Origin of the sequence: Egicoccus halophilus, from assembly GCF_004300825.1 — a bacterium.
Taxonomy (GTDB): Bacteria; Actinomycetota; Nitriliruptoria; order Nitriliruptorales; family Nitriliruptoraceae; genus Egicoccus; species Egicoccus halophilus.
In genome coordinates this window covers 2350001-2407072 of sequence record NZ_CP036250.1, presented here as the reverse complement: position 1 = coordinate 2407072, position 57072 = coordinate 2350001, and the positions used below count along the sequence as shown (strand labels likewise).

The following is a 57072-nucleotide window of genomic DNA, read 5'->3' as shown; positions in this document are numbered from 1 at the left end:
CAAGGTGATCGCGTCGCTGGCCGGCAAGTCGGTCGAGGAGTACCGCGAGGTCGCGCGTCGACTGCGCGGCCGGGGCGCGGTGGTCGGGCTCGAGGTCAACCTGTCGTGCCCCAACGTCGAGCACCGCGGGCTGGTGTTCGCGTGCTCACCGGACCAGTCCGCACAGGTGGTCGCCGCCGTGGCCGAGGAGGCCGACGTGCCGGTGTTCGCCAAGCTGACCAGCGACGTCACCGACATCGTGACGGTGGCCCGTTCGGTGACCGACGCCGGTGCGGACGGGCTGACGCTGATCAACACGCTGCTGGGCATGTCCATCGACCCGGAGACCGGTCGCCCCCGGCTGTCCAACGTCTACGGCGGGTTGTCCGGTCCGGCGATCCGACCGGTCGCGGTCCGCAACGTCCACCAGGTCGCCACGGCGCTGCCGGACGTCCCGATCATCGGCTGCGGTGGCGTGCGCACCGTCGCGGACGTGGTGGAGTTCACCCGTGCCGGCGCCACCGCCGTCGCGGTCGGCACCTCGACGTTCGTCGACCCGTTCGTCGGCCAGACGCTGGTCGCCGAGCTGCGGTCCTGGCTCGCGCGTCGCGGCATCCGCACCATCACCGAACTGCGAGGGAAGGTCGTCGCATGACCGCTGCCGAGCACGCTGCTGCCGCGGGCACCGCCACGGCGCCGGCCGACCGGATCGCGGTCGCGCTCGACGTGCCCACGCTCGACGAGGCGCGCGCCCTCGCCGGGACGCTGTCCGGCCACGTCGGCTGGTTCAAGGTCGGCCTCGAACTGTTCAGCGCCCACGGACCGTCCGCGGTCGAGGCCATCGCGGCGTACGGACCGGTGTTCCTCGACGTCAAGCTGCACGACATCCCGACCACGGTCGAGCGGGCGGCCGCCCGCATCGCCGAGCTCGGCGTGGGGCTGCTCACCGTGCACGCCGCGGGTGGCCGGGACATGGTCCGCGCCGCGGTGTCCGGGCTGGGCGACGCGGGCCGCGTGCTGGCGGTGACGGTGCTGACCTCGATGTCGGACCTCGACCTGCAGTCGATCGCCGCACCGGCGGCCCGCACCCAGGTGCCCTCGTTGGCGTCCCTGGCGGTGCAGGCGGGTGCGCCCGGGTTGGTGTGCGCCCCCAAGGACCTCGTGGCCGTGCGTCGGACGGTCGGCGACGACGTCCTGCTGGTCACGCCCGGCATCCGGCCGGCCGGGAGCGGCGACGACGACCACGCCCGTGCCGCCACGCCGGCGCGCGCGCTGGCCGACGGCGCCGACCTGCTGGTCGTCGGCCGCCCGATCACCCGCGCCGACGATCCGGCGGCCGCCGCCGACGCCGTCGCCGCCGGACTCACCGGCGCCTGAGCTCGGCAGCGGGTGCCGACTGACGAGCCACGCGGACGAGCCGGCAACGGGTGCTCCCCGCACGTCGGCTGCCGAGGGCGTATCGAGCGGGATGGCATCATCTGCGGGATGCCACGGTCGTGGGCCGCATCATCGGGGGTGTCGTGGACGAGCCGGACTGGGTGTCGTGGCGGTGGTCGGTTGGGCTCGCAGGCGCCGTCACGGTCGTCGGTGCGTGGCTGTTCGGGTTCGGTTCTCCGGCGTGGTTCGCCGCACCGGTTCTGGCGGCGATGGCGGTGCCGCGACTGCGGGACCGCCCCGGTGTCGCGATCTCCCCGGCGGCATTCTTGGCCCAGAACGTCCCTGCCGTCGTCATCCTGGGGCTGGTCGTCCGTGACGCGGTGACGCTCGGCGAGCTGGGCCCTCTGGTCGCGAGCTCGGCCGGGGGGTTCGTTCTGCTCATCGGGGTCTGGCACGGTCTGTGGATGGGCCGTGACCGGGGAGCGGTCGCTGGCCTGGGGGTCGCGCTCGCCGGGTGGTGCGCCGCCCTGGTGGTCAGCGGCTGGCTGGCACCGTTGGAGGAGGCGTACCTGGTGATGGGGGTGTTGCTGCTGCTCGGCGGCGACATCGTGACCACGCTGTCACCGCAGCTTCGCGAGGACATCTGGCTGTGGCCGACGCTGGGGTGGGCCGCCTTCCTGCTGGTGTTCGCCGGTATTCCGCTTCTGGACGGGGAGTTGGTGGCGCAGGCATCTGCCGTGCTGGCGACCGTCACGGTGGGACTTCCCGTCGCCTGGTCGATCAAGCGCTCGGCACGCCGGCAGGAGCGCAGCCGCTGGCGGGTCAGCCGGTAGCCACCACCCTCGCGCTGTCGCTCTCCACGGTGCGTGGCTCACCCCGCCGGTTGAGCAACGCCGTTGACCTTCGCGCAACGGCCGCGCGTTCATCCCGACCCAGCGACACGCGACCCAGCCGGCACGTTCGGTGCGACGCACGTGCGTCGGGAGCCGGCTGTGTGCAGATGAGCACGCACGGATCGACGGTCGCGGCGGCGCGGGCCGCGATCCGTGCGTCCGGACGTCGGGCGGTGCGGACCAGGGCGCACGGATGGTCCTGGCGAGGGCACGCGCCCGTAGACCGGTGATCCGCTGCGGACCATGAGGGGCGCCACCGGCTGACGTCACACTCGGCCGGGGTGCCAGGATGCGAGCGGCCTTCGGCGTGCCGTCGCGGGTCGCGGGTGGTGGTACTACGGGACGGCCAGCGTCGAGAGGAGCGAGCCGACGGCCGGATGCCGTGCCAGTGCGGTGTGTGTGGCGTCGACCTCGCGGACGACGACCGGTCCACCCTCGCCGATGCGCCGGTGACTCCCGGCCCCGACCGCCGACCGGGAGCGGACCAGCAGGTCACCGAACACCGCGTTGAGCGGATGCGCGGCGCTCGGACGCAGCCGGCCGACCACGAGGTGGTGCGTCACGCCGTCGAGCCACGGCTCGTCCGGCACGAGCCCGCTGAGCAGGTCGTCCGCGACGGCGACGGACCCGACGTCCTCGACCAGGGTCCCGTGGCGCAGGTCCTTGATGCCCTGCGAGCGCTGTTCCAGCAGGGTCGCGAGCGGCGCGGTCTGCGGCGAGACCTGCCGCAGCACCCAGCCGCTGACGTTCGCCGCCTTCTCCAGCCACGACCCGAGATGCGGCGTGCCGAGGTAGACGACGTCGCTGAGCAGGGGCAGCCACGCGTGGTCCTGCGCCTGCGCCGTCTGGCAGGCGGCGCGGCTGACGAGTCCGCCCATCGAGTGGCCGACCACGACGATCCGCTCGACCGGCACCGGCCAGTGGTGGACCACGTCCTCGAGCAGCCGCGCCAGGTCGGCGCCGTTGCGGCCGACCGCGCGGCCTGTGCCGTAGCGGACGAGAAGTGAGGTCGATCCGGCGGTCTCGGCGACCGTGGGCAGGCTCGTGTCGCCCGGCTCCGCCAGGGCCCAGGTGGCCTCCGAGTCGACCAGGCCGTGCACGAACACGACGAGGCTGCCGGTGGCGCCGGGATAGGCCGACTGCAGCGAGGTCCGGTCGGGAGCCACCACCGAGCCGGACCGCCGGAGCGTGAACTCGAGGTCGAGTTCCGGACTGCCCTCCAGCAGTTCCTGGGCGAGGACCCCGTGCGCGACGGCTCGGGCCTTCACCGCCGCGGGCGAGGCCTCGGCGTCCGCCTCCCCGATCCGCTCGGCCAGCGACGCGCCGACGTCGCCGGCGGCGTGGAACGCGATCTGCGCCGCGTCGTACATGCCGCGCACGATCTGGTCGTGGATCGCCCGGACGGGATGTCCGAGCGGACCGGTCCAGCGGAAGGCCCCGTCGGTGATCGCGCGGTGCATCCCCGACACGGCCGGGAGGATCACACGTCCCGCCACCGCCGCGGTCAGCCGGGACCAGCCCCGGACCTCGTCGACCGTCACCACGCACGCACCACCCGTCTCGACCGGCAAGGTATGGCAGGATCCACCGCGATGAACCGTTCCACCGCCGCCGATCCCGCGCTGCGCGACCTCGCGCTGCTGCGACGGGTGCGCGACCGGATCGACCGCGAGTACGCCCGGCCGCTGAACGTCGAGGCGCTCGCCGGCGGCGTCGGCTTGTCGGCCGGCCACCTCAGCCGCCGGTTCAAGGCGGCCTACGGCGAGTCGCCCTACCACTACCTCATGACCCGCCGGATCGAGCGCGCGATGGCGTTGCTGCGGCACGGCGACCGGACGGTCACCGAGGTCTGCTTCGCGGTCGGCTGCTCGTCGCTGGGCACCTTCAGCACGCGCTTCACCGAGCTGGTCGGCGTGCCGCCCAGCGTCTACCGCCAGCAGCAGTCGAGCCACCCGGACGCCGGGATCCCGCCGTGCGAGCTGCGACGCGTGACGCGACCGATCCGGACGAGGACGTCGGCGACGAGTTGATCCCGGTCAGCCCCCGTCCGCTTCCGATGCGAGGCTTGCGACCCGGTCAGGACCGACCGGGGGGCAACGAGCGGAGCGAGACTTTTGAACCCGGTCAGGACCGACCGGGGGGCAACGAGCGGAGCGAGACTCGTGAACCCGGTCAGGACCGACCGGGGGGCAACGAGCGGAGCGAGACTTTTGAACCCGGTCAGGACCGACCCGGGCAACGAGCGGAGCGAGACTTTTGAACCCGGTCAGGAAGAGAGAAGCGGCCGCGATGCTGCCGGGCGTAGCGTGATCCGTGTCGAGCCCGCGACCCTGGAAGGACACGACATGGACATCGCCATCCACACCACGTTCCTGCCGCACGACGACCCGGAGGCCTCGCTCGCGTTCTACCGGGACGTGCTCGGCTTCGAGGTCCGCAAGCAGGTCGAGTACGGCGGGATGCACTGGAACACGGTCGGCCCGCCCACGCAGCCGGAGGTGAACATCGTGCTGCACTCGCGGGCGTGGACCCGGGCGTGACCGAGGAGGAGCGGCGCACCATCGCCGAGATGATGGCCAAGGGCACCTTCGCGAGCATCATGCTCTCGGCCAAGGACCTCGACGGCCTGTTCGAGACGCTGCAGGCCAACGACGTCGAGGTGATGCAGGAGCCGACCGAGCAACCGTGGGGGACCCGGGACGGTGCCGTGCGTGACCCGGCTGGCAACACCGTCCGCATCCAGCAGCAGGCGTGATGCCCGCCGTGGACGGCGTCCGTGATTCCGCGACCCGCACGGCGGACACGCTGGCCATGCGGGCGACCCCGGCAGTCGACGCCTAGGTCGCCACGGCCTCGGTCGACGGTGTGGCACACCTTGGTGCCGCGGTCGTGAGGTCGAGGAGTTCCCCGGGCGGGTGCTGATTCGCGACGGCAGGTGGCTGGTGCGATGAGTCCTCCCGGGCGTCGACGTCACAGGACCGCACGACTGCAGCGCGGAGCCGATGCGGGGACGACCCCGACGAGGAGACGACGAGCATGACGACGGACGAGACGGGCACCAGTGGGGTGCACCCGGCCGACCGGCACGACCTCATCCGGGTGCAGGGCGCCCGCGAGAACAACCTCAAGGACGTCGACGTCGCGATCCCGAAGCGTCGCCTGACGGTCTTCACCGGCGTGTCCGGGTCGGGCAAGAGCTCGCTGGTGTTCGGCACGATCGCCGCCGAGTCGCAGCGGATGATCAACGAGACCTACAGCGCCTTCGTGCAGGGCTTCATGCCGAGCCTGAACCGGCCGGAGGTCGACGTGCTCGAGGGGCTCACCACCGCGATCGTGGTCGACCAGGAACGCATGGGCGCCAACCCGCGCTCGACGGTCGGCACCGCGACCGACGCGAACGCGATGCTGCGGATCCTGTTCAGCCGGCTGGGTGACCCACACGTCGGTCCGCCCAGCGCGTACTCGTTCAACACGCCGTCGGTGCGGGCCAGCGGTGCCATCACCGTCGAGCGGGGCAAGCAGGCCAAGGCGGAGAAGGCCACGTTCACCCGCCTGGGTGGGATGTGTCCCGGGTGCGAGGGCATGGGCGTCGTCTCCGACATCGACCCCGCGGCGCTGTACGACCCGGACAGGTCGATCGACGAGGGCGCGATCCTCGTCCCCGGCTACAGCATGGAGGGCTGGTACGGGCGGATCTACCGGGGATGTGGCTGGTTCGACACCACCAAGGCGATCCGCGACTTCACCGCCCAGGAGCTCGACGACCTGCTGCACCGCGAGGCGACCAAGATCAAGGTCGACGGCATCAACATCACCTACCTCGGCCTGATCCCACAGATCCAGAAGTCGCACCTGTCCAAGGACGTCGAGTCGCTGCAGCCGCACATCCGCCGGTTCGTCGAACGGGCGGTGCGCTTCACCGCCTGCCCGGACTGCGAGGGGACCCGGCTGACGGCCGAGGCGCGCGCGTCGAAGATCGCCGGCCGGTCGATCGCCGACGTGTGTGCGATGCAGATCAGCGACCTCGCCGCTTGGGTCCGTGACCTCGACGAGCCGTCGGTCGCGCCGCTGCTCGCCGGCATCCAGCACCTGCTGGACGCCTTCGTGCGGATCGGGCTCGGCTACCTGTCCCTGGACCGTCCCGCGGGCACGCTGTCGGGCGGCGAGGCGCAGCGCACCAAGCTGATCCGGCACCTCGGCTCGGCACTCACCGACGTCACCTACGTGTTCGACGAGCCCACCATCGGCATGCACCCGCACGACATCGAGCGGATGAACGCGCTCCTGCTGCAGTTGCGCGACAAGGGCAACACGGTGCTCGTCGTGGAGCACAAGCCGGAAACGATCGCGATCGCCGACCACGTCGTCGACCTCGGTCCGGGCGCCGGGACGTCCGGGGGGACGATCTGCTTCGAGGGCGACCTCGACGGCCTGCGTGCGAGCGACACGGTCACCGGGCGCCACCTCGACGACCGCGCCGCCCTCAAGCCGCAGGTGCGCGCCGCCACCGGCGTGCTGGAGGTCCGTGGCGCGTCGACCCACAACCTGCAGGACGTCGACGTGGACCTCCCGCTCGGGGTGCTGTGCGTGGTGACGGGCGTGGCGGGATCGGGCAAGAGTTCGCTGATCCACGGTTCGGTCGTCGGCCGCGACGGCGTGGTGGTCCTCGACCAGAGCCCGATCAAGGGGTCGCGGCGGAGCAACCCGGCCACCTACACGGGGCTGCTCGACGCGGTCCGCAAGGCGTTCGCGAAGGCCAACGGGGTCAAGCCGGGCCTGTTCAGCGCCAACTCCGAAGGTGCCTGTCCGGCCTGCAACGGCGCGGGGGTGATCTACACCGACCTGGGCGTCATGGCGACCGTCGAGTCGACCTGCGAGGCCTGCGAGGGCCGCCGGTTCCAGCCGGCGGTGCTCGGGTACACGCTCGGCGGTCGCAACATCGCCGAGGTCCTGGCCATGCCCGTGTCCGAGGCGGAGGCGTACTTCGCCGAGGGGGAGGCGCGTACGCCGGCCGCTCACCAGGTGTCGCGCCGGCTGGCGGAAGTCGGGCTCGGCTACCTCACCCTCGGCCAGCCGTTGACGACCCTGTCGGGTGGGGAGCGCCAACGGCTGAAGCTCGCGATCGCCATGGCCGAACCGGGCCAGGTCTACGTGCTCGACGAACCGACCACGGGCCTGCACCTCGCCGACGTCGAACAGTTGCTCGGTCTGCTGGACCGGCTGGTCGACGACGGCCGGTCGGTACTCGTGATCGAGCACCACCAGGCCGTGATGGCGCATGCCGACTGGATCGTGGACCTCGGTCCGGGCGCCGGGCACGACGGCGGACGGATCGTGTTCGAGGGCACCCCGTCCGACCTGGTCGCCTCGCGCGGCACCCTGACCGCCGAGCACCTGGCGGCCTACGTCGGGGCGTGAGCGGTCGACGTCGGGGCGTGAGCGGCCTCGCGAGCAGACGTCGCGAGGGGTGGCGGGGTGGCGGCGCTCAGCCCAGCGCGTCGCGCAGGAAGGCGAGTTCCTCGGCGACGTGGTGCGCGCCGCCGCCCTCGTGCTCGTTGAACTCGTAGACCCGGATGTCCTTGAGGCCGCCGTAGGCGTGGTATGCGGCGAACACCGTCGAGGGCGGACAGACCGGGTCGGCCAGTCCCACCGAGAACAGCGCCGGCGCACTCGCCCGCCGGGCGTGGTTGACGACGTCGAGGTAGCTCAGCGTGCGGAACACCGCCTCGACCCGGTCGCGATGCGCCGAGCAGTAGCGGGTGAGCTCGCCGTAGGGCATTGCGTCGGTGATCTGGACCGCCCGCCGGAAGTGGGCGAGGAACGGCACGGAGCTCGACACGGCCGCCGGACGTGACGCCAGGTGTGCCGCGGCCAGCGCCATCCCGCCCCCCTGGCTGCCGCCGAGCACGGCGACCCGCTCGTCGTCGACCAGCGGGTGCTGGCGGACGGCGTCGACGGCCCGGGCCGCGTCGACGAACAGGCGGGTGTAATAAGCGTGTGCCGGGTCGGCGATGCCGCGGGTGAGGAACCCGGACGTCGCGGGGGCGCCGGTGTCACCGATGTCGGCCGTGTCCCCGACCGACCAGCCGGCACCCTGGCCGCGGGTGTCCATGACGAGGTGGGCGAAACCGGCCGAGGCCCACAGCAGTCGCTCGTGCGCGAGTCCGCGGCCGCCGCCGTAGCCGACGTACTCGACCACCGTCGGTAGCGGCGCGTCGGCGTTCCTCGGCGTGACGAGCCACCCCTTGACGGGGGTGCCGCCGTGGCCGGCGAAGGTGACGTCGGCGACCTCGACGGTGTGCAGGTCCGTCCCGGACGGGACGAACGTCGCAGCCAGCGGGTGGGACGCCACCTCGTCGCGCTGGCGCTGCCAGAACGCGTCGAAGTCGTCGGGTTCGGCAACCGTGGGGCGGTACGCCCACAGCTCCTCGAGCGACATGTCGACCAGCACGCGCGAACCTTCCACGTCGAGAACCCCGGGTGGTCCGGAGGCGCGCGCACGCTACCGCCCGCGACCGGCGGCAACGTCGGGGAGATCATCCAGCATGTTGCTCGTCTCCGTCTCCGTCTTCGACGAGGACCGTGGCCGGGACGTGCTCGTCACCGTGCAGGACGCGTGATCGTCGAACGCTGCCACGAGCCGGTGATCCGGGCGTGGTGCCCAGCTGTCGAGGGACGCCGCGAAGGTGGCCTGTCGACAGGGCAGCCCACAAGAGCGCGACGCTTCGATGCGAACTTCGTATGCTCCGGCGAGTCGAACACACGGTGCGGATGTGACCGACAGCTGGTGGGTCTACGACAGACCGCTGATGCGCGACGTCATCTTCGCGGCATCGCTGCTGTGCGGCGCTGCTGCCGCCGTCGTGGGCATCGCTGGCATGGAGAACCCGTCAGCACTGGGCGCGCTCTACAACGTACTCGGCGGTGCGGTTGCGGGGTTCTTCTTCGCGGGCGTCGTCGGCGGTTCCGTACGGAACTTCATCCGCGGCTACCGGGGAGGCAGCAGCCCGTAGGCCGGCGGAACGGGTGCGGGCTCAACAGGTGCGGGCTCAACGGGTGATCGCAACAGCTCGCTGATCGGCGGCTGTGAGCCGACCGCCAAGCGTCGTTCATCGGCCCCTACGGTCCGGCACGCTCCGACGCCGGCATGTCAACGCCAGGGGTATGCCCTGGTCACGAGCTTGGACGTGGGTCGGGTCGACTTCGCTCTTTCGTTCGCCCTGCCGAGGAAGCCGCGACCGGCAAGATGCGCGTCGGGCCATGCTCGGGCTACGCGCTCCGGCGGGGCCGTCGTCCTCGCGGGTCAGGCGCACGACGACGCTTCGTTCCACGCGGAGTAGCATGTGCTGGAAGGGATGGACCATGTCGTAGCTGCACGGGGCATCACCGTGAAGGACGCGAGCGAAGACCAACCGGTGAAGAGACATCAGTACCTGCTCGCAGCGCTGATCATGGGGATGGCCGTCACGGCATCATTGCTCATCACGCGGATCCCGCCGTTCTTCAGTTCTGCTGGTGGAGACCCGGTGACGGCTGGCCTCCTTGCGTTCTTCTTCATCGTGTTTGCGGTCGGGGCGCGGATCGTTCGCCCGACTGCGATGGAGTAGCGGCGTCACCGTCTGAGCCGGCCCGGTTCGGTGTTGCCTCCGACTGCGACTCTGGCAGGCCGTTCGAGTCGCGCGCGGGTGCCTTCCCACCGCTGGACTTCCGAGCACGCTCGCGAACGGGTGTGTGACACGGGCGTTCTTGCCGGCCACCTGCTGCCCGGATGCGACGTCCGCCCCCACGAGCTGCAGGGACCACCGGCGGCGACCTACGCTCGTGCCCATGGCCGAGATCATGATGCGAGACCAGAGCCGCGCCGGGCACGTGCTCGGTGGTGCCCGGGTCGCTGACCTGCCTGACGAGGTGAGCATCCGCGACGTGGTCCGTACCCGTATCCACGGCGAGGTGGCGGCCTACAACGCCGGCCCCGGTCCGGTGTTCTGTGGTCTCGTGCAGCCTGCGGATGCGGTCCGCCACAGCGACGGGTTCCGGATGCGCCAGCCCCGCCCGCTCGATGCGGAGCTGCTGATCGCGGCCGCAGAGGAGGCGATCGGCCTCGGGATGCTGTGGCTACGTCTCGACGATCGGCCGGTGGACCTCGACGAGCTGATCACCCCGGCCGATCATGACGAGCTCATCGCCGTGCTGGAGCGGTCGGTCGTCGCCAGCGGCTCCTGAACGAGGTGAGGACGCACCCCACCGCGGTCGCCGCCGCCCTCGTCACCCTCGGCGCAGTCGGCTGGGTGGCGGCCCCGGGGGCGCTGCGGTCGTGACTCCGTCGTCCTTCTGGCTGGATCTGCGTCGAGCGAAGACCGCTCCTGCGGCGGCAGCGACAGCGAGTGCGGTCGCGATGGGCCTGGCCCAACGGATCTCCGACGCGAACACGGCCTGGGGCCACGCTTCCGACGAAAGCGACGAGCAGCAGGGCGACGCAGTGGACGGTCCTACTGATCGTGCTCCCTCTCCCTGATCCGGCCGTGCCAGGTCCGCGCTCTGTAGCCGACTGACGCGACGGCCACGACGGCGAGGACGACGTGGTACCACTCCAAGACGACCACCTGACTGCTCGGGACGCCGGAAGGTAGTAACACCTCGGTGGTCAGGTGACCGGTAAGGCGTGGTTGACGCCGCCCAGTACATCGCCCGGCTCGGAGTAGAGCCTCCGGGCGTTGCGACTAGAGGATGTCGAAGCAGTCGTCGAAGTTGACCCCTCGAAGCGCGAGGAAGGCTCCGAACTCGACCACGGATCGTGGGGTCACCTGAGCAACGCATCCGAGACCCTCGTCGTGCGCCTCCAGCCGCACGTCATCGGCTGCGCTTGCCGCCTCACAGTGAATGCTCCACGGACCGAACCGGCGCAACAGTTCCAGGTCGCTCTCCGCGGTCAGGTCGAGATCGATGCCCATGTTGGGGTCGCCATGTCCGCGGGCAACGCCACGTCCGTGAAGCTCTCGCTGCGCGGAGCGGACAGGCTCCGGCATGGCACGCCAAGCAGGCCAGGTCGAATCAGGCAGGGCGTCGATGTGCGCTCGCTCCAACTGCGATCCGAACGCGTCGAGCAGCAGGTTCCAAGCCGGCGTGATGGCTTCAGTCCCCATGCGCGTGCTGCTGATCCACACGTGACGAACGCGTCGCCGCCTCCGAAACACCTCTACCCCCGCCGCCGATCCCGGCACGCAGTGAACACCACCACCTGGTGCGTCGGAGCCGGAGCACCAGAGGGATCCGGGCGTGTTCGACCGGTGTCGGCGTTCGGTTTCGTGGCCGCAGGTCGGCCTCGGCCTGAGTGGCAGTAGCTCTGCTGATTCGAGCGGGCTTTCAGCGATCTCGCCGGGATCGATGCTCCAAGACGAGGAGACGAGCACGGCGAGCAGCGCCAAGGCGGCTCCGACGCGGAACCAGGGGTGATCAACGAACGTGGAGGCAACCACGAGCGCACTGCCCAGGAGCGCCAAGGAGCTGATGGCGGCAACCTTCGACTCCAGCGGTCTCCGATTGCTGGAGTCGACCCGAACGGGCGTAACTCGACGGCTCGGCCTGGTATCGCGATGCGCCCATCCCGACCCAGCTGCACGCGACCCAGGATGCACGTTCGGTGTGACGCACGTGCGTCGGAAAGCCGGCCGTGTGCAGATGAGCACGCACGGGTCGACGGTCGCGGTGGTACTGAGTGCGATCTGTGCGTCCGGACGTCGGGCGGTGCGGATCAGGGCGCACGGATGGCTCCGGGCAGACCCTGCCGGCGGCACCCGAGCGAGGTCAGCCGGCGGTGACGGTGCCGAGCTCGCCCTGCAGCCGCAGGATGTCGGCCAGGTGCAGCGTCTCCTCGAGCAGCAGCCCGTCGGCGACCGCCTGCAGCAGCGCGGCGTTGGCCTGCAGCAGCGCCCGGGCCTGACCGAGGGCCTCGTCGAGCAGCTCGTTGACGGCCGTGTGCACCTGCGTCGCGAGCGGACCGTTGACGACCTGTTCGGGGGACAGGCTGGCCACGCCCAGCGTGCTCATGCCGTAGCGGGTCACCATGTTGGTGGCCAGCTCCGTGGCGTGCTGGAAGTCGCCGGCGGCGCCCTGCGTGAACGAGCCGTCGAGGAGCCGCTCCTCGGCGGCGCGCCCGCCCATGGCGGTCACGAGCTTGGCGCGGGCCTCCTCCTGGGTGAGGAAGGCGTTGTCGTTGCCGCTCATCCAGGTCACCCCACCCGCCGGACCACGCGGCACGATGGTGACGGTGACCGGGTCGTCGGCGTGCTCCTGCAGCAGGGCGGCCAGGGTGTGCCCGGCCTCGTGCCAGGCGGTGATGGTGCGGTCGCGATCGGTGGTGACCGCGGAACGCCGCTCGCGGCCGAGCATCGCGGTCGACAGGGCCGACTCGAGGTGGCTCGCGGTGACCTCGTCGGCCCCTTGGCGGGCAGCCTCGAGCGTGGCGGCGTTCACCAGCGCCGCGAGGTCCGCGCCGGTCATGCCCGGCGTCCGGCGGGCCAGCGAGACGAGGTCGACGTCGTCGCCCAGACGGCGGCCCTGCGTGTGCAGTTCGAGGATGCGGGTACGTCCGACACGGTCGGGCGCAGGGACCGCGATCCGGCGGTCGAAGCGGCCCGGGCGCAGCAGTGCCTGGTCGAGCACGTCGGCGCGGTTGGTGGCGGCCAGGGTGATGATGCCGGAGCCCTCGAAGCCGTCCATCTCGACGAGCAGCTGGTTGAGGGTGGCCTCGCGTTCGTCGTTGGCGCCCGAGCTCGGACCGTTGCCACGGGCCTTGCCGATGGCGTCGATCTCGTCGATGAAGATGATCGCGCGCTCGTGCTTGCGGGCCTTGGCGAACACGTCGCGGACCCGGCTCGCGCCGACACCGACGAACATCTCGACGAACTCCGAGCCCGACAGGCTGAAGAAGGGCACCCCGGCCTCGCCGGCGACGGCGCGGGCCAGCAGCGTCTTGCCGGTCCCGGGCGGGCCCTCGAGCAGGAAGCCGCGCGGGACGGTCGCGCCGCTGGTGGCGAACTTCTCCGGGTCGTGGAGCAGTTCGACGACCTCGCGCAGTTCGCTGACGGCCTCGTCGGCGCCGGCGACGTCGCAGAAACGGGTGGTCGGCACGGCCGCGGGACCGCGGCTGGACTTGCCGTACTGCCCGAACCCGCCCTTGCGGGCCACGAACCAGAGCAGGAAGCCGACGATGATCAGGGCCGGCAGCAGGTTGGTCAGCACCGGCGTGAGACGGTCCGGCTCCGGACGCGGCTCACCCGTGAACGGCACACCCGCGGCGGAGAACGCGGCGGCGAGGTCACGGCCGTAGCCGTCGTTGAACGCCGCGACCACCTGCTGCCCCTCGGGCAGCGCGAACGAGCCGTCGGCGTCGACCTGGGGCGAGCCGGTCGTCGCCGGGTCGCCCAGCACGAGGAGCACCTCGCGGCTGGCGTCGTCGATGCTGGCGAAGGCGACCTCGCCGGCCGCGACCCGGGCCAGCGCCTCGGAGAGCACGACCCGCTCGGGTTCGACCTCGGGGGCCGGCCAGGACAGCGCGATGCTCCCGCCGACGACCGCGAGCAGTGCGACGGCGGCGAACCAGACGCGCTTGTCGCGCCAGACGTCGGGGGAGGGGCCGTCGCCTCGCAACGAGCGGCGTGGCGAGGTGGTGGCCTCGGAGCGGGAGGGTCGGCGCGGCTTGAGCACGGGCGACTCACGGTCTCGGTGGAGCGACATCGGTCAGGCTAACCCTCCCATCGACCCACTGTCCTTCCCGGGGCGAGCAGCGGCACGTCGTGCGCGCGCCATCGCAAAGGTTGCGTGAAGGCCCCGTCCGGCCGGTTGCGTCGTCGCGTACCGGGACGACTCAACCGACCCCGTAGGTCGCCCGGTACGCCGCGAGCCGGTCGAGGTCGTCGTTGCCGAGCACCCGACGACCATCGACCTCGCGGTCGCGCAGGTGCTCGACGAGGTCGTCGACCGTCGCGAGTGCGGCGACCTGCAGCCCGTACTCCGCGGCCAGCTCGTCCAGCGCCGTGACGTCGGTGCGGGAACCGCGCTCGCGACGGTCGACCCCGACCACCAGCCCGAGCACCTCGACGTCGGCGGCCGCGCGCAGCAGCGGCAGGGTGGTGCGGATCGAGGTGCCAGCCGTGGTCACGTCCTCGACGACGACCACGCGGTCACCGTCGCGCAGCTGGGCGCCGACGAGCTGGCCGCCCTCGCCGTGGTCCTTGGCCTCCTTGCGGTCGAAGCAGAACCCGACGTCGCGTCCGTGGTGCTCGGCCAGCGCGATGGCGGTGGTCACCGCGAGCGGGATGCCCTTGTAGGCGGGGCCGAAAAGGACGTCGACGTCGTCACCGAAGGTCTCGACCACCAGCTCGGCGTAGAAGCGGCCGAGTTCGGCGACCTGGGCGCCGGTGCGGTAGCGGCCGGCGTTGACGAAGTACGGGGTGCGCCGGCCCGACTTGGCGACGAAGTCCCCGAAGGTGAGCACGTCGCAGCGGACCATGAAGTCGACGAAGTCGCGGGTGCGGGCGTGGCGGTCGATGAGCGCGTCCGTTCCGGTCGAGGCGCCGGCAGCGTAGGCGTAGCACCGGCGACGGCTCGACGGGGCGCAACCGTCACCACCCCGCGGTCGACGGGTGCTACTCGAGGTCGAGGGGGAGGGGGACCTGGCGGCGGCGGGCGTCGAGCTCACCCTCGACGAGGGCCACGACGTCGTCCCAGCTCGTCGCGCGCGGTCCGGGCAGGTCGCGGTTGTAGGGCTGGTCGAACACGATCGCGGCCTTGCCGGCCTCGCGCAGGGCGATCACGTTGCTGGGCGAGTCGTCGACGTACAGGTCCGCGCCGACGTTGGGCTTGTCGCCGATGAAGCACAGGTCGCGGTAGGGGATGCGGTGCTCGTCGAGCCAGAAGGCCGTGTCGGCCGCGGTCGACTCGTGGGCCCAGTTGAACAGCAGCCGGTGGGTGATGATGCGGATCCACACGCCGGCGTCCGACAGCCGCCACAGCGCTTCGGACACGCCGGGCAGCGCGTCCATGGTGCGGAACATGCGGTCCTCGAGCACGGCCTTGCGGTGGGCCTGCTCGAACTGCTCGAAGGTCAGACCCCACTGCGAGTAGGCGTCCATGACCGTCTGCGGTGGCAGCTGGTCGGGTTCGCGGCCGAAGTGGCGTACGACCGAGGCACGGAACGCGCCCTCGTAGTCGGCGCAGACCCCGTCGAGGTCGACCCCGAGGACGAACTGATCGATGCTGCTCAACGCCACTCCTGCCCACCGGGTACGCGTGCCGGCCGCGACCGCCACGCCGGTCGCCGGGACGCTAGCGGCTGCCCCACCGGACACCCCGATGCCACCCTCACCCCATCGAGCGGCCCGGCGCCGAACCTCCGCCCGACGCGGGCGTCGACCTCCCGCCGTCCGCCTCCGGACTAGGGTGCACCTCTCCGCCCACCGCACGTCCCGCACCCCCGCCGCATGCCTCGGCACCGCGGCGCGCCGTCCGGAGCGAATCGATCATGCCGCTGCCCGAGCTCGACCCCGAGCAGCGCCGCGCCGCCCTGCAGAAGGCGGCGGAGGCGCGCCGCATCCGTGCGGAGCTCAAGCAGATGCTCAAGGCCGGTGAGGTCAGTCTGGGCGAGGTGCTGGAGCGGGCCGGCAGCGCCGACGCGTTGGCGAAGATGAAGGTGTCGGAGGTCATCGAGGCCATGCCGGCCTACGGTCCGGTCAAGGCCCGACGGCTCATGGAGCGGCTCGACATCGCCCCGACCCGCCGCCTGCGCGGTCTCGGTCCCCGCCAGACCGAGGCGCTGCTGGCGACCTTCGAGTCGCGCTCGTGACGCGTGGTCTGCTGGTCGTCATCGCCGGCCCGAGCGGCGTGGGCAAGGGCACGGTGCACGCCCGCCTGCGCGCGACGCTGCCCGACGCGGTGCTGTCGGTCTCGGCCACCACCCGCGCCGCCCGGCCACGCGAGGTCGACGGCGTCCACTACCGCTTCCTCGACCGCCTCGGCTTCGAGGCGATGGTGACCCGGGGCGAGCTGCTCGAGTGGGCCGAGTACGCCGGCAACCTGTACGGCACCCCGCGCGGCCCGGTCGCCGAGGCGGTCGCCGACGGCAAGGTCGTGCTGCTCGACATCGAGGTGCAGGGCGCCCTGCAGGTGCGCGAGCAGGATCCCGACGCGCTGCTGGTGTTCCTCGCCCCACCGTCGTTCGACGAGCTCGAACGCCGCCTGCGCCAGCGTGGGACGGAGGACGACGTGGCCGTCGCCGCCCGTCTCGAGGTCGCACGCCGCGAACTCGCGCAGCGCGACGCGTTCGACCAGGTGGTCGTCAACGACGACCTCGAGCGCTGCGTCGCCGAGGTCCGCGACGCGATCGCGGCCGCCCGAACCGGCTGACGCGGCCGGCCGCCGCCCACCTCGCGCGGTCAGCTCGCCACGTGCGGGGCGTGGCGCGCGGCGGCGTCGAGGATCTCGAACAGCGGGCGCGGTTCGAACCCGAAGCCCGAGGCGACGAGGTTCGACGGGAACGCCTGCCGGCGTCGCTCGTAGGCGGCCACCTCGAGGTTGTACAGACGTCGCGAGGCGGAGATGCGGTCCTCGGTGTCGACCAGCTCGCGTTGCAGGTCCAGGAACACCCGGTCGGCGCGCAGCTGCGGATAGGCCTCCGACAGCGCGAGCAGCCCGGTGAGCCGTTCGGTCAGCGCGTCCTCGGCACGGGCCTGCTCGGACACCGTGACGTCCTCGGGGACGGCCGCGACGGCACGGTTGCGGGCCTCGACGACGCGCTCGAGCAACTGCCGTTCGTGCGCCGCGTAGCCCTGCACGCTGTGGACCAGGTTGGGCACGAGGTCATGGCGTCGCTGCAGCTCGACGTCGATGCCCGCCCAGGCCGCGTCCATCGAGGCGCGCTGGGCGACGAACCGGTTGTAGGAGTAGACGACCAGCAGGGGCAGGGTGAGCACGAGCGCGATCACGACGACGAGGCCGGGTTCCACGGGGTCTCCTGACGGCGCGTCAGCGCGGATGGTCGACGGCGCGCCAGAACGACGTCGGCACGTGGGCGAGCAGCCGGGCCGTGTCCTGGCGCACGGCCGGCAACCGCCCGATGCAGCCGGTCAGCGAGTCGTCGCGCTGCGACGGGTCGCCGGCGAGCACCAGCAGGTCGCCGGTGAGCTCGACCGTGCGCCCGGTGTACTCGTCGAGCAGCAGCTGCTGGAGTCGGGCGTCGAGCAGTTGGACCGTCAGCATCCGGTCGTCGGCGACCACCCGGAAGCGGCGGTTGAAGGTGTCCGACTCGAGCTGGTGGTCGCGGCGGCTCAGCCCGAGCCGGCCGAACACCGACTCCGGGCCGACGGAGACGTGGTCGGGGATCCGCACGGGGAGCCGGGTCACGCCGACCATCGTGCGCCGCGTCACGTAGCTGGTGGTGGTGTTGCCGTTGGCGTCGCGGTTCTGGCGTCGCTCCTCCCACCACCACTCGAAGGCGCTCGCGTGCACGTCGACGGCCTCGCCGGCCATCGTCGTCGACAGCGGGCCCTCGACGCCGTGACGAACCCCGTAGCGCCGGTCGCCCTTCGGGCAGCCGGCGAAGCCGCGCGCCAGTTCGCGGGCGTCGAGGCCGGCCGGGTGGTCGGTCCGGCGCAGGCCCGGTTCGCGTTCGAGCAGTCGGGTCATCGACTCCTGCAACGCCTGCCGGTGGCGCCAGGCGGCGTACGACGCCAGGCCGCCGATGGCCACCACGGCCAGCACGACGAGCACCGCCCCGTCCATCGTGCGCATCACCCCACCGGCAGGTCCGCCCGGTCGCCGGACCACGGCCACCCACCGTAGCCGGCCGACCACCTGTCCCGAGGCGGTTGTGGACGCGACCCGCGGCGGGTGCACGGACACCGTCGGGTCGAGGCGGTAGCCTGCCCGTGACCGCTGCGGCGGGGTCTCGGCCTGCCGTCGGGCCCGGTCGCCGCCTTCCCCACGCCCGTTCCCGGGCCAGCCGCCCCCACGCGGAGGTACTCCGATCGCTCGCATCGACGACCTGATGGACAAGGTGGACTCGAAGTTCCACCTGGTGCACCTCTCGGCCAAGCGCGCCCGCGAGATCAACGGCTACTACGCCCAGCTCGGCGAGGGCCTGGGCCAGTACGTCCCGCCGCTGGTGCAGACCGAGTCGAACAAGCCGCTGTCGATCGCCCTCGAGGAGATCTCGCAGGCGAAGATCGAGGGCGTCGAGTCGTCCGGCACCACCGAGGACCCGCTCGCCTTCATCGAGGGCGACGAGCAGGCCTGACCGGGTCCGCCCGGACGAGCAGCGAGCCCCTGACGTGAGCGATCTGCGCGGCACCCGTGTCCTGCTCGGCGTCACCGGGGGCATCGCCGCCTACAAGGCGGCGCTGCTCGCCCGCCTGCTGGTCGGCGCGGGGGCGACGGTCGAGCCGGTGCTCACCCGCGGCGCCCGACACTTCGTGGGCGCGGCGACCTTCGAGGGCATCACGGGCCGCCCCGTCCGCGACGAGGTGTGGACCGACATCCCCGACGAGACCCACGTCGCGCTCGGCCGGTCCGCCGACGTCGCGGTGGTCTACCCGGCGACGGCGAACGTGCTGGCCAAGCTCGCCGGGGGGCACGCCGACGACCTGCTCACCACCACGTTGCTGGCCGCGACCTGCCCGCTGGTGGTCGCCCCGGCGATGCACACCGAGATGTGGCAGCACCCCGCCACCCGCGCGAACGCCGAGGTGCTGCGGGCCCGTGGCGTCGACGTGCTCGGCCCGGCCGTCGGGGCGCTGATGGGCGGCGACGCGGGCGCCGGCCGGCTGGTCGAGCCCGACGAGGCGTTCGCCCGCGTCGTCGCCCACGCCACCGCGGCACACCGTCGGCGCGACGACCTGGCCGGCGTCCGCGTGCTGGTGACCGCCGGCGGGACCCGGGAACCGATCGACCCGGTGCGCTTCCTCGGCAACCGGTCGAGCGGGAAGATGGGGTTCGCGCTGGCCGCGGCCGCCGCCGCGCGCGGTGCCGAGGTGCAGCTCGTCGCCGCGCCGACGTCGCTGACGACCCCACCGGGGGTCATCCGCACCGATGTCACCACCGCGCTCGACATGCATGCCGCGGTGTTCGACCGGGTCGCCGACGTCGACGTGGTCGTCAAGGCCGCCGCGGTCGCCGACTTCCGGCCCGTCACGGCCGCCGGGTCCAAGCTCAAGAAGTCCGCCGGTGCCCCGCGCCTCGAGCTCGTGCCCAATCCCGACATCCTCGCGGATCTGGGCGAACGGCGTCGCGGAGGACACGCGCAGCCGCTCCTGGTCGGCTTCGCCGCGGAGACCGACGACGTCGAGGCGTACGGTCGCGACAAGCTCGCCCGCAAGAACGCCGACCTGTTGGTCGTCAACGACGTCGGCGCGTCCGACGCCGGCTTCGGCGTCGACACCAACCGGGTCGTCATCCTGGGCCGTGACGGTGCCAGGACCGAGGTCGGGCTGGCGACCAAGCGCGCCGTCGCCGAGCGCATCCTCGACGCGGTCGTGGACCTCCTTCCGGCCGGGCCCGCCTCGCTAGGCTGAGCCGCCGCCGCGCCGCGCGCGGCCGTCCGCGTCCGCCAGGAGGCCCCGTTGTCCCGCCGCAGCCTGTTCACGTCCGAGTCGGTCACCGAAGGCCACCCGGACAAGGTCGCCGACCAGATCTCGGACGCGATCCTCGACGCGATCCTCACCGAGGACCCCGCCGGCCGCGTCGCCTGCGAGACGCTGGTCACCACCGGCCAGGTCATGATCGCCGGGGAGATCTCGACGCGGACCTACGTCGACATCCCGAAGGTGGTCCGCGACACCATCCTGCGCATCGGCTACGACTCGGCCGACGTCGGCTTCGACGGCAACACCTGCGGCGTCTCGGTCGCGATCGACGAGCAGTCGCCCGACATCGCCATGGGGGTCGACACCGCCTACGAGTCGCGCACCGGGTCCGACACCGACCCCTACGCGATCCAGGGTGCCGGCGACCAGGGGATGATGTTCGGCTACGCCACCGACGAGACCCCGTCGTACATGCCGATGCCGATCCATCTCGCCCACCGCATGGCGCAGCGGCTGGCGGCGGTGCGCAAGTCCGGTGACGTCTCCTACCTGCGTCCCGACGGCAAGACCCAGGTCACCGTCGACTACGAGGACGGCGTGCCCAAGGCCGTCACCGCCGTGGTCGTGTCCACCCAGCACCGCGCCGAGATCGACCTCGAGACGCTGCTGCGTCCCGACATCGAGGAGCAGGTCATCCAGCCCCTGCTGCCCGACGACATCGACACCTCGAACCTGCAGGTCTACGTCAACCCGACCGGCCGCTTCGAGCTCGGTGGTCCGGTCGCCGATGCCGGGCTGACGGGCCGCAAGATCATCGTCGACACCTACGGCGGGATGGCGCGCCACGGCGGCGGCGCGTTCTCGGGCAAGGACCCGTCCAAGGTCGACCGCTCGGCCGCGTACGCGGTGCGCTGGGTGGCCAAGAACATCGTCGCCGCCGGGCTCGCCAGGCGCGCCGAGCTCCAGGTCGCCTACGCGATCGGGGTGGCCTCGCCGGTGTCGCTCAACCTCGAGACCTTCGGGACCGAGCAGGCCGATCCCGACGCGATCCTGCGGGCCGTGCGTGAGGTGTTCGACCTGCGGCCCGCCGCGATCGCCGACGCGCTCGAGCTGCGCCGTCCCGGCTACCTCGACACGGCGGCCTACGGCCACTTCGGCCGCGAGGGCGAACGCTTCACCTGGGAGCGCACCGACCGCGCCGACGCGCTGCGCGACGCGGTCTCGTGACCGACGCGCGGGCCGGTACGCCGACCCGCGCCGCCACCTCGGACCCGGCGCCGCGCGTGGCCCGCGTCGTCGTCGAGGTGGAACCGTTCCACCTCGACCGTCCCTTCGACTACCTCCTGCCCGACGGGGTCGAGGTCCGGGTCGGTCAGCGCGTGCAGGTCGCCTTCGCCGGCCGCAGCGTGCGGGGCCTGGTCGTGGCCACGGGCACCGACAGCGAGGTGCCGACGTCCCGGCTGCGGCCCGTCAAGCGGCTGCTCGGGGAGCACGTGTGGGTCCGCCCCGACGAACTCGACGTGCTGCGCTGGGCCGCCGACCGGTTCGGGGCCCCGCTCGCCGACGTCGTCCGGCACGCCCTGCCCGGGCGCACCGTCGACGTCGAACGGCGCGCGGCCGCCGCCGGGTGGTACCCGCCGGGCACGGCGCGTCGAGCGCGCAGCGACCCACCACCGCCGGCGGACGTCCTGCAGGAGGCATGGGCGGCCTACGGCGACACGGGAGCGCAGCTGCGGACGGCGGTCGCCGACGGTGCCGGCTCGTTCCTGTGGCGGCCGCTGCCCGGCGAGGACGTCGCCGCGCGCGTGGCCGAGCTCGCCCAGCTGTGCCTGGCGAGCGACCGTGACGTGCTGGTGCTCGTGCCCGACCCGGGCTCGCCGGTCGCCGACGCCGTGGTCGCGGCCGCCGGCGACCTCGCCGTCGACCTGCGCGGCGGGCCGTCGGCGCGCGTGGTCTACCGCCGCTGGCTCGAGGCCCGGTGCGGTGTGGCGCGGGTCGTGGTGGGGGAGCGTGGGGCCGCCTTCGTCCCGCTCGATCGACTCGGGCTCGCGATCGTGCTCGACGAGGCCAACCCGGCCTACAAGGAGCGTCGCAGTCCCCGCCACCACGCCCGTGACGTGGTGCTCGAGCGGGCCCGACGGGCCGGTGCGGTCGGCCTCGCGGTCGGCACCGTCCCGAGCGCGGTGGCGTGGCGGCTGTTGCGTGAGCGTCGGGTCGCGCCGGTCACGCCGGGCCGCGAGGCCGAACGTCGCGCCCGCCCCCGGGTCGTGGTCGACACCGGTGAGGGCGAGCCGCGGGCCCGGCTGACCCGCACGGCCTGGCGGGCGCTGCGCGACGCGGTGCGCGCCGGCAACTACGGCGTCGTGCTGGCCAGTCGCCGCGGCGAGGGGCGGGCGCTGGTGTGCGCCCGCTGCGGCGAGCGGCTGGCCTGTCCGGTGTGCGCCTCGTCGCTGGCCCTGCACGGCCGGGCCGTGCACTGCGACGGTTGTGGCTGGAGTGCGCCGCGCGTCCCGCCCTGCCCGGCCTGTCGGGAGACCGGCGTCGTGCCGCTGGCCGCCGGCGCCGGCCGACTCGGTGCCGAGCTCGCCCGCGCCTTCGACGTGCCCGTGGCCGTCCTCGAGGGCTACGGCCAGCCCGCGCCACCGCCCCCGGCCGTGCTCGTCACCACGCGTGGGTCCGTACTGGACCGCCCCCCCGGACCGGTCGGTGCGGTCGTGCTGCCCGATCTCGACGGGTCCCTGCGACGCCCGACCCTGGATGCCGCCGAGGACACCCTGCGGCTCGCGATGTCGGTGGCGTCCTGGACCGTGCATGCCGGGTCGCGTCCGTCGCCGGGGGTGGTGGTGGCCCAGACCCGAGAACCCGAGCACCCGGCGATCGCCGCGCTGGCCGCCTGGGACCCCGGCGGGTTCTGGAAGGCCGAGGTCGCCACCCGCTCGGTCCTGCGGTTCCCGCCCCTGACCAGCGTCCTGCGTCTGGACACGGCCCTCGACCCGACGCCGCTGTTGGCGCCGTTGCGCGAGGCCTTGCCCGAGCGGGACGACCTGCTCGGGCCCGTCCCGGCCGACGGTCGCTGGCACCTGCTGCTCAAGGTCGACGACCGGGCCGCGACGCTGGCCGCGCTGGCGCCGTTGCGTGTCGCGTGGAGCAGTGCGGGCCTCGACGTCCGACTCGACGTCGACCCCGTGGACGCCTGGTGACCGGCACTGCCGTACCCTGGCGCGTCACCCCTCGACCGCAGGAGCAGGACCCCGCCGTGAGCACGCTCGAGATCCGGATCTTCGGCGACCCCGTGCTGCGCCAGCGCGCCCACGAGGTCCAGGACTTCGACGGTCGTCTGGCCAGGCTGGCCGACGACATGCTCGACACCATGCGGGCCGCCGAGGGTGTCGGCCTGGCCGCGAACCAGGTCGGGGTCCTCAAGCGCCTGTTCACCTGGGAGGTGGCCCAGGAGGAGGGGAACCCGCTCGGTGGCGCGGTCGTCAACCCGACCCTGCTCGACGCCTCCGAGGACGACCTCGAGGACGCCGACGAAGGCTGCCTGTCGTTCCCGGGCCTGTTCTACCCGGTCCAGCGGCCGCTGCGGGTCGAGGTCGGCTACCGGGACCTCGTCGGCGAGGAGCAGAAGGTGCAGCTCGAGGGCTACTTCGCCCGCATCTGGCTGCACGAGATGGACCACCTCAACGGGATTCTGTTCGTCGACCATCTCGCCAAGCACGACAAGCAGGAAGCCCTCAAGCGCATCCGCGAGTACCGCCTGGAGCAGGGGCTCGACGACCCCACGCCGCCCCGCCCCGGAGGCCTGCTCCTCGGCCGGCGGCCCCGCTGAGGCCACCGTTTCCGTCGCCGGTCCCGCGCACCGCGGCGCGGCCGTCCGCACCCTGTGAAAGGCGAAGCTCGTGCGCGTCGCGTTCCTCGGCACGCCGGACGTGGCCGTGCCGGCACTCCACGCCCTGGTCGCGGCCGACGACGTCGAGGTCGTCGTGGTGCTGACCAACCCGGACCGGCCCCGTGGGCGCTCCCGGACCCCGGTGCCGCCGCCGGTGAAGGGCGCCGCCATCGAGGCCGGCCTGGACGTGTGGCAACCGGCCAGGCCCGCCGAGGTGCTCGACGAACTGCGCGCGTTGCAGGTCGACGCCTGCGCCGTGGTGGCCTACGGCGCGTTGCTGCCGCGTCGGGTGCTCGACGCCGGCGGTCATGGCTTCGTCAACCTGCACTTCTCGCTGCTGCCACGCTGGCGTGGTGCCGCCCCCGTGCAGCACGCCCTGCGCGCCGGGGACACGGTCACGGGCATCACCACCTTCGTGCTCGACGAGGGAATGGACACGGGCCCGGTCCTCGACCGCGTCGAGGTCCCGGTCGACCCCGAGGAGTCCGCCGGGGAGCTGCTCGAGCGGCTCGCGGACCTCGGCGGTCCGGTGCTGGTCGACTCGATCCGGCGGCTGGTCGCGGGCGAGCGACCCGAACCGCAGCCGGCCGAGGGGGCCACGCTGGCCCCCAAGATCACGCCCGACGACGTCCGCATCGACTGGCGTGAGCCGGCCGCCACCGTCGTGGACCTGGTGCGCAGCGCCGACCCGGCCCCGGGCGCACACACCGTGTTCCGCGGGCGACGGCTGAAGGTCCTCGGCGCCCGGGTGGTGGACGCCGACGGGACGCCCGGCACGGTCGTGACCCGCGACGCCGACGGGGTGGTCGTGGCCGCCGGCGAAGGTGGCGTGCGGCTGCGCCGGGTCCAGCCGGAGGGCAAGCCGGCGATGGACGGGCAGGCGTTCGCCAACGGCTACCGCCCCGACCCGGGCGAGTCGTTCGGGGCGAGCGCGGGTGCCGCCTCGTGAGCGACCGCCCCGGGAGTGACCCGACCGGACTGCCGGCCCGCCGCGCCGCGCTCGCGGCGCTCACCGCCGTCGACGAGGACGACGCCTATGCGAACCTGGCGGTGCCGGCGGCCGTCGACCGGCTCGCCGAATCCCGCGACCGCGCCTTCGCGTCGCATCTCGCCTACGACACCCTGCGCTGGCAGGGGACGCTCGACTGGGCGCTGGGCGCCGTGCTGACCCGGCCACTGGACGCCGTCGAACCGGCCCTGCGCCGGGTGCTGCGCCTGGGCGCGCTCCAACTGCTGCGCACCTCGGTCCCGCCCCGCGCGGCCGTCTCGACCTCGGTGGCACTCGCCCGCGAGGTCGTGCCGTCCGGACGCGCCAAGGGCGCCGGCGGCTTCGTCAACGGCGTGCTGCGCAACCTCGACCGGCGCCGCGACGCGTTGCCGTGGCCGGACGCCGAAGACGACCCGATCGGCCACCTCGCGCTGACGACGGCGCACCCACGCTGGGTCGTCAGCGACCTGATGCACCGGTACGGGTTCGATCGCACGCGCACCATCCTCGAGGCCGACGACGCCCCGCCCGGCGTGACGCTGCGGGCCACCGGCGACCGCGACGCGCTGCTCGAGGAACTGGCCGCGGAAGGGCTCGACGCCCGTCCCGGCGCCCTGCCCGAGGCGATCCGGGTGCCCGGCGCCGACCCGCGCCGGTTGGCGGCCGTGCGCGAGGGTCGCGCCGCGGTCCAGGACGAGGCCTCGATGCAGGTCGCCCGGGCCACCGGCGCCGGCCCGGGGGACCGGGTGCTGGACCTGTGCGCCGGCCCGGGCGGCAAGACCGCGCACCTCGCCCAGCTGGTCGGCGAGGACGGTCGGGTCACCGCCGTCGAACTGCACCCGCACCGAGCCGAGCTCGTGCGCGAGGCCACCCGGCGGCTCGGGGTCGAGGTCGACGTGCACGTCGGGGACGCGACCGCCCCACCGCTGCCCGACGACGCCCGATTCGACCGGGTGCTGCTCGACGCCCCGTGCAGCGGGCTCGGCACCGGTCGCCGCCGGCCCGAGGTTCGCTGGCGGCGGGTCCCCGCCGACGCCGCCGAGCTCGCCGGCGTGCAACGACGCCTGCTCGACGCGGCCGCGGAGCGGGTCGCGGCCGGCGGGACGCTCACCTACGCCGTGTGCACCTGGACCGCGGCGGAGACCGACCAGGTCGTGCAGTGGTTCGACGCCGCCCACGGCAGCGGCTTCGAACCGGGGGAGCGGCGCCAGCTGCTGCCGGACACCGACGACACCGACGGCATGTACGTGGCGAGCTGGCGGCGTCGCTAGGCTCGCCGTCGCGCGTCGGGGGCGCGCGTCGCCGAGTCCACAGCGCCGTGGTGGGAGTATCGTCGTGCACGAGTTGCGGGTCGCCCCGTCCATCCTGTCGGCCGACTTCGCCCGACTCGCCGACGAGGTCGCCGACGTCGCCCCGGCCGTGTCGATGGTCCACGTCGACGTCATGGACGCCCACTACGTGCCTAACCTCACGCTCGGACCGCCGGTGGTCCGGAGCCTGCGCGCCGCGACGCCGCTGTTCCTCGACGCCCACCTGATGATCACCGACCCGCGCACCTACGCGCCGCAGGTCGTGGCCGCGGGGGCCGACTCGGTCACCTTCCACCCGGAGGTCGAGGACGACCCGCTCGGGCTGGTCGAGCTGCTGCGTGACGTGGGCAGCCAGGTCGGCGTGGCCGTGCGTCCCCACCAGCCGTTGTCGCTGGTCGAGGAGCTGCTGGAGTCCATCGACCTGCTGCTGGTCATGACGGTCCAGCCGGGCTTCGGCGGCCAGGCGTTCCAGCCGGAGGTGCTGCCCAAGATCGCCGAGGCCGTCGCCGCCCGCGAGCGGCTCGGCGCCCGGTTCCGCATCGAGGTCGACGGCGGGATCTCCCCGGACACCGTCGGCGGCACGGCGGCGGCTGGCGCCGACACGTTCGTGGCCGGCTCGGCGGTGTTCGACCACCTGGACCGGCCCGCTGCCGCCCGCGCGGTGCTGGCCGCGGCCGAGGCCGGCCGTCGCGAGGCGGCCGACGGCGGTCCGTCGGCCGCCGGCTAGACTGTCCGACGCGTTCCCGGGGAGGGGTGGAAGTCCCTACCGGCGGTCACAGCCCGCGACCCCGCGTCCGGCCCTCGGGCCGGGCAACGGTTGACCCGGTGGAACTCCGGGGCCGACGGTCACAGTCCGGATGAGAGGGAACGCGAGCCGTGCCGTGCCCCCGTGCCGGCACGCGGCCGGTCGACGCCGCCCGGCCCGCGGCTCGCGTACCCGCCCCGGCTTCGCCGGCCCGTCGTCCGACGCGCCGCCGCTCCCGCCGCCGAGGCCCGCCGTGTCCGAGCCGCCGCCCGCTGCGTTGCCGCTCGTCGAGCGTCGCTGGCTCGCCCGGGCGATCGCGCTCGCCGAGACCGCACGACACCGCACCGCGCCCAACCCCGCGGTCGGGTGCGTGATCGTCCGTGACGGCGAGATCGTCGGTGAGGGAACGACGCATCCGCCGGGGGGCCACCACGCCGAGGCGGCGGCGCTCGCGGCCGCGGGGGAGCGGGCCGTCGGCGCGAGTGCCTACGTCACCCTCGAACCCTGCGCCCACCAGGGCCGGACGCCGCCGTGTGCGCCGGCGCTGGCCGACGCGGGGGTGCGGCGGGTCGTGCACGTCCACGCCGACCCCTCGGCCCTGGCGGGCGGCGGGGCGTCGCTGCTGCGCGCCCGCGGGGTGTCGGTCGACGGCCCCGATCGGGTCGGTCCGGTGCTGCACGGGGCGGTGGCCGGGCAGTTGGAGGGGTTCCTGTCGGTGGTGCGGACCGGTCGCCCCCACGTGACCCTGAAACTCGCCCAGACCACCGACGGCGCCCTGCGCGCCCCGGACGGTCGCCGTTGGCTGACCGGTGTGGCGGCCCGGACCGCCGTGCACCGGTGGCGCGGCGCCGTCGACGCCGTGCTGGTCGGCTCGGGCACCGTGCTGGCCGACGACCCGCGGCTCGACGTCCGCCTGGTCGACGCGGCCCACCAGCCCCGGCCGGTCGTGCTCGACCGACGCCTGCGGACGCCACCGACCGCGCAGGTCGTCGCCCGCGGGGCGCTGGTGCTGACCGGCGCGCACGCCGACCCGGCCGCCGTGCGTATCCTCGAGGAGGCCGGCGCGACGGTCGAGGTCGTCGCCGCACCGGATCACCACACCTGGACCGTCGAGGCGTTGCGCGCCCTGGCCCGCCACGGGATCCGGAGCGTGCTGGCAGAACCCGGCGCGACCCTGGCCGACGCCCTGGTCGCCGACGGGCTCGTCGACCGGGTCGTGCTGCACGTCGCCGACCTCGGCTCGGGCACCCCGCGCCGGGCCGTGACCCCGCCGTCCGGCCGGCGCTTCGTGACCGAACGGGTCGGCGGGGCCGGCGCCGACCTCGTCCTGCACCTGCGACCGGCACCGCTCGAGGAGGCCGCCTGATGTTCACCGGGATCGTCGAGGAGGTCGGCACCGTCGCCGCCCTCGAACGCCACGACGGCCATGCCCGACTCGAGGTGACCGGGCCACTGGTGGTCGGTGACGCCGCGATCGGCGACTCGATCGCCGTCGACGGGTGTTGCCTGACCGTCACCACGTTCGTCGTGCGCGACGGCCGCCGCGTGGGCTTCGTCGCCGACCTGATGGCCGAGACCCTGCGTGCCACCGCGCTCGGCGACCTGGAGGGCGGGACCGGGGTCAACCTCGAGCGGGCCATGCGGGCCGACACCCGCTTCGGCGGCCACCTCGTGCAGGGACACGTCGACGGCGTCGGCGAGGTGCTGGCCCGCGACGAGCGTCCCGGCACCGTGTTCGTCGACGTCCGCGCCCCCGAGGCCGTGCGCCCCTACCTCGTCGCCAAGGGGTCGGTGACCCTGGCCGGCGTCAGCCTCACCGTCGTGTCCGTCGACGGCGACGGCTTCCGCGTGGGCCTGATCCCGCACACCCTCGAGGCCACGACCTTCGGCGCCGGACTGCACCCGGGCCGCCGGGTCAACCTCGAGGCCGACGTGGTCGCCAAGTACGTCCAGCGCCTGCTCACCGCCGGCGTCGACTCGCCCTACACGTCCCTCGCCTCGGAGGTCGGCCACGCATGACCGAGTTCGCGACCATCGACGAGGCCGTCGAGATCATCCGGGCCGGCGGCATGGTGATCGTCGTCGACGACGAGGACCGGGAGAACGAGGGCGACCTGGTGCTCGCGGCCGACGCCGCCACGCCCGAGCAGCTCGCCTTCGTGGTCAACCACACCAGCGGTGTGGTCTGCGTGCCGATGTTCGGTGAGGATCTCGACCGGCTGCGCATCCCGATGATGGTGGTCGACAACGAGGACCCCAAGGGCACCGCCTACACCGTCTCCGTCGACGCGGTCGAGGGCACCTCCACCGGCATCTCCGCGGCCGACCGCGCGCGCACGATCCAGGTGCTCGCCGATCCCGACTCGGGACCGCTGGACGTCCACCGTCCCGGCCACGTGTTCCCGCTGCGCTACCACCCGGGCGGCGTGCTGCGTCGGCCCGGCCACACGGAGGCGTCGGTGGACCTGGCCCGGCTGGCCGGGCGTCGGCCGGCGGCGGTGATCGCCGAGGTCGTCAATCCCGACGGGTCGATGGCGCGGGTCCCCGACCTCGAGCGCTTCGCCGCCGAACACGACCTGGTGATCGTCACCATCGCCGACCTGGTCGCCCACCGGCGCGAGCGCGAACAGCTGGTCGAGCGGGTCGCCGTCGCCAAGCTGCCCACGCCCTACGGCGACTGGCGCATGATCGGCTACCGCTCCGACGCCGACGGCACCGAGTCGATCGCGCTGCTCCACGGCGAACCCGAGGGCCGGGCGAACGTCCTGGTGCGGATGCACTCCGAGTGCCTCACCGGGGACGTGTTCCGCTCGCTGCGCTGCGACTGCGGCCCACAGCTCGACCTGGCCATGGCGCGGATCGCCGACGAGGGGGAGGGGGTCATCGTCTACCTTCGCGGGCACGAGGGCCGGGGCATCGGCCTGCTGCACAAGTTGCAGGCCTACGAACTGCAGGACGCCGGCGTCGACACCGTCGACGCGAACCTCCAGCTGGGGCTGCCGGCCGACGCGCGGGACTACGGCACCGGGGCGATGATCCTGGCCGACCTCGGGCTGTCCAGCCTGCGCCTGCTCACCAACAACCCCAGCAAGCGGGCCGCCCTGGGCGGCTTCGGGCTCTCGATCGTGGACCGCGTCCCGGTCGAGGTCCTCCCCAACGACGCCAACGAGCACTACCTGCAGACCAAGGCCGAGCGGATGGGCCACGAGTACACCGGGCAGGACGTCGCCGTGTCCACCGGCGTCGGCGACATCGCCAAGCAGCGGGCGACCGCCCCCGCGGCCGTCGAGAAGCCGACCCCGCGTGGGGTCGGCATGGCCCCATCACCCGACGACGTGCCCGCCCGCGACGACGACTCCCGGAAGGACCTCGCGTGACCCCGAACCCCAGCAACGACGTCCGCGTCGTGGAAGGTGGCCCCGACGCCGGTGGCCTGCGCATCGGCATCGTCGCCGCACGCTTCAACGAGGCCATCGTCGAGCGCCTCGTCGACGGTGCGCTCGGTGCGCTGCGCCGGCACGGTGCCTCCCCGTCGGCGCTGACCGTGGCGTGGGTGCCCGGGGCGTTCGAGCTGCCGGTCGTGCTGCGCCGACTCGCGACCGGGGGAGAGGTCGACGCGCTCGTCGCGCTCGGTTGCGTCGTGCGCGGATCGACGCCGCACTTCGACTACGTCGCCGGCGAGGCCGCCTCCGGCGTCGGGGCGGTGGCCCGCGAGACCGGGGTCCCGATCGCCTTCGGCGTGCTCACCACCGACACGTGGGAGCAGGCCGTCGAGCGCGCCGGCGGCAAGCTCGGCAACAAGGGCGCCGAGGCGGCGCTGAGCGTGGTGGAGACCGCACGGGTGCTGCGCCAGCTGTGAGCTCCGCTGCGACCCCACCCCCCGCCGACGACACCGTGACGACCGAACCGGGCGCCGGTGCCAAGCGTGCCGCCCTCGAGGCCGAGCAGGACCACCTGCACCGGGTCCACGACCGCGTCGAGCACCTGCGTGAGCGCGCCGACGCCCGCGCGGCCGAGGCGGCCGCCGACCGTTCCGGTTCGACCTTCCAGGCCCGCTTCGAACGCGACGTCACCGCCCATCACCACGCCACGCGGGCGGCACGCTACACCTTCGGGGACGTCGAGTCGCTCGCGTTCGGGCGCCTCGACCTGCGTGACGGGGACGACCTGCACGTCGGGCGGATCTCCGTGGTCGACGAGTCCGGCGACGTGCTGCTCGTCGACTGGCGCGCGCCCGCGTCGGCGGCCTTCTACCAGGCCACCCCGGCGACGCCGATGGACGTCGTGCGCCGCCGCACCCTGGTCACCCGGGGCCGCACCGTGCGCGACCTCGACGACGAACTGCTCGACGCCGATGCGGCCGAGGAACTCGGGCTGTCGTCGGTCACCGGTCAGGGAGCGCTGCTCGCCGCCCTGTCGCGGCACCGCACCGCCCACATGCGTGACATCGTCGCCACGATCCAGGCCGACCAGGACCGGATCATCCGCTCGCCCGCGACCGGGACGCTGGTGGTGACCGGCGGCCCGGGGACCGGCAAGACGGTCGTCGCACTGCACCGGGTCGCCTACCTGCTCTACGGCGACCGCGACCGCTTCGAGGGCCGCGGCATCCTGGTGGTGGGGCCCTCGCAGGCGTTCACCGAGTACACGGCGCGGGTGCTGCCCTCGCTGGGCGAGGACCGGGCGGTCCAACGGGCCCTGGACGGTTTCGCCCCGCGCGGGGTGCGGGTCACCGGTTGGGACGAACCCGACGTCGCGGCGGTCAAGGGCGATCTCGCCATGATCGAGGTGTGCCGTCGCGCGGTCGCCGCGGCCGTGCCGCCGCTGCCCCCCGCCACCCGGTTCAGCTTCGAGGGCACGACGGCCCGGCTCGACGGACGCACGCTGGCCGGGCTGCGTCGGCGCCTGCTCGGGCGGGTCTCCTCCGACCGGGACGTGACCACCTACCACGCTCGCGCGGCGGCGGCCGACGACGCGCTGCGCGCGGCGTTGTGGAAGGCGTGGCGGGGCGCGCGTCGCGCCGCGGGAGCCCGTCCGCCCGAGGAGCGATCCGGCACGGGCTTCGACCAGGCGCTGGAGGAGGCCGCGCAGGTCACGATGCTGCGGCGATGCTTCTGGCCCGAGCTCGACCCCGCCGACGTGCTGGCGCGGCTGGCGTCCGGCCGGGTGGATCTCGACCGCCTCGCCGGTGACCTGCTCGGCGCCGAGGCACGCGGGCGGTTGCACGACGCCTGGCAGCAGGCGGAGGGCTGGACGCTCGACGACGTGGCACTGCTCGACGAGGTCCGTGCGGTGCTCGGCCGTGTTCCCGAGGCGAGCACCGAGTCGCCACGGGACCGGGACCCCGGCCTGCGTGTCACGGGCGACCCCGGTCCGGCGGCGGTCGCGCCCGCCGACGTCGAGGCCGACGACTACCGGGACTTCGCCCACGTCGTGGTCGACGAGGCGCAGGACCTCACCCCGATGCAGTGGCGGATGGTGGCCCGCCGGGGCCCGTACGCCTCGTGGACGGTGGTGGGGGACCTGGCCCAGCGCAGCCGCGTGGCCGAACCACGGGACTGGGACGCCGTGGCGCGCCTCATCGGCCGCCGGCAGGTCGCCGTGCAGTCGCTGTCGGTCAACTACCGCACCCCGGCGGAGATCGTCGAGGTGGCCCGTGCCGTGCTCGAGGCCGCCGACCACGACCCCGACGCCGTCCCGCGCGCGGTTCGCGAGAGCGGTCACCGGCCCACGCTGCACCGCACCGACGACCTCGTCGGTGTCGCGGTCGGGACGGCCCTCGACGCGGCCGCACGGGCCGACGGCACGGTCGTGCTGATCGGTCCACCCGAGTTGCTGCCCGAGCTGACCTCGACCCTCGAGGGGGCCGAGGCGGAGGACGAACGGCGGGAGCGGGTGCGGGTGCTCGACGCGCGCACCGTCAAGGGGCTCGAGTTCGACGACGTCGTGGTGGTCGCGCCCGACCGCATCGCCGAGGCGTCGGCGGTCGGCCTGCACCAGCTGTACGTGGCCGTCACGCGCGCGACCCGGTCGTTGGCGGTCGTGGCCGCCCCCGACGCGCCCGTGCCGGGCGAGGAGCGCTACGCGTCGGTCCGCGCCTGACCGGGCGGGTCCCAGGTGGCCGGGGCGAAGCTCGCCGGGGCGCCGTCGACGTGGACCGCCACGGCGGCGGCGACCGCCTCCGCGGCGGACGCCGGCAGCGACAGCCGTGCCAGCTCCCCGGGTGCGAACCAGGCCGCCTCGACGAGTTCGCGCGGGTCGACGCGCAGCGCCGCCGGGTCGCGTGCCGTCGCGGTGAACACGCTGGTCACGTAGGCGGTCACGTCCCCGTTGTCGTACGCGATCTCCCGGCCGGCGCCGCCGAGCACGCCGGCCAGCGCGCGGAGCTCGACGTGCAGTCCCGTCTCCTCGTGGACCTCGCGCACCGCCGCGTCGGCGGGTCGCTCGCCCGGCTCGATCGCCCCACCGGGCAGGCCCCAGTCGTGGCTGCCGTCGGCGTGGCGGACCAGCAGCAGCCGGTCGCGGTCGAACACCGCCGTGCCCACCGAGGGCAGCAGCAGCCGGCGCGTGCCCACCAGGGCCCGCAGTTCGGCGACGTGGCCGGAGCGCGCCACGACTACAGCCGGCAGGCGAGGATGTCGGTGACCAGGATCCCGCGGGCGCCGAGCTCCCACAGCTCGTCCATGATGCGGTTGGTCTGCTTGCGCTCGACCATGGCGCGCACGGCGACCCATCCCTTGTCGTGCAGGGGCGAGACGGTGGGCGACTCGATCCCCGGCGTGAGCGCACAGGCGTCGTCGACCGCCTCCACCCGGACGTCGTAGTCGATCATGACGTACTGACGGGCGATGATGACGCCGTTGAGTCGCCGCGCGAGCTGTTCGACCTGCGGGCTGGGCGGACCGCCGCGGGCGTCACGGACCAGCACCGCCTCGGAGTGCAGGATCGCCTCGCCGAGGACCTCGAGGCCGGCCTGGCGCAGGGTCGCGCCGGTCTCCACCACGTCGGCGACGATGTCGGCCACCCCGAGCCGGACCGCCGTCTCCACGGCACCGTCGAGGCGGATCACCTCCGCCTCGATGCCCCGCGCGTCGAGGTCGCGACGCACGATGCCGGGATAGCTGGTCGCGATGCGCTTGCCGGCGAAGTCGTCGACGGACGCCGCCGTGCCCGGAACGGTCGCGTAGTGGAACGTGGAGCGGGCGAAGCCCAGCGGCAGCAGTTCCTCGGCGTCGCTGTGGCCGTCGAGCAGCAGGTCACGGCCGGTGATGCCGACGTCGAGCTGGCCGGCACCGACATAGGTGGCGATGTCGCGCGGCCGCAGGAAGAAGAACTCGGTGTCGTTGTCGGCATCGACCAGCACGAGCTCGTGTCGGGCGGCACGCTGGCGGTAGCCCGCCTCACGCAGCATCTCGACGGCGGGTTCGGACAGCGAACCCTTGTTGGGGACGGCGACACGCAGCATCGGGTGGGACCTCGTCGGACAGGACGCGTCGGGCAGGACTCGTCGGGTGGCGTGGGGGGCGCCCTACAGGTGGCGGTAGACGTCGTCGAGCGTCAGTCCGCGGGCCAGCAGCAGCACCTGCAGGTGGTAGAGCAGCTGCGAGACCTCTTCGGCGGTGCGCTCGTCGGTCTCGTGCTCGGCCGCCATCCACACCTCGGCCGCCTCCTCGACGATCTTCTTGCCGATGGCGTGCACGCCGGCGTCGAGTTCGGCGACCGTGCGGGAGCCCGCGGGGCGGTTCTCGGCCTTGGCGGCGAGCTCGTCGAAGAGTTGCTCGAAGGTCTTCACGGCAGTGGTGGGCCTGACGGACGGGACGCGAGACGCGGGGCTCGAAGGTGCAGCCTAGGGGAGCCCGGGCCCGGACCGGTGCGACCGACGCCGGTAGGCTCGCAGCGACGTGCTCGTCCACGAGCCATCCATCGTCCTCGACCCGTCAGGAGCGCCGCGTGAGCGACGTCCCGTTCGATCCGTCCCAGGCCGCCGGTCAACAGCCTTCCGAGGAGGAGGTCCGCGCCTATCTCGGCCAGCTGCGTGTCGCCCCCGTCGAGCAGGTCGTCGCCGAGGTCGCCTCGGCGCTGCTCAACGCGGCCCAGGTCAAGCTCGGCCGGCAGGACGGCCGGCTGCTGATCGACCTCGTCGGTGGTCTGACCGAGCAGGTCCGCGGTCGACTGCCCGAGGACCTGACCTCGCAGCTCGATCAGGCGCTCGAGCAGCTGCGCCTGGCGCAGGTCGAGGCGGAGCGGGAGGTCACCCAGGCCGGTGCGCAGGGCCACGTCGAGGAGGGTGACCTCGCCGCGCCGCAGGACGGTGACGCGACGGACACCGGTGGCGCGTCGGGCGGCCAGCAGACCCCGCCGAGCGGTGGCGCCTCGACCCCACCAACGGGTGGGCCCGGGTCGGCGGCGTCGCGACTGTGGGTGCCGGGTCGCTGACCCCGCGCGGCGGTCGGCCACGCCGATGCGCGGGGCCGACGACGTGCGCTCGACGCGCCCGCGGTCGAGGTGGTAGGCTCGAAGCCTGCGACCGCACGTGGTCGTGCACAATTTCAGATCAAGTGGCGCTCCGCCGTCCGGTCCGGCTCGTCCGGTCCACCGGGGAACGACGGACCGCCCACCCGCCAGGCCAGACCTGTTCGGGTCCGTCCGAGCCGCACCTCTGGTGACGGCGTGGTCGTCGACGTACGTCGCGATCCATGTCGTTCGGAGGTCGGTCGACGACGTTCCTGAGCGGCGGCCCGACGGGTCGCCGTTTCGTCGTTGTGGCCGTGCCCGACGCACCGTCCGCGACGACCCGGCCGTCCGGCAGCCCGGTGCACCGCAGGTGGCGGTGCGTCGACGTCTCGAGGAGGCAGCAGCATCAACGAGCAGCAGCAGCGGCTGAACGCCGAGATCAAGGTTCCCCGCGTCCGTCTCGTGGACGCCGACGGGACGCAGATCGGGATCGTGCCCCTCGCGCAGGCCCTGCGCCGCGCGCGGGAGCAGGAGCTCGATCTCGTGGAGGTGGCACCCCAGGCCGACCCGCCGGTGTGCCGCATCATGGACTTCGGCAAGAACAAGTACGAGCAGGAGCAGAAGGAGAAGGAGGCGCGCAAGCGGCAGAACCAGATCTCCGTCAAGGAGATCAAGATGCGCCCCAAGATCTCCGACAACGACTACGGCACGAAGTCCGGGCACGTCCGGCGCTTCCTGCTCGACGGCTCCAAGGTCCGTGCCTCGATCATGTTCCGTGGTCGCGAGATGAGCCACACGGAGCTCGGCCTGCGACTGCTCGACCGTCTCGCCGAGGACATGAGCGAGTTGGCGACCGTCGAGGCGAGTCCGAAGGTCGACGGCCGCAACATGGTCATGGTCCTCGCCCCGGTCAAGCCCAAGCCCCCGAAGGCCGAGAAGCCGGCGCGCACCGCCGGTGAGCCGCCCGCCACTGCCGGTGAGCCCGCCGCGACCGGTGAGCCCGCCGGGCGGGACGGCTCCGCGGACGCACCGGCCTGACCGTCCGTCGTGGCCGGACGGTGGCACCCCGCACCGTCCGGCAACTCCCGTACGCCCCGACGCGCGTCCGCGCGCCCCGACGAAGGCAGTTCCCAGATGCCGAAGCAGAAGACGCACAGCGGCACCAAGAAGCGTTTCCGCGTGACCCGCAACGGCAAGGTCATGGTCTCGCAGAAGAACCGCGCCCACCTGCTCGAGAAGAAGAGCGCCCGCCGCAAGCGCCGGCTCTCCGGTGAGACCGAGATCACCGGGAAGCCGGCGAAGAACATCAAGCGCCTCCTCAACCAGTAGAGCCGCGTGCGACGCGTCCCGCGTCGCGACCCACGACCTGATTCCCCGACGTCGGCGACCCCCGACGTCCTCGAGCACGAGGAGGACCCCCCATGGCACGCGTCAAGGGTGGCGTTCACGCCAAGAAGAGCCACAAGGCGGTCATGGACCGCGCGAAGGGCTTCCGCGGTGCCCGCAGCCGCCGGTTCCGGGTGGCCAAGGAGGCCGTCTACCACGCCGAGCGCTACGCCTACCGCGACCGCCGTGCGCGCAAGGGCGACTTCCGCAAGCTGTGGATCGCCCGTATCAACGCCGCGGCCCGTCAGGAGGGGCTGAGCTACAGCCGCCTGATGCACGGGCTGAAGCTGGCCGGCATCGAGGTCGACCGCAAGAACCTCGCCGACCTGGCCGTCAACGACCAGGCCGCCTTCGCGGCGCTGGTCACCTCGGCCCGTACCGCCCTCGAGTCCGAGGCGGCCTGAGCCGCATCGTCGGGTCCGTGCCTGGCGCGGATCCGAACCGCCCGAACGAGCGCCGGCGCGCGACCGCGCCGGCGCTCGTCGCGTCCCTGGCCGCGGGTGTCGTGCGGGATCCGTCGTCGGCTGACGAGGGGGCGCGCGCTGCTCGACCGCCGTCCCGGAGGAGTGTCGTGGAACCGATCACGTCGGTCCGCAATCCCCGCGTGCGCGACGCCGCCGCGCTCACCCGCCGACGGGAGCGTCGCACGACCGGACGTCACCTCGTCGAGGGGCCCAACGCCGTGGGTGAGGCGCTCGCCGCCGGGGTCGTCGAGGAGGTGTTCGTCACCCGCCGACTCGTCGACGAGCTGGCCGTGTCCGACGGCGTCGCCCTCCACCTCGTCGAGGACCACGTGCTGGAGCGTCTCGCCGACGCGGCCACCCCGCAGGGCGTCGTGGCGGTGGCGCGGACGGCGACGGCGGCGCTCGACGAGGTCGTCGGGCACGGGGTGCTGGTCGTGCTGCACGAGATCGCCGATCCGGGCAACGCCGGCACCATCCTGCGTACGGCCGACGCGGCCGGTGCGGACGCCGTCGTGTTCACCGCCGGCAGCGTCGACCCGTTCGGCCCCAAGGCCGTGCGGGCCGCGGTCGGCTCCACCTACCACCTGCCGCTGGTCACCGACGTCGCGCTCGACGAGGTCGCGGCCGCCTGCCGCACCTCCGGTCAGCCGCTGCTCGGCCTGGACGCCGCCGGACCGCGTTCGGTGTTCGACCTCTCCGAGGCCGCCGTCCCACTGGCCCTCGTGCTCGGCAACGAGGCCCATGGCCTGCCCGACACGGCCGCCGCACGGCTCGACGACGTGGTCGCCATCCCACGCTGGGGTCGGGCCGAGTCGCTCAACGTCGCCGCCGCGGCCGCGATCGCCATCTACGCGGCGGCCCGCGCCGTGCACGCTCCACCGCATCCGTCGACCCCCCGGTAGGGTGGCCCCGCGCACGTCAAGGCTAGTCATGGACCCGTTCGACGCTCTCGACCTCCTGCCGGAGGCCGTGATCGTCGTGGACGAGGACGGGATCGTGCAGGTCGCCAACGACCGGGCACGGGTCCTGCTCGACGGCCGGGACGTCGTGGGCAAGCCCCTGGGGGAGGTCCTCGACCTGCGCGACGACGCGGGCGTGCAGTGTGTTCTGGGTCAGTGGCGGCCGCAGGTCGGGGACCGGCTGCCCGAGCGGGTGCTCCACCTCGACGTCGGCGGGCGCCGCCGGCCGGTCGCGGTCGCCGGGCGCTGGCACGCCGACGGGCTCGTCGTCACGTTGCGCAGCGCCGGTCGGCGCGAGGCGCTCGACGCCGTGCAGGGCGACGTCGTCGCGACGGTGTCGCACGAGATCCGCTCGCCGCTCACCAGCGTCAAGGGATTCACCCGCACGCTGCTCGCGCGTTGGGACCGGTTCTCCGACGCGCAGAAGCGGGCCATGCTCGAGACCGTCGACGCCGACGCCGACCGGGTCACACGGCTGCTCGGCGAACTGCTCGACGTGTCGCGGATCGACGCCGGACGGGTGCAACTGCAACGGCAGCCGGTCGACGTGGGCCAACTCGCCCGACAGGTGGTGGACAAGCTCGCGGTGTCCGGTCCCGGTGAGGGGCGCGACCTGCGGCTGGTCGTGGCCGAGGGTCTGCCGCGCGTGCTGGCCGATCCGGACAAGGTCGAGCAGGTGCTGGTCAACCTGCTCGAGAACGCCCTGGCCTACGCCCCCGAGAGCCAGGTGCGCATCGACGTCGACCACGCCGCCGACCGGGGCGTGCACGTCGCCGTCGCCGACGACGGCGGGGGCATCCCGGCGGAGGAACGCCGGCTGGTGTTCCGCAAGTTCGGCCGCGGACGCGACAACCGGCGGGCCGGCACGGGGCTCGGGCTCTACATCACCCGCGGGCTGGTCGAGGCCCACGGCGGCCGCGTCTGGCTCGACGTCGACCGCCAGGACGGCGCCACCTTCCACGTGCAGCTGCCCCCGGGCTGACGCAGCGCGCCCGTCGGGCGCCGTGGTGGGCGGGCCGGCGTCCCTGGCAGGCGGGGCCGGCGTCCGTGGCAGGCGGACCGGGCGTCTACCCTGTCCCGCCTGCCCTGCCGAGACGGGCCGAGGGAAGAACGTGACCGAACTGACCACCCTGCAGGCGGACGCCCTCGCGGCGATCGCGGACGCCGAGCGACTCGAGGACCTCGACGAGGTCCGCGTGCGCTTCACGGGCAAGAAGTCCGCGCTCGCCGGCATCCAGAAGTCGATGCGGGACCTCACCCCGGAGGGGCGCAAGGAGCTCGGCCAACAGCTCAATGCCTTCCGCGACCGCTTCCAGGCCGCCTTCGACGCCCGCCGCGAGGAGCTCGGCAGCGCGGCGCTGCGGCAGCGACTCGAGTCCGAGCGGCTCGATCTCAGCCTGCCGCCACGCCGGCTCGCGCCGGGCCGGCCGCACCTGTTGACCTCGGTCGAACAGGAGATCGTCGACGTGTTCGTCGGTCTGGGCTACCGCGTCGCCGAGGGCCCCGAGGTCGAGGCCGGCGCCTTCAACTTCGACCTGCTCAACACCCCACCCGACCACCCGGCGCGTCAGGAGCAGGACACCATCTACGTCGCCGGCGCCGACGACGTCGTGCTGCGAACGCAGACGTCCGCCGTCCAGGCCCGCACGATGACCACCCAGGCGCCGCCGGTCGCGGTCGTGTGTCCGGGTCGCGTCTATCGGGCCGACAGCGTGGACGCGACGCACTCGCCGGTGTTCACGCAGGTCGAGGGACTGCTCGTCGCCGAGGACGTCTCGATGGCTGACCTGCGCGGCACCCTCCTCGCGTTCTCCCGGGCGCTCTTCGGTGCCGATCGCGAGATCCGTCTGCGACCGTCGTTCTTCCCGTTCACGGAACCGAGCGCCGAGGTGGACGTCGCCTGCGGGTTCTGCGGCGCGGCCGACGGGCGTGCCGGCGACCCCGACTGCCGCGTGTGCTCGGGGACCGGGTGGATCGAGATCCTGGGCGCCGGCATGGTCGACCCCAACGTGCTGAGCGCCTGCGGCTACGACCCGTCGCAGGTCTCGGGCTTCGCGTTCGGCATCGGTGTCGAGCGGGTGGCCATGCTGCGCCACGGGGTCCGCGACATCCGCGACTTCTACGACGCCGACGCCCGCTTCCTCACCCACTTCTGAGCGCACTGACGCCCGCCCCCACGCGACACCGCTCCCCATCCCGCCCGTGGAGATCCCGTGAAACTCCCGCTCTCGTGGCTGCGCACGTTCGTCGACGTCGACCTGTCGGTCGAGGAACTCGTCGAGGTGATGAGCCTCAACGGCCTCGAGGTCGAGTCCGTCGAGACGCCAGGAGCCGGCACCGCCGGCGTGCGCACCGCCCGGGTCCTGCACTGGCAGCCACACCCGGATGCCGACCGGCTGCGCGTGGTCCGGGTCACCGGCGAGGGGGGTGACGGCGAGATCGAACTGGTCTGTGGCGCCGCGAACTTCGACGTCGGTGACGTGGTCGCGCACGCCGTGCCCGGGGCGTCCATCCCCGGGACGGGGGGCCCCGAGGGGTCGTCCGGCATGACGATGGAGGCGCGTGCGATCCGCGGCGTGGTCTCCAACGGGATGCTGGCGTCCGCGCGTGAGTTGCAGTTGTCCGACGAGCACGAGGGCATCCTGCTGCTGCCGGAGCACACGCCCCTCGGCACCGACCTGCTCGACCTGCTGCCCCTCGGCGAACCGGTCATCGAGGTGGCGGTGCAGCCCGACCGCGGGGACCACCTGTCGGTCCTCGGCGTCGCGCGCGACCTCGCCGCCATCCTCGGCACGAGCTGGCGCGAGCCCGAGGGCGTCCCCGCGGCGCTGGACACGCCGACGATCCCCGTGGAGCTCCAGACCGACGCCTGTGAGCGGTTCGTGACCTGGACGCTCGAGGACGTGCACGTCCAGCCCTCGCCGCCCTGGCTGCGGCAGCGACTCGGTCAGTGCGGCGTCCGTTCCATCGACGTGGTCGTCGACGTCACCAACTACGTGATGCTCGAGCTCGGCCAGCCCCTGCACGCCTTCGACCTCGATCGGATCGCCGGCCCGCGGCTGGTGGTCCGCGACGCCCGTGAGGGCGACCGGCTCGTCACCCTCGACGACCAGGAGCGCGAACTGGTCGTCGGCGACGTCGTGATCGACGACGCCGACGGTCCCGTCAGTCTCGCCGGGGTCATGGGAGGCGCCAGCACGGAGGTCGTCGCCGAGACCACCCGTGTCCTGCTCGAGGGCGCCGTCTGGGATCCCGCCCGCATCCGTCGCACGTCGCGGCGACTGAACCTGGTGTCCGAGGCGAGCCAACGCTTCGAACGGCGCGTGGACCCCGAGGGCGCCGCCCGCGGGGTCGCCCGGGCCGTCCAGCTGCTGACCGAGCTGACGGGCGCCCGCGCGGTCGGGACCGACACCGTCCGCCGCGAGGCCGACTGGACCGGCCGGTCCACGATCACGGTCGATCCTGCCCGCATCCGCCGTCTGCTCGCGGTCGACGAACTCGACGCCGAACAGCAGACGCAGCTGCTCACGCGCAGCGGCAGCTCCGTCCGGCCCGACGGCGATCTGCTCGAGGTGACCGCGCCGACGTGGCGTGGCGACCTGCAGCGCGAGGCCGACGTCGCCGAGGAGGTGGCGCGGCTGCACGGCTACGAGCGCATCCCGGCCACGCTGCCGAAGGTCACGATCGTGGGGGGCCGGTCCGCGGCGCAGCGGCTGGAGGCGGAGCTGCGCGCGGTGGCGCTCGCCGCCGGCCTCTCCGAGGCCATCACCCGCCCGTTCGTCGGTGGGGAGGCGTTGAGCGGGGTCGTGCCGACAGCGGGGCGCGTCGAACTCAGCAACCCGCTGGCCAAGGATGCCTCCTCGATGCGCCCGTCCCTGGTCGAGGGGTTGTTGGTCGCACTGCGTCGGAACACCGGCCAGGGGCGTCCGGGAACTGCGCTGGTCGAGTTCGGGCGCCTGTTCCGGCCCGTCGACGACGAGCTCGCCGACGTCCTCGACGCCTTCGAAGTGATCGCGGCCGGTGGCAGCTGGCGCTGGAAGGCCCCCGACGGCAGCGCGTTGCCGATCCAGCCCCGCACGGTCGCGCTGGCGGCGCAAGGGCTGCGGCTGGGACACGAGCACCTCGACCCCGAGGATCGCTGGAGCGTGTACGACCTGCTCGCCGTCCTCGACGAGATGGTGCGACGTGCGGCCCCGCCGTCGGTGACGTGGACCCTGGAACGCCGGCCCGTGGATCGCGACGGCTTCCACCCCGGACGCTCGGCGGCCCTGCTGCTGCGTCCCACGCCGGATGCCGACGCGGTCGAGATCGGTTTCGCCGGGCAGCTCCATCCCCAGGAGGCGGACCGCCGCGACCTGCCGGAGCCGGTCGTGGTCGCCGAGTTGCTGCTGGAGCCGCTGCTGCGCGCCGTTCCGCGCGACGGGCATGCCCCCGTGGCGGCACGCACGCTCGTCCGGCACCCCGCCATGAGCCTCGACGTCGCGCTCGTCGCCGACGAGGACGTGCCCTACGCGACGCTCGAGGCCGCGGTCCGTGCCGGAGCGGGTGATCTGCTCGACGGGCTGTGGTGGTTCGACGAGTACCGGGGCGAGCAGGTGGGCCCGGGCCGGCGCAGCGTCGCGATCCGCGTGCGACTGCAGTCGCCCGATCGGCAGCTGACCGATGCCGACGAGAAGGCCGTCATCGACGCGATCGCCGCCGAGGCCGACGCCGTCGGCGCCACCCTGCGCCGCTGACCTCCTCGTCGAATCGGGTCGCCGCCGCTTCCTCGTCGACGGGGGCGGCGGCACCCGGACGGTGGTGCGGGAGAACGGTCAGCGGCGGCAGCACCGGCCCGGGTCTCTGATGGCGTGCCGAACAGAACGGTCAGCGGCGGCAGCACCGGCCCGCGCCTGGTCGGAAGGCGGCGGCGACCCGATGAGGTTCAGAGCAGGTCGGGTCGGGCGAAGTCCGTGCCGTGGACGTGTTCGTCGAGGAAGGCGAGCACCGTCTGGTACCACAGCCGGGCGTTCTGTGGCTTGAGGATCCAGTGGTTCTCGTCGGGGAAGTGCAGGAAGCGGGCGTCGACCCCGTGGCGCGCGAGGTCGGTCCACAGGGTGAGTCCCTCGGAGATGGGGACCCGGTAGTCGAGTTCGCCGTGGATGACGAGCATGGGCGTGCGGATGTTCCCGACGTGCCGTTGCGGCGAGTGTTCGCGGTAGCGGGCCCGGTCGGTGGCGTAGGGATCACCGAACTCGCGCTCCCAGAACAGTCCCATGTCGGTGGTGCCGTGGAAGCCCTCGAGGTTCCACAGCGAGGCATGGGTGACGATCGCGGAGAAGCGGTCGGTGTGGCCGGCGACCCAGTTGGCCATGTAGCCGCCGAACGAGCCGCCCATCGCGGCGGTACGGCTGCCGTCGACGGCCGTGTGGGCCTCGGCGGCGTCGACGGCGGCGAGCAGGTCGGTGTAGGGAGCCTCGCTCCAGCGGCCCCATCCGCGCTGGACGAAGTCGCGGCCGTAGCCGGTGGACAGGGCCGGGTCGGGGAGCAGGACGGCGTAGCCGGCGGCTGCCAGCACGGCGGGGCACCAGCGCCAGGACCAGCTGTTCCAGGACCCGAGCGGACCGCCGTGGATGAACACGACCAGTGGGGCCGGCTCGTCGCGGTCCTCGGGGAGCACGAGCCAGGAGCCGACCTCGGTGCCGTCGTCGGCGGTGGCCGGCAGGCGTTCGAGGCGGACGGCGGGTTGGTCACCGGCGGGGGAGGGCAGCACCGTGGGTGTCTGGTCGGCGCCGTCGGTCGCGTGGCGGACGACCTGCGGGGCGGTGCCGGGATCGCTGCGCAGCGCGTACCAGTGTCGGCCGTCGTCGGCGAGGACGGCGTCGGTGTGGGCGCCGGCGGCGGTCAGACGGGTGACCGTGCCGTCGGCGACCTCGATGCGCAGGACCCGGCGGTGCCCGTGGTCGTCGGTCTCGACGAGCACGGCGCGGTCGTCGGGCAGCCACTGGACCGGTGTGGGCCACAGGTCGAGCTCGTCGGCCAGCGGGGTCACGCTCCCGTCGGCGAGGTCGACGAGGGCGAGACCGCTGTCGGCGGCGCGGTCGGGGGCGCCGAGGTCGGTGGTCTGGCAGACCAACCGGGTGCCGTCGTGGGAGATCCGAGGTGCCGACCACGAGCGGCCGTCGGCGACGAGCGTGCGCCGCTCACCGGTGTGGACGTCGATGGCGACGAGGTCGGTGACGAGGTCGGCGGGGGAGCGGCGGGAGGGCGACTCGCCGGCGCGCCGCCAGGTGGTGACGTAGGTGCGCCCGTCGGGGGTGAGCTGACCCTCGGCGTTGTGCAGGGTGCTGCCGCGGGCGAGCAGTCGCGGGGCGGCCGGGTCGGGGCCGTCCTCGCCGGTCGCGTCGGCGACGGCGGCGGCGGGGAGGTACCAGCGGGCCGGTTCGCGGGGCCCGAGGTAGGCGTCCCAGTGGCGGATGGGGTAGTCGTCGAACAGTTGGGCGGTGACGCCCGCGTCGGTTCGCGCCGTGGCCTGTTCGCGGTCGGCGTCGAAGGTGTCGGCACGGGGGTGCAGGCTGGCGTGGACGACGAGGTCGCCGGTGTCGCGGGCGATCTCGAGGCCACGGACACCCCCTGGCGGGGCGAGTACGAGCCGGGCTTCGCCGCCCCCGGCGGGCAGCGCCCACAACGCGGCAGGTGGTTCGTCGTCGGCGGTGGCGTCGGGATCGGGGCGCGCGGAGAGGAACAGCAGGGTGCCGTCGGGAGCGAACGCGGCCCCGGACTCGCCGGGGGCCGAGCGGGTGAGCTGGCGCGGCGGCTGCCGGCCGTCAGGGTCGATCAGCCACAGGGAGGTGCGGTAGCGGCGCTGGTCGGGCGCCTCGGTGGCGACGCCGACGACGAGCCGGCGGCCGTCGGGGGAGAGGGCCAGCCCGGACAGCCGGGGTTGGCGCAGGAACGTGTCGAGGTCGAATGGGATAGTCATGGGTCGGAGGCTAGTGAGCGGGGAAGGAGGTCGCCGTGCCCGAGACGCTCGGTGACGGGGTGCTCAGCTGGGCGTCGATGCTGGACGCCAAGGCGCGCGAGCAGGCACTGCGGACGGCGACGGTGGCCGCGATCGACGGTCACGTGGCGTTGATGCCGGACGCGCACTGGGGGATGGGCTGCACGATCGGGTCGGTGATCCCGACGCGCGAGGCGATCATCCCGTCGGCCGTCGGGGTGGACATCGGCTGTGGGGTGATCGCTGCGGAGACCACGCTGCAGGCCGAGCAGTTGCCCGACGACCTCGAGGGACTGCTGTCGGGTTGGGCGTCGCGGATCCCGGCGGGTCTGGGGTACTGGCACGCGGACGACGATCCCGCGTGGGCCGCGTTCGTCGCCGAGCACGGGGTGCCGGCAGGGGTGGCGAGCGACACCCGTCTGCGGGAGCGGGCTCCCCGCCAGTTCGGGACGTTGGGCTCGGGCAACCACTTCCTCGAACTGTGCACCGACGAGCGCGACACGGTGTGGTTGATGCTGCACTCCGGTTCGCGCGGGGCGGGCAACACCCTGGCGATGCGGCACATCGACCGGGCGCGGTCGCTGATGCGCGAGGCGATGGTCTCGCTGCCCGACCCGGACCTGGCCTATCTGGTGCAGGGCACGCCGGCGTTCGCGGCGTACGTCCGGGATCTCGCGTGGGCCCAGGCGTACGCCTTCGGGTCGCGACAGCGGATGATGACGGTGGCGCTGGGGGAGCTCGCGTCGCAGGCGCCGTTCGATCTGGTGCGGACGATCAACAACCATCACAACTACGCCCGACGCGAGGTCCACGACGGTCGGGAGCTGTGGATCACGCGCAAGGGCGCCATCTCGGCCCGGGCGGGGGAACTGGGGGTGGTGCCGGGGTCGATGGGGACCGGTTCCTACATCGTGCGTGGGCTGGGCAATCCGGCCAGCTACCAGTCGGCGGCGCACGGGGCGGGGCGGATGATGTCGCGCAACCAGGCCCGCCGGACCTTCAGTCCCGAGGACCTCGAGCGGGCGATGGCGGGCCGGACGTGGTTGCAGCGGGACGCGGCGGCATTGGTCGACGAGATCCCCGGGGCGTACAAGGACCTCGACACGGTGATGGCCGACCAGCATGACCTGGTCGAGGTGGTGCACCGGCTGACGACGGTGGTGAACTACAAGGGCGTGGAGAAGGGGAACCGGCGCGGCATCACCTGAGCTCGGCCCCTAGGCTCGTCGCCATGGCCGACATCCGACTGCGTCGCGGCGTCTCCGTCCCGGAGGCGGAGTTCGACGTGCGCGTGTCGCGGGCCTCGGGGCCGGGTGGGCAGGGGGTGAACACGACCGACTCCAAGGTGGAGCTGCGTTGGCCGGTGGCCACCTCGCCGTCGCTGTCGGAGGCGCAGCGCGCCCGGGTGATGGAGCGGCTCGCGCACCGCATCACCGCCGACGGGGTGTTGATCCTGCAGGCGTCGGAGCACCGCAGCCAGCACCAGAACCGGACGGCGGCGTTCGCCCGCTTCCGGGCGGTGGTCGGCGAGGCGCTGGAGCCTCCCAAGGTGCGCCGGCCGACGCGGCGGACGCGGGCGTCGAAGGAACGTCGTCTGAAGGCCAAGAAGCAGCGCAGCGAGACCAAGCGGCTGCGCAAGCCCCCGGAGTCCTGACCGGCGGCACCCGACACCGGCGAGCCGCACCAGTTTGCAGAATTCTGCATAATCGTGCACGATGGCGGTTCGCGATCCCAGGACGGTCATGACTGCCTCGATCGGCATCGTCGGTGCCTCCGGTTACGGAGGGGTCGAGCTGCTGCGGCTGCTCGCCGGGCATCCCTCTGCCGAGGTGGTGGTCGTCGCCGCGCACTCGCAGGCGGGACAGCCCGTGTCGACGCTGTTCCCCAACCTGCCCGGTGACCGGGTGTTCGACGCGGTCGACCTCGATCGGCTGTCCTCCCTCGACCTCGTGCTGCTCTCCACGCCGCACGGGGCCTCGCTCGAGCTCGGCGCGGCCCTGCACGACGCGGGGACCCGCACGGTCGACCTGTCGGGGGCGTTCCGGCTCGATGCGGAGGCGTTCGCGACCTGGTACGGCGAGGCCCACCCGCGCCCCGACCTCGCCCCGGCCGTGTACGGACTGCCGGAGCGCAACCGCGCGGCGGTCGCGGGCGCGACGCTGGTCGCCAACCCGGGCTGTTACGTGACCACCGTCCTGCTCGGGCTGCTGCCGCTGGCGCCCCTGCTCGTCCCCGGCAGCGTGGTGGTGGACGGCAAGTCGGGCACCTCGGGCGCCGGGCGGGCCGCCAAGGACGCGCTGCACGCCACACACGTCGCGAACAGCCTGACGGCGTACGGCGCCCCGGGTCATCGGCACACCGGTGAGATCGAGGCGCAGCTGGCTGCGGCGGGCAGCGACCTCGGCCCGGTCAGCTTCACGCCGCACCTGCTGCCGATCGCGCGCGGGCTGTTGACCACCAGCTACGCCGGCCTGCGCGAGGACGTGGCGGCCGACGACGTCCAGCAGGCGCTGCGTGAGGCCTACGCCGACGAGCCGTTCGTGCACGTCCTCGAGCCGGGCCGCTTCCCGGTCGTCAAGGCGGTGGTCGGCTCCAACGCCTGCCAGCTGTCCGCGGTGGTCGATCCGCGGACCGGCCGGGTGACCGTCGTCGCCGTGACGGACAATCTCGGCAAGGGCGCCGCGGGCCAGGCGGTGCAGAACGCGAACCTGTTGCTGGGCTTCGAGGAGACGACCGGACTGAGCGCGATCGGGATGTACCCGTGATCGGCGACTGGGGTCCGCAGGACCGCTCCGGGCTGACGCCCGTGCCCGGTGGGGCGACGGCCGCCGACGGCTTCCGGGCGGGCGGCGTGGCCAGCGGCGTGAAGGCCTCCGGTCGGCCGGACCTGGCCCTGGTGGTGGCCGACGTGCCGGCCGGTGCGGCCGCGGTCACGACCACCAACCTCGTCAAGGCGCCGGCCTGCCACCTCACCGACCGGCACGTCGCCAACGGTCGGGCGCAGGCGATCGTGATCAACGCCGGCAACGCCAACGTGTGCACCCCCGAGGGTGAGGCGCACGCGCAGCGGCTGGCCGACGCGACCGCGGAGCAGCTGGGGCTGCTGTCGCAGGACGTGCTGGTGATGTCGACCGGGGTCATCGGCGTCCCGCTGCCCGTGCAACGGATCGAGGCCGCGCTGCCCGCGCTGGCCGCAGGTCTCACCCGCGACGGTGGGGACGCTGCGGCGCACGCCATGCTGACCACCGACACGCGCACCAAGCAGGTCGCCTACCGGGTCAGCGACGAGCAGGGCAGCTGCGTCGTCGGCGGGATGGCCAAGGGCGTGGGGATGATCGAACCCGCCATGGCGACCCTGCTGGTCGTGGTCACCACCGACGCGCCGCTGAGCGGTCCGGTCGGACGTCAGCTGCTGCGTGCGGCGGTCTCCCGGACGTTCAACCGCATCAGCGTCGACGGTGACGGGTCCACCAGCGACACGGTCGCCCTGCTGGCCAGCGGCGCCGCCGCCCGTCCTCCCGGGCTCGACACCCTCGCTCGCGGCGTCGCCGCGGTGTGTGCCGACCTGGCCCACGCGGTGGTGAGCGACGGCGAGGGCGCGACCCGGGTCGCCGCGGTGACGGTCCGTCAGGCCGCCACCGAGGCGGATGCGGAGACGCTGGCGCGCGCGGTCGCCACCTCCCTGCTGGTCCGCGCCGCACTGCACGGGGCCGACCCGAACTGGGGCCGCATCCTGATGGCGATGGGCAACGCGAGGGTCGACTTCGACCCCCGGCGGGTCAGCGTCCGTTGCGGCGGGATCACGGTGTGCCGGTTCGGGGTGGCCGCCACGTTCGACCGCGGTCAGGCCGCGGTGGCCATGCAGCAACCCGAGGTGTCGATCGAGGTCGACCTCGGTAGCGGCGACGCGGCCGCGACCGTCCTGACGTGTGACCTCACGCCCGAGTACGTGCGGTTCAACGCCGAGTACACCACCTGACGCGGCAGCGCGCCGGCCCGCCGGTCGTCCCCGTGCCCTCGAGAGAGCCGACCATGACCAGCCCGACCACCGAGACCGGTCCCGCCCACGAGCGGGTCGTCGCCGCACAGGGCAAGGCCGCCGTGCTGCGCGAGGCCCTGCCGTGGATCACCCGTTTCCACGGACAGACGGTCGTCATCAAGTACGGCGGCAACGCGATGGTGGACGACGAGCTCAAGCGTTCGTTCGCCGCCGACGTGGCGCTGCTGCAGTTCGTGGGTCTGCGCCCGGTGATCGTCCACGGCGGCGGTCCGCAGATCAGTGCACTGGCCGGGCAGCTCGGGGTCTCGTCCGCCTTCGTCGGCGGCCTGCGTGTCACCGACGAGGCCATGATGGACGTCGTGCGCATGTCGTTGCTCGGCCAGGTCAATCCGGAGCTGGTCGGCCTGGTGCAGGCCGCCGGTGCGCCGGCGGTCGGCGTCGCCGGGACCGACGCCGGGCTGCTGCAGGTGCGACCGGCCGTCGGTCCGCAGGGCGAGGACCTCGGGCTGGTGGGCGAGGTCGAGCGGGTCGACACCGGCTACCTCGACGAGTTGCTCGGTGACGGGTTCCTGCCGGTGGTCGCCACCGTGGGCCGGGACGCGGACGGGCACGAACGCAACGTCAACGCCGACCTCGCCGCCGGGGCGATCGCGGCCGCGCTCGGTGCCTCGAAGCTGGTCTACCTCACCGACGTGGAAGGCCTCTACCAGGACTTCGGCGACCCCGAACGACAGAGCCTGATGAGCGAGGTGTCGGCCGACGGCCTCCAGGGGATGCTCGACGCCGGCGAGCTGCACGAGGGCATGCGGCCCAAGGTCCGCTCCATCGTGCGCGCCATCGGCGAGGGCGTGCCGCAGGCACACATCCTCGACGGCCGCGTCCTGCACGCGGTGCTGATCGAGATCTTCACCGACGAGGGCGTCGGGACCATGATCACCGCCGGAGGACCGTCGTGAGCACCCCCAGTCAGCAGTTGACCGAGCGGGCCGCCGCGCACCTGATGGCGACCTACCCGGCACCGAGGGCGGCGTTCGTCCGTGGCAAGGGGACGGCGCTGTTCGACCTCGAGGGGCGCGTCCACCTCGACTTCCTGTGCGGCCTGGGGGTGACCAACCTCGGCCACGCCCACCCGGCCGTGACGGCTGCCGTCGCCGAGCAGGCCGGCGCGCTGGTGCACACCTCGAACCTGTTCGTCACCGAGCCGGCGGTGGCGCTGGCCGAGCGGTTGAGCCGCATCCTCGCGTGGGACGACGCGAAGGTCTTCTTCGCCCAGTGCGGCGCGACCGCCAACGAGGCCGCGATCAAGCTCGCCCGTCGACACGGCAAGCGTCAGCACGCCGACAAGACCCGGATCGTGACCCTCGAGGGCTCCTTCCACGGCCGCACGTTGGCGACCCTCGAGGCGACCGGGCAGCCGGCCAAGCACCTGCCGTTCGCGCCACTGGCCGGCTTCGTCGACCACGTCCCGTACGACGACGTCGCAGCGTTGCGCCGCGCGGTCACGCAGGACACCTGCGCCGTCCTGCTCGAGGTCGTGCAGGGCGAGGGCGGCGTCCGCCCGGTCGCCGAGGAGGTGCTGGCGGCCGCCCGCGAGGCCTGTGACGCCGTCGGGGCGCTGCTGATCGTGGACGAGGTCCAGACCGGGATCGGCCGCACCGGCCCGTGGTTCGCGTTCCAGGACACCCCGGTGGTTCCCGACGTGGTGACGATGGCCAAGGCACTGGCCAACGGCCTGCCGATCGGGGCGTGCGTCGCACGGGGGGCTGCCGCCGACGCGCTGGGCACGGGCGAGCACGGCACCACCTTCGGCGGTAACCCGGTCACCTGCGCCGCGGCCAACGCCGTGATCGACACGATCACGACGGACGGGATCCTGCCCGCCGCCCGCACCCGGGCGCGTCGGCTGCGCCAGGGACTCGAGGCACTGGTCGGAACGACCCCGTACGCCAGCGGGGTCCGTGGCCGGGGGCTGCTGCTCGGGCTCGAACTCGACGCCCCGGTGGCCGCGGCGGTCGAGGCCGCCTGTGGTGAGCGGCTGCTGGTCGTCAACGCCGTCGCGCCCGACGTCGTCCGCCTCGCCCCGCCGCTCACGGTCAGCCGGCAGGAACTCGACCAGGCGCTCAAGGTGCTGGCCGAGGCGCTCGCGGCCGTCGCCGAGCCGTCCGCGATCCAGGAGGTCTGACATGCCCTTTCCCGACGACCTGCTCTCCATCGACGACCTGTCGGCCGAGCAGTTGCTCCAGGTGCTCGACGTCGCGGACCGGCTCAAGGCCGACCGGGGCGAGCGGCTGGCCGCGGACTCCGACCTGGCCCACGGGGCGCTGCGCGGGCGCACCGTCGCCCTGCTGTTCGAGAAGCCCTCGACGCGCACCCGGGTGTCGTTCCAGGTGGCGGTCACCGAGCTCGGTGGCCAGCCGCTGCCGTTGTCGTCGGCGGAGCTCCAGCTCGGCCGCGGCGAGACGGTCGCCGACACCGGGGCGGTGCTCTCCCGCTACGTCCACGCGATCGTGGTGCGCACCTTCGCCCAGCAGCGCCTCGAGGAGCTCGCCGACGGCGCGAGCATCCCGGTGGTCAACGCCCTGACCGACCTCGAGCACCCGTGCCAGGCGGTCGCCGACCTGCAGACCTTCCGTGAGGCCCACGGCGACTTCCACGGCCGCGCACTGGCGTACGTCGGCGACGGCAACAACGTGGCGCACTCCCTGCTGCTCGCGGGCGCCAAGGTCGGCCTGTCCGTGCGCGTCGGTCACCCCGAGGGGCACGCCCCCGACGCCGGGATCGTCACGCGCGCCCGGCAGCTGGCCGCCGACACCGGCGCGACCATCGAGGTCACCACCGATCCCGTCGCGGCCGTCGCCGGCGCCGACGCGGTCTACACCGACGTGTGGGCCTCGATGGGGCAGGAGGCCGAGGCCGCGGAGCGGGCCGCACGGTTCGTGCCCTACCGCGTCACCGAACAGCTGCTGGCGCACGCCGCCACCGACGCGGTCTTCCTGCACTGCCTGCCGGCCCACCGCGGCGAGGAGGTCACCGCCGAGGTCATCGACGGACCCGCCTCACGGGTGTTCGACCAGGCCGAGAACCGGTTGCACGCCCAGAAGGCGCTGCTCGCCGGCCTGCTGGCCTGAGGAGCGCGCACATGGCCGACAAGCGACGACGGCAGCAGCTGCTGCGCGAACTGATCACCTCGACCGACCTCGGTTCCCAGGCCGAGGTGCGGGCGGCCCTGGCCGACCGCGGGCTCGACGCCCACCAGGCCACCGTCAGCCGCGACCTCGACGAGCTCGGCGCGATCAAGGTGCGTGGCGCCGACGGCGCCCTCGTCTACCGGCTGGCGGTCGACCCCGGCCCCGGCTCGGCGCGCGGCCGCCTCGACGAGACCCTGCGACAGTTCGTGGTGTCGGTGGCCTCCAGCGGCAACCTCGCCGTCCTGCGCACGCCGCCGGCCTGTGCCCACCCGGTCGCCTCGGCCATCGACCTGGCGGAGCTCGACGGGGTCCTGGCGACCGTCTCCGGCGACGACACCGTGCTGGTGGTCGCCGCAGAGACGCTGCCGGGCACCGAACTGGCCGCACAGCTGCGCCGACGTGCCGGCCTGACACCGACCGGGGAGCACTCCCCGGCCTGACCGCTGGCGCCGGCCAGCCACCCCGCCCCGACCTGCCGGCCAGCCAGCCGGACCCGCATCCGCATCGCTCGACCTCCCGACCGCCACCCCGTAGGAGCCACCATGAGCAAGCCCCGGATCGTCCTCGCCTACTCCGGCGGGCTCGACACCTCCGTCGCCATCCAGTGGATGCGCGAGCACAAGGACGTCGAGGTCGTCGCCTGTGCGGTCGACGTCGGCCAGGGGGTCGACGACCTCGACGAGATCCGTCAGCGCGGCCTGGACTGCGGCGCGGTCGAGTCGGTCGTCGTCGACGCCCGCGACGAGTTCGCGACCGAGTTCATCCAGCCGGCCCTGAAGGCCAACGCGATGTACATGGGCAAGTACCCGCTCGTGTCCGCCCTGTCACGCCCCCTGATCGTCAAGCACCTCGTCCGGGTCGCCCGCGAGACCGGCGCCGCCGGCGTCGCCCACGGCTGCACGGGCAAGGGCAACGACCAGGTCCGCTTCGAGGTCGGCACGATGTGCCTGGCTCCCGACCTCGACACCATCGCGCCGATCCGTGAGTGGGGTCTCACGCGCGACGCCGCGATCGACTGGGCCAACGAGCGTGGGATCCCGATCCCGGTGAAGTCGAAGAGCTCGCCGTACTCCATCGACGAGAACGCCTGGGGCCGCACCGCCGAGTGCGGCATCCTCGAGGACCCGTGGGCCGCGCCGCCCGAGGACGTCTTCGAGCGCACCGTCAGCGTCAAGGACGCGCCCGACGCGCCCGAGGAGCTCGTCGTCGCCTTCGAGCACGGCGTGCCCGTCACTCTCGACGGCGAGCGGCTGCCCCTGGCCGAGCTGGTGGCGCAGCTCGACGCCCGCGCCGGAGCGCACGGGGTCGGACGCATCGACATGATCGAGGACCGGCTCGTCGGGATCAAGAGCCGCGAGATCTACGAGTGCCCCGGCGCGATCGCGCTGCTCACCGCCCACCGCGACCTCGAGGACCTGTGTCTCGAGCAGGAGCTCGCCGAGCACAAGCGCTCCGAGGAGGGCCGCTACGCGCAGCTGATCTACAACGGCCTGTGGTGGGGGCCGCTGAAGAAGGCGCTCGACGCGTTCATGGACGAGGCCAACCGGTACGTCAACGGCGAGGTGCGCCTGGAGCTGTTCAAGGGTCACGCCACGGTCGTCGGGCGGCGCAGCGCCGACTCGGGGCTCTACCAGTACGAGATGGCCACCTACGACGCCGAGGACCAGTTCGACCAGTCGCTGGCCGAGGGGTTCGTCAAGCTGTGGGGTCTGCCGCTCAAGACCTGGGCCGCCCGGGCCACCCAGCAGGGCGACCGCCTGTGAGCCCCGATCGCACCGGGCCGAACGACGCCGACGCCACGGACGCCGGCCGCCTGTGGGGCGGCCGGTTCACCACCGGACCCGACGAGGCGGCGTGGCGGCTCGGCGTCTCGACCGCGTTCGACCGGGCGTTGTGGCGACAGGACCTCGCCGGGTCGCGGGCGCACGCCGCCGAGCTGCACCGCATCGGGGTGCTCGACGCCGACGAGCTGGCGCGCATGCTCGACGCACTGGACCGGTGTGCGGCGTTGTTCGTCCGCGATGCGTTCCCCTTCCTGCCCACCGACGAGGACGTCCACGGCGCGATCGAGCGCTGGCTGGTCGAGGACCTCGGCCCGCTGGGCGGCAAGCTGCGGGCGGGACGGAGCCGCAACGACCAGATCGCCAACGACCTGCGGCTGTGGTGCCGTGACGCCTGCGACGAACTGGTGTCGCTGGTCGCGGCGCTGCAGGCGGCGTTGGCGGACCAGGCCGAGGCGCACCTCGACTGGCTGGCCCCCGGCTACACGCACGTGCAGCGGGGGCAACCGGTGCTGCTCTCGCACCACCTGCTGGCCTACGTGTGGATGCTCGACCGCGATGCCGGGCGATTGCGCGACGCGCGCGAGCGGCTGGACGCCTCCGTGCTGGGCTCCGGGGCGCTGGCCGGCACGACGCTCGGCCTCGATCCGGCCGCCTACGCCGAGCACCTCGGGTTCGCCCGGGTGACCGAGAACTCGATGGATGCGGTCGCCTCGCGGGACTTCGCCCTCGAGGTGCTCTCGGCGTGCGCGATCCTGGCGGTGCACCTGTCGCGGCTCGGGGAGGAGGTCGTGCTCTGGGCCACCTCCGAGTTCGGGTTCGCCACCGTCGGTGACGCGTTCTCGACCGGGTCCTCGATCATGCCGCAGAAGCGCAATCCGGACGTCGCCGAGCTGGTCCGCGGCAAGGCCGGCCGGGTCGTCGGCGCACTGGTGTCGCTGCTGACCACGGTCAAGGGGCTGCCGATGGCCTACGACCGGGACCTGCAGGAGGACAAGGAGCCGGTGTTCGACGCCGTCGGCACGCTACGACTGGTGCTGCCGGCGATGACCGGCACGGTCGCGTCGTTGACGTTCGACCGGCAGCGTCTCGCCGCGGCCTCCGTCGGCGGGTTCGCGCTGGCCACGGACCTCGCCGAGGAGCTGGTCCGTCGCGGGGTGCCCTTCCGCGAGGCCCACGAGGTGGTCGGCGAGGTGGTCCGGCGCGCCGAGTCACACGGGGTCGACCTCGACGGGCTCGACCCACGGGAGCTGGCCGCGGCGCATCCGGCACTGGACACCGAGGTCGCCGCCCTGCTCGACCCGCGTCGGGCCGTGGACCGTCGCGACAGCAGCCTCGGGACCGCCACCGCGTCGGTGCGGGCGCAGCTGGCCCGGGCGCGGGAGGCGGTCGCGGTCAACCGCTCGCTCGGTTGAGCGGAGCACGAGCGCCCGGATCGACGGTTCAGCCGATCGGTCGCCGTCGGTCCGGGCGACTCGTGAGGCCCAGCGCACGGCGTTCGAGGTCGGCCAGGGACGTCCAGTGTCCCGCGGCGAGGTCCGCGACGGGGTCGGCGCCGTCGCGCCGCAGTTCGTGCAGCGGGCGTCGCGCGAGCGCGCGATGGGCGAGGAGGCGATCGGCGTCGGGGGTGTGCCCCAGCCGCTGGACCTCGGCGACCTCCCGGACCCAGGCCACCCGCGCGGGCAGCCAGTGGGCGACGAGGTAGCCGACGACGACGGCCACGAGCAGCGCCGGCAACAGCGCCGCCAGGCCGTCGAGCGAGCCGCCGGCCTCGGAACCCGCCGCGGCCAGGTCGCGCCCGGCGTCGGCGACGACCTCGAAGGGAGCCGAGAGCGCACCGCCGACCAGCGGGAGGTCGGTGAGTGCCGTGCCGGCGGCCGAGGCGCCGCTGCTGACCCGCTCCCCGGAGGACTGCACACGGTCGGCCGCGACGCCGAAGCCGAGTACTTGCTCCCGCAGGCGCGTGGCCACCCGGACGGTGACCACCACCGAGGCCAGGGCCGCGAGGTCTCCCGCCACCTGGGTGGCGAGCCGGGGGCCGGGATCCGCGTACAGCTTCACGTCGCACCTCGTCGTCGGTCGGGGTCTCGCCCGCGTGCCGCCGACCGGCGGCCGCGGTGGCACACGACGCGACCACACTAGGCTCGGGCGGCGAGCCACCGAGCCGCCGACGTCGGGCGCTCGCGATCGATCCGCAGGTGCTGAAGGAGGGTCACGGTGCTGCCGAGCAACGCCGACGTGGCGCGGGTGCTGGGCGAGCTCGCGGTCCTCAGCGAGATCGACGAGGGCAGTCCCCAGGCGTTCCGGGTCCGCGCCTACCAGAACGCCCAACGGTCGATCGAGCAGCAGACGGGCGAGGTGGCCCGGATGAGCGCGAGTCAGCTGGCGGGGCTCAAGGGCATCGGCCGGTCGACCGCGGACAAGATCCGTGAGTACGTCGACACCGGCTCGATCCGCAAGCTGGAGGAGCTGCGGGCGCGGCACCCGGTGGGCAAGCAGGAGCTGCTCCGGGTGCCTGGCCTGGGGCCCAAGACCATCGGCCTGCTCGACGAACTGCTCGGCGTGCGTGACCTGCCCTCGCTGCGGGCCGCGCTCGACGACGGGCGGATCGCCGCGTTGCCGGGCCTGGGGGAGAAGACCGCCGACAACCTGCGGCGCGCCATCGAACAGCTGGGGCTGTCCTCGAAGCAGACCCGCGTGCCCCTGCACGTCGCCAAGCCGCTGGCGGAACGGCTGGTGGCGGCGCTCGAACGGCTCGACGCGGTCGAGCAGGCGGCCTACGCCGGCTCGGTCCGCCGGTTCCGGGAGACGATCGGTGACCTGGACGTGCTGGTCGCGTCCCGGGACCCGGCCACGGTGACCGAGGCGTTCCTCGGCCTCGGGGAGATCGCCTCGGTGATCGGGTCCGGCGCGACGAAGACGTCGGTGTTGACCTCCGAAGGCGTGCAGGTCGATCTGCGGGTCGTCCCGCCGGAGAGCTTCGGTGCGGCGCTGCTGTACTTCACCGGTTCCCGGGCACACAACATCCGACTGCGCCAGCGAGCGCTGCGACGCGGCCTGACCCTCAACGAGTACGCCCTGGCGCGGTTGCCCGAGGACGAGCA

The 57072-nt window shown here is 73.3% G+C and carries 55 protein-coding genes, 1 pseudogene and 1 riboswitch (2 of these 57 only partly in view); of the genes and pseudogenes, 43 read left to right on the top strand and 13 right to left on the bottom strand.

Going from position 1 to position 57072, the window contains the following annotated elements; all coding sequences use genetic code 11:
* The 3 genes from ELR47_RS10770 to ELR47_RS10760 form a co-directional block, all read left to right on the top strand.
* Nucleotides 1–634: the 3' portion of a dihydroorotate dehydrogenase gene (locus tag ELR47_RS10770; protein WP_130649900.1), read on the top strand. The gene continues 350 nt to the left of window position 1, outside the view; the window shows 634 of its 984 coding nt (coding positions 351–984); its start codon lies off the left edge, out of view; the stop codon is at nucleotides 632–634.
* Nucleotides 631–1356 carry an orotidine-5'-phosphate decarboxylase gene (pyrF, locus tag ELR47_RS10765; protein WP_130649899.1) on the top strand — a complete coding sequence of 242 codons (726 nt, stop codon included), beginning with the start codon at nucleotides 631–633 and terminating at the stop codon, nucleotides 1354–1356. The genes ELR47_RS10770 and pyrF overlap by 4 nt, the downstream gene beginning before the upstream one ends.
* 119 nt (nucleotides 1357–1475) lie before the next feature.
* A complete protein-coding gene (locus tag ELR47_RS10760; protein WP_130649898.1) occupies nucleotides 1476–2189 on the top strand; it encodes a hypothetical protein in 714 nt (237 codons plus the stop codon).
* 395 nt (nucleotides 2190–2584) lie between these two features.
* On the opposite strand, the gene ELR47_RS10755 is transcribed toward ELR47_RS10760, so the two are convergent.
* A complete protein-coding gene (locus ELR47_RS10755) occupies nucleotides 2585–3793 on the bottom strand; it encodes an esterase/lipase family protein (protein ID WP_130649897.1) in 1209 nt (402 codons plus the stop codon).
* A gap of 48 nt (nucleotides 3794–3841) precedes the next feature.
* Here ELR47_RS10755 and ELR47_RS10750 point away from each other — a divergent pair, with 48 nt between their 5' ends.
* The 3 genes and pseudogenes from ELR47_RS10750 (at nucleotide 3842) to ELR47_RS10740 (ending at nucleotide 7667) form a co-directional block, all read left to right on the top strand.
* Complete coding sequence (locus tag ELR47_RS10750) at nucleotides 3842–4279, top strand: helix-turn-helix transcriptional regulator (RefSeq protein WP_130649896.1); 438 nt, start codon at nucleotides 3842–3844, stop codon at nucleotides 4277–4279.
* Between the two features lie 315 nt (nucleotides 4280–4594).
* Nucleotides 4595–5004, top strand: a pseudogene (locus tag ELR47_RS19345) (VOC family protein).
* 281 nt (nucleotides 5005–5285) lie between these two features.
* On the top strand, nucleotides 5286–7667 hold the full coding sequence (locus ELR47_RS10740) for an ATP-binding cassette domain-containing protein (RefSeq protein ID WP_130649895.1): 2382 nt from the start codon (nucleotides 5286–5288) through the stop codon (nucleotides 7665–7667).
* 67 nt (nucleotides 7668–7734) lie between these two features.
* On the opposite strand, the gene ELR47_RS10735 is transcribed toward ELR47_RS10740, so the two are convergent.
* Nucleotides 7735–8700, bottom strand: a complete 966-nt coding sequence (locus ELR47_RS10735) for an acetylxylan esterase (protein WP_229730611.1) — start codon at nucleotides 8698–8700, stop codon at nucleotides 7735–7737.
* Between the two features lie 322 nt (nucleotides 8701–9022).
* On the opposite strand from ELR47_RS10735, the gene ELR47_RS10730 reads away from it, so the two are divergent.
* The 3 genes from ELR47_RS10730 (at nucleotide 9023) to ELR47_RS10720 (ending at nucleotide 10472) form a co-directional block, all read left to right on the top strand.
* A complete protein-coding gene (locus ELR47_RS10730) occupies nucleotides 9023–9262 on the top strand; it encodes a hypothetical protein (RefSeq protein ID WP_130649894.1) in 240 nt (79 codons plus the stop codon).
* A gap of 330 nt (nucleotides 9263–9592) precedes the next feature.
* Complete coding sequence (locus ELR47_RS10725; protein WP_130649893.1) at nucleotides 9593–9856, top strand: hypothetical protein; 264 nt, start codon at nucleotides 9593–9595, stop codon at nucleotides 9854–9856.
* Nucleotides 9857–10088: 232 nt separating this feature from the next.
* A complete protein-coding gene (locus tag ELR47_RS10720; RefSeq protein ID WP_130649892.1) occupies nucleotides 10089–10472 on the top strand; it encodes a hypothetical protein in 384 nt (127 codons plus the stop codon).
* Nucleotides 10473–10969: 497 nt separating this feature from the next.
* Here the strand turns inward: ELR47_RS10720 and ELR47_RS10715 are convergent, their stop codons facing one another.
* The 4 genes from ELR47_RS10715 to ELR47_RS10700 all read right to left on the bottom strand — a co-directional run bounded on the left by ELR47_RS10715 (nucleotide 10970) and on the right by ELR47_RS10700 (nucleotide 15514).
* Nucleotides 10970–11674: a hypothetical protein gene (locus ELR47_RS10715; protein ID WP_130649891.1), complete on the bottom strand. Its 705-nt coding sequence runs from the start codon at nucleotides 11672–11674 to the stop codon at nucleotides 10970–10972.
* A gap of 379 nt (nucleotides 11675–12053) precedes the next feature.
* Nucleotides 12054–13985: an ATP-dependent metallopeptidase FtsH/Yme1/Tma family protein gene (locus ELR47_RS10710; RefSeq protein WP_130649890.1), complete on the bottom strand. Its 1932-nt coding sequence runs from the start codon at nucleotides 13983–13985 to the stop codon at nucleotides 12054–12056.
* A 130-nt stretch (nucleotides 13986–14115) separates the two neighbouring features.
* The gene (gene pyrE / locus ELR47_RS10705) at nucleotides 14116–14760 is read right to left on the bottom strand and encodes an orotate phosphoribosyltransferase (protein ID WP_130649889.1); all 645 of its coding nucleotides are present in this window, start codon (nucleotides 14758–14760) and stop codon (nucleotides 14116–14118) included.
* A 136-nt stretch (nucleotides 14761–14896) separates the two neighbouring features.
* Nucleotides 14897–15514 (bottom strand): 5' nucleotidase, NT5C type, encoded by a 618-nt coding sequence (locus ELR47_RS10700; RefSeq protein ID WP_165404002.1) that lies wholly within the window; start codon nucleotides 15512–15514, stop codon nucleotides 14897–14899.
* A 257-nt stretch (nucleotides 15515–15771) separates the two neighbouring features.
* Here ELR47_RS10700 and mihF point away from each other — a divergent pair, with 257 nt between their 5' ends.
* The gene (gene mihF / locus ELR47_RS10695; protein ID WP_130649887.1) at nucleotides 15772–16092 is read left to right on the top strand and encodes an integration host factor, actinobacterial type; all 321 of its coding nucleotides are present in this window, start codon (nucleotides 15772–15774) and stop codon (nucleotides 16090–16092) included.
* Nucleotides 16089–16652, top strand: coding sequence for a guanylate kinase (gene gmk, locus ELR47_RS10690; RefSeq protein ID WP_130649886.1), 564 nt, complete (start codon nucleotides 16089–16091; stop codon nucleotides 16650–16652). Before mihF ends, gmk begins: the two co-directional genes overlap by 4 nt.
* A gap of 29 nt (nucleotides 16653–16681) precedes the next feature.
* On the opposite strand, the gene ELR47_RS10685 is transcribed toward gmk, so the two are convergent.
* On the bottom strand, nucleotides 16682–17251 hold the full coding sequence (locus tag ELR47_RS10685) for a LemA family protein (RefSeq protein WP_130649885.1): 570 nt from the start codon (nucleotides 17249–17251) through the stop codon (nucleotides 16682–16684).
* Nucleotides 17252–17270: 19 nt separating this feature from the next.
* Complete coding sequence (locus tag ELR47_RS10680; RefSeq protein ID WP_130649884.1) at nucleotides 17271–18035, bottom strand: hypothetical protein; 765 nt, start codon at nucleotides 18033–18035, stop codon at nucleotides 17271–17273.
* 256 nt (nucleotides 18036–18291) lie between these two features.
* Here ELR47_RS10680 and rpoZ point away from each other — a divergent pair, with 256 nt between their 5' ends.
* The 13 genes from rpoZ to ELR47_RS10615 all read left to right on the top strand — a co-directional run bounded on the left by rpoZ (nucleotide 18292) and on the right by ELR47_RS10615 (nucleotide 32859).
* The gene (gene rpoZ, locus ELR47_RS10675; protein ID WP_130649883.1) at nucleotides 18292–18540 is read left to right on the top strand and encodes a DNA-directed RNA polymerase subunit omega; all 249 of its coding nucleotides are present in this window, start codon (nucleotides 18292–18294) and stop codon (nucleotides 18538–18540) included.
* A gap of 34 nt (nucleotides 18541–18574) precedes the next feature.
* Nucleotides 18575–19813 carry a bifunctional phosphopantothenoylcysteine decarboxylase/phosphopantothenate--cysteine ligase CoaBC gene (gene coaBC, locus ELR47_RS10670; RefSeq protein WP_205745196.1) on the top strand — a complete coding sequence of 413 codons (1239 nt, stop codon included), beginning with the start codon at nucleotides 18575–18577 and terminating at the stop codon, nucleotides 19811–19813.
* A gap of 48 nt (nucleotides 19814–19861) precedes the next feature.
* Complete coding sequence (metK, locus tag ELR47_RS10665) at nucleotides 19862–21052, top strand: methionine adenosyltransferase (RefSeq protein ID WP_130649882.1); 1191 nt, start codon at nucleotides 19862–19864, stop codon at nucleotides 21050–21052.
* Complete coding sequence (locus tag ELR47_RS10660) at nucleotides 21049–23025, top strand: primosomal protein N' family DNA-binding protein (protein WP_130649881.1); 1977 nt, start codon at nucleotides 21049–21051, stop codon at nucleotides 23023–23025. The genes metK and ELR47_RS10660 overlap by 4 nt, the downstream gene beginning before the upstream one ends.
* A gap of 56 nt (nucleotides 23026–23081) precedes the next feature.
* Complete coding sequence (gene def / locus ELR47_RS10655) at nucleotides 23082–23654, top strand: peptide deformylase (RefSeq protein ID WP_130649880.1); 573 nt, start codon at nucleotides 23082–23084, stop codon at nucleotides 23652–23654.
* 70 nt (nucleotides 23655–23724) lie between these two features.
* Entirely contained in the window at nucleotides 23725–24663 is a 939-nt protein-coding gene (gene fmt / locus ELR47_RS10650) for a methionyl-tRNA formyltransferase (RefSeq protein WP_130649879.1), read from the top strand.
* A complete protein-coding gene (gene rsmB, locus ELR47_RS10645; protein ID WP_130649878.1) occupies nucleotides 24660–25973 on the top strand; it encodes a 16S rRNA (cytosine(967)-C(5))-methyltransferase RsmB in 1314 nt (437 codons plus the stop codon). The genes fmt and rsmB overlap by 4 nt, the downstream gene beginning before the upstream one ends.
* A gap of 64 nt (nucleotides 25974–26037) precedes the next feature.
* Nucleotides 26038–26739, top strand: coding sequence for a ribulose-phosphate 3-epimerase (rpe, locus tag ELR47_RS10640; protein ID WP_130649877.1), 702 nt, complete (start codon nucleotides 26038–26040; stop codon nucleotides 26737–26739).
* An 8-nt stretch (nucleotides 26740–26747) separates the two neighbouring features.
* Nucleotides 26748–26885: riboswitch (FMN riboswitch) on the top strand.
* A gap of 125 nt (nucleotides 26886–27010) precedes the next feature.
* The gene (gene ribD, locus ELR47_RS10635) at nucleotides 27011–28123 is read left to right on the top strand and encodes a bifunctional diaminohydroxyphosphoribosylaminopyrimidine deaminase/5-amino-6-(5-phosphoribosylamino)uracil reductase RibD (RefSeq protein WP_165404001.1); all 1113 of its coding nucleotides are present in this window, start codon (nucleotides 27011–27013) and stop codon (nucleotides 28121–28123) included.
* On the top strand, nucleotides 28123–28776 hold the full coding sequence (locus tag ELR47_RS10630; RefSeq protein WP_130649875.1) for a riboflavin synthase: 654 nt from the start codon (nucleotides 28123–28125) through the stop codon (nucleotides 28774–28776). The genes ribD and ELR47_RS10630 overlap by 1 nt, the downstream gene beginning before the upstream one ends.
* Nucleotides 28773–30134 (top strand): bifunctional 3,4-dihydroxy-2-butanone-4-phosphate synthase/GTP cyclohydrolase II, encoded by a 1362-nt coding sequence (locus ELR47_RS10625; protein WP_130649874.1) that lies wholly within the window; start codon nucleotides 28773–28775, stop codon nucleotides 30132–30134. Before ELR47_RS10630 ends, ELR47_RS10625 begins: the two co-directional genes overlap by 4 nt.
* Nucleotides 30131–30616 carry a 6,7-dimethyl-8-ribityllumazine synthase gene (gene ribH / locus ELR47_RS10620; protein ID WP_276319905.1) on the top strand — a complete coding sequence of 162 codons (486 nt, stop codon included), beginning with the start codon at nucleotides 30131–30133 and terminating at the stop codon, nucleotides 30614–30616. Before ELR47_RS10625 ends, ribH begins: the two co-directional genes overlap by 4 nt.
* A gap of 35 nt (nucleotides 30617–30651) precedes the next feature.
* On the top strand, nucleotides 30652–32859 hold the full coding sequence (locus ELR47_RS10615; protein WP_130649873.1) for a HelD family protein: 2208 nt from the start codon (nucleotides 30652–30654) through the stop codon (nucleotides 32857–32859).
* Here the strand turns inward: ELR47_RS10615 and ELR47_RS10610 are convergent.
* The 3 genes from ELR47_RS10610 to ELR47_RS10600 all read right to left on the bottom strand — a co-directional run bounded on the left by ELR47_RS10610 (nucleotide 32838) and on the right by ELR47_RS10600 (nucleotide 34549).
* Nucleotides 32838–33371 (bottom strand): NUDIX domain-containing protein, encoded by a 534-nt coding sequence (locus ELR47_RS10610; RefSeq protein WP_165404000.1) that lies wholly within the window; start codon nucleotides 33369–33371, stop codon nucleotides 32838–32840. The two genes, ELR47_RS10615 and ELR47_RS10610, sit on opposite strands and share 22 nt — an antisense overlap.
* Nucleotides 33372–33373: 2 nt before the next feature.
* Nucleotides 33374–34222: an ATP phosphoribosyltransferase gene (gene hisG, locus ELR47_RS10605; protein WP_130649871.1), complete on the bottom strand. Its 849-nt coding sequence runs from the start codon at nucleotides 34220–34222 to the stop codon at nucleotides 33374–33376.
* 63 nt (nucleotides 34223–34285) lie between these two features.
* Nucleotides 34286–34549: a phosphoribosyl-ATP diphosphatase gene (locus ELR47_RS10600; RefSeq protein WP_130649870.1), complete on the bottom strand. Its 264-nt coding sequence runs from the start codon at nucleotides 34547–34549 to the stop codon at nucleotides 34286–34288.
* A gap of 158 nt (nucleotides 34550–34707) precedes the next feature.
* Here ELR47_RS10600 and ELR47_RS10595 point away from each other — a divergent pair, with 158 nt between their 5' ends.
* From ELR47_RS10595 to pheT, 8 genes are all read left to right on the top strand, one after another.
* The gene (locus ELR47_RS10595; RefSeq protein WP_130649869.1) at nucleotides 34708–35193 is read left to right on the top strand and encodes a DUF1844 domain-containing protein; all 486 of its coding nucleotides are present in this window, start codon (nucleotides 34708–34710) and stop codon (nucleotides 35191–35193) included.
* A 324-nt stretch (nucleotides 35194–35517) separates the two neighbouring features.
* Nucleotides 35518–36249 carry a translation initiation factor IF-3 gene (gene infC / locus ELR47_RS10590; RefSeq protein ID WP_130649868.1) on the top strand — a complete coding sequence of 244 codons (732 nt, stop codon included), beginning with the start codon at nucleotides 35518–35520 and terminating at the stop codon, nucleotides 36247–36249.
* A 96-nt stretch (nucleotides 36250–36345) separates the two neighbouring features.
* A complete protein-coding gene (gene rpmI, locus ELR47_RS10585) occupies nucleotides 36346–36540 on the top strand; it encodes a 50S ribosomal protein L35 (protein ID WP_130649867.1) in 195 nt (64 codons plus the stop codon).
* Between the two features lie 92 nt (nucleotides 36541–36632).
* Nucleotides 36633–37001 (top strand): 50S ribosomal protein L20, encoded by a 369-nt coding sequence (gene rplT, locus ELR47_RS10580; RefSeq protein ID WP_130649866.1) that lies wholly within the window; start codon nucleotides 36633–36635, stop codon nucleotides 36999–37001.
* A gap of 167 nt (nucleotides 37002–37168) precedes the next feature.
* On the top strand, nucleotides 37169–37963 hold the full coding sequence (locus ELR47_RS10575; protein WP_130649865.1) for a TrmH family RNA methyltransferase: 795 nt from the start codon (nucleotides 37169–37171) through the stop codon (nucleotides 37961–37963).
* 28 nt (nucleotides 37964–37991) lie between these two features.
* Nucleotides 37992–39002 (top strand): sensor histidine kinase, encoded by a 1011-nt coding sequence (locus ELR47_RS10570; protein ID WP_130649864.1) that lies wholly within the window; start codon nucleotides 37992–37994, stop codon nucleotides 39000–39002.
* Nucleotides 39003–39132: 130 nt separating this feature from the next.
* A complete protein-coding gene (gene pheS / locus ELR47_RS10565; protein WP_130649863.1) occupies nucleotides 39133–40176 on the top strand; it encodes a phenylalanine--tRNA ligase subunit alpha in 1044 nt (347 codons plus the stop codon).
* Between the two features lie 57 nt (nucleotides 40177–40233).
* The gene (gene pheT, locus ELR47_RS10560; RefSeq protein ID WP_130649862.1) at nucleotides 40234–42756 is read left to right on the top strand and encodes a phenylalanine--tRNA ligase subunit beta; all 2523 of its coding nucleotides are present in this window, start codon (nucleotides 40234–40236) and stop codon (nucleotides 42754–42756) included.
* A 188-nt stretch (nucleotides 42757–42944) separates the two neighbouring features.
* Here pheT and ELR47_RS10555 read toward each other — a convergent pair whose 3' ends face one another.
* A complete protein-coding gene (locus tag ELR47_RS10555) occupies nucleotides 42945–44981 on the bottom strand; it encodes a S9 family peptidase (RefSeq protein WP_130649861.1) in 2037 nt (678 codons plus the stop codon).
* 35 nt (nucleotides 44982–45016) lie between these two features.
* Between ELR47_RS10555 and ELR47_RS10550 the strand changes: the two genes are divergently transcribed.
* The 10 genes from ELR47_RS10550 to argH all read left to right on the top strand — a co-directional run bounded on the left by ELR47_RS10550 (nucleotide 45017) and on the right by argH (nucleotide 55383).
* On the top strand, nucleotides 45017–46207 hold the full coding sequence (locus ELR47_RS10550) for an RtcB family protein (protein ID WP_205745195.1): 1191 nt from the start codon (nucleotides 45017–45019) through the stop codon (nucleotides 46205–46207).
* Between the two features lie 23 nt (nucleotides 46208–46230).
* Entirely contained in the window at nucleotides 46231–46653 is a 423-nt protein-coding gene (gene arfB / locus ELR47_RS10545) for an alternative ribosome rescue aminoacyl-tRNA hydrolase ArfB (protein ID WP_130649860.1), read from the top strand.
* A gap of 88 nt (nucleotides 46654–46741) precedes the next feature.
* Entirely contained in the window at nucleotides 46742–47764 is a 1023-nt protein-coding gene (gene argC / locus ELR47_RS10540; protein WP_130649859.1) for an N-acetyl-gamma-glutamyl-phosphate reductase, read from the top strand.
* Complete coding sequence (gene argJ / locus ELR47_RS10535; protein WP_205745194.1) at nucleotides 47761–48978, top strand: bifunctional glutamate N-acetyltransferase/amino-acid acetyltransferase ArgJ; 1218 nt, start codon at nucleotides 47761–47763, stop codon at nucleotides 48976–48978. The genes argC and argJ overlap by 4 nt, the downstream gene beginning before the upstream one ends.
* Before the next feature lie 53 nt (nucleotides 48979–49031).
* Complete coding sequence (gene argB, locus ELR47_RS10530; protein WP_130649858.1) at nucleotides 49032–49955, top strand: acetylglutamate kinase; 924 nt, start codon at nucleotides 49032–49034, stop codon at nucleotides 49953–49955.
* The gene (locus tag ELR47_RS10525) at nucleotides 49952–51181 is read left to right on the top strand and encodes an acetylornithine transaminase (RefSeq protein WP_130649857.1); all 1230 of its coding nucleotides are present in this window, start codon (nucleotides 49952–49954) and stop codon (nucleotides 51179–51181) included. Before argB ends, ELR47_RS10525 begins: the two co-directional genes overlap by 4 nt.
* Nucleotide 51182: 1 nt before the next feature.
* The gene (gene argF, locus ELR47_RS10520) at nucleotides 51183–52127 is read left to right on the top strand and encodes an ornithine carbamoyltransferase (protein ID WP_130649856.1); all 945 of its coding nucleotides are present in this window, start codon (nucleotides 51183–51185) and stop codon (nucleotides 52125–52127) included.
* An 11-nt stretch (nucleotides 52128–52138) separates the two neighbouring features.
* On the top strand, nucleotides 52139–52627 hold the full coding sequence (locus ELR47_RS10515; RefSeq protein ID WP_130649855.1) for an arginine repressor: 489 nt from the start codon (nucleotides 52139–52141) through the stop codon (nucleotides 52625–52627).
* A 102-nt stretch (nucleotides 52628–52729) separates the two neighbouring features.
* Nucleotides 52730–53950, top strand: coding sequence for an argininosuccinate synthase (locus tag ELR47_RS10510; RefSeq protein WP_130649854.1), 1221 nt, complete (start codon nucleotides 52730–52732; stop codon nucleotides 53948–53950).
* Complete coding sequence (argH, locus tag ELR47_RS10505; RefSeq protein ID WP_130649853.1) at nucleotides 53947–55383, top strand: argininosuccinate lyase; 1437 nt, start codon at nucleotides 53947–53949, stop codon at nucleotides 55381–55383. Before ELR47_RS10510 ends, argH begins: the two co-directional genes overlap by 4 nt.
* 28 nt (nucleotides 55384–55411) lie before the next feature.
* Here the strand turns inward: argH and ELR47_RS10500 are convergent, their stop codons facing one another.
* The gene (locus tag ELR47_RS10500) at nucleotides 55412–56029 is read right to left on the bottom strand and encodes a hypothetical protein (RefSeq protein ID WP_130649852.1); all 618 of its coding nucleotides are present in this window, start codon (nucleotides 56027–56029) and stop codon (nucleotides 55412–55414) included.
* A 156-nt stretch (nucleotides 56030–56185) separates the two neighbouring features.
* Here ELR47_RS10500 and ELR47_RS10495 point away from each other — a divergent pair, with 156 nt between their 5' ends.
* Nucleotides 56186–57072, top strand: the beginning of a protein-coding gene (locus ELR47_RS10495) for a helix-hairpin-helix domain-containing protein (protein WP_130649851.1). It continues 967 nt past the right edge of the window; the window shows 887 of its 1854 coding nt (coding positions 1–887); the start codon lies at nucleotides 56186–56188; the stop codon falls past the right edge of the window.

Bases quoted from the DNA above. Each gene is read 5' to 3' on its own strand.
- ELR47_RS10720 (WP_130649892.1), top strand. From the start codon at position 10,089: ATGATGCGAGACCAGAGCCGCGCCGGGCACGTGCTCGGTGGTGCCCGG.
- rplT (WP_130649866.1), top strand. From the start codon at position 36,633: ATGGCACGCGTCAAGGGTGGCGTTCACGCCAAGAAGAGCCACAAGGCG.
- rpmI (WP_130649867.1), top strand. From the start codon at position 36,346: ATGCCGAAGCAGAAGACGCACAGCGGCACCAAGAAGCGTTTCCGCGTG.
- argB (WP_130649858.1), top strand. From the start codon at position 49,032: ATGACCAGCCCGACCACCGAGACCGGTCCCGCCCACGAGCGGGTCGTC.
- argC (WP_130649859.1), top strand. From the start codon at position 46,742: ATGACTGCCTCGATCGGCATCGTCGGTGCCTCCGGTTACGGAGGGGTC.
- ELR47_RS10625 (WP_130649874.1), top strand. From the start codon at position 28,773: ATGACCGAGTTCGCGACCATCGACGAGGCCGTCGAGATCATCCGGGCC.
- mihF (WP_130649887.1), top strand. From the start codon at position 15,772: ATGCCGCTGCCCGAGCTCGACCCCGAGCAGCGCCGCGCCGCCCTGCAG.
- ELR47_RS10510 (WP_130649854.1), top strand. From the start codon at position 52,730: ATGAGCAAGCCCCGGATCGTCCTCGCCTACTCCGGCGGGCTCGACACC.
- ELR47_RS10680 (WP_130649884.1), bottom strand. From the start codon at position 18,035: ATGCGCACGATGGACGGGGCGGTGCTCGTCGTGCTGGCCGTGGTGGCC.
- arfB (WP_130649860.1), top strand. From the start codon at position 46,231: ATGGCCGACATCCGACTGCGTCGCGGCGTCTCCGTCCCGGAGGCGGAG.
- pyrE (WP_130649889.1), bottom strand. From the start codon at position 14,760: ATGGTCCGCTGCGACGTGCTCACCTTCGGGGACTTCGTCGCCAAGTCG.
- hisG (WP_130649871.1), bottom strand. From the start codon at position 34,222: ATGCTGCGTGTCGCCGTCCCCAACAAGGGTTCGCTGTCCGAACCCGCC.
- argF (WP_130649856.1), top strand. From the start codon at position 51,183: ATGCCCTTTCCCGACGACCTGCTCTCCATCGACGACCTGTCGGCCGAG.
- pyrF (WP_130649899.1), top strand. From the start codon at position 631: ATGACCGCTGCCGAGCACGCTGCTGCCGCGGGCACCGCCACGGCGCCG.
- ELR47_RS10630 (WP_130649875.1), top strand. From the start codon at position 28,123: ATGTTCACCGGGATCGTCGAGGAGGTCGGCACCGTCGCCGCCCTCGAA.
- rpoZ (WP_130649883.1), top strand. From the start codon at position 18,292: ATGGACAAGGTGGACTCGAAGTTCCACCTGGTGCACCTCTCGGCCAAG.
- ELR47_RS10555 (WP_130649861.1), bottom strand. From the start codon at position 44,981: ATGACTATCCCATTCGACCTCGACACGTTCCTGCGCCAACCCCGGCTG.
- ELR47_RS10750 (WP_130649896.1), top strand. From the start codon at position 3,842: ATGAACCGTTCCACCGCCGCCGATCCCGCGCTGCGCGACCTCGCGCTG.
- ELR47_RS10710 (WP_130649890.1), bottom strand. From the start codon at position 13,985: ATGTCGCTCCACCGAGACCGTGAGTCGCCCGTGCTCAAGCCGCGCCGA.
- ELR47_RS10740 (WP_130649895.1), top strand. From the start codon at position 5,286: ATGACGACGGACGAGACGGGCACCAGTGGGGTGCACCCGGCCGACCGG.
- ELR47_RS10515 (WP_130649855.1), top strand. From the start codon at position 52,139: ATGGCCGACAAGCGACGACGGCAGCAGCTGCTGCGCGAACTGATCACC.
- ELR47_RS10570 (WP_130649864.1), top strand. From the start codon at position 37,992: ATGGACCCGTTCGACGCTCTCGACCTCCTGCCGGAGGCCGTGATCGTC.